The organism is Candidatus Neomarinimicrobiota bacterium, assembly GCA_022560655.1.
Classification (GTDB): domain Bacteria; phylum Fidelibacterota; class Marinisomatia; order SCGC-AAA003-L08; family TS1B11; genus JADFSS01.
The window spans coordinates 1-57,671 of sequence record JADFSS010000001.1; the positions used below are offsets into that span (position 1 = coordinate 1).

The following is a 57,671-nucleotide window of genomic DNA, read 5'->3' on the forward strand; positions in this document are numbered from 1 at the left end:
GAAGTGGCGGTGTTTTATACGGATGAGGGGGGTCTTCGCTAACCCTCCAGCAGATCGTCCTGCTGACCTTCTTGGAGCTCCTGGATCTTGAGGAGCGGTCTCTCCAGCGTTCTAGTCCGTGTGGTTACCAGCGCATCGTAGTCACCCTTGGCAGAATCAAGAGATCGGCCCAGCTTATCCATTTTCCCCACATACTGCTCCCACTGCTTTTGGAAAACAGCCAGCTCGCTCATGATTTCGCCAGCCCGCTGTTCCACAGAGAAACTGCGGACCGCCTCATGTATGAGAGACAGAACAGCGTACAGAGTTATCGGAGAGCACAACACGATGTGGTTCTCTAGAGCAAAATCAAGAAGTTCAGGATAGTTCTTGTGGATAAAACCATATATTGACTCATTTGGGATAAAAATCATCACAAAATCCACTGTTCCTTCCGCGGGGTCAACGTACCCCCGGCCTGCTACATCTCTTATATGATATTTAACTGCGGTTAGGAAATGCTTCTTAGCATCCTCCGCTTCGCTGTCTGAATTGGCATTCAAGTATCGCTCATATTGATCAATTGGGAACTTCACATCCAGGTTAATTTTTTTTCCCTTGGGTAATAGAAACGAGTAGTCCGGTCGCACACCGGAGGCCAGCTGGGGGCGAACCTGATAGTTAATGCCCTCGACCAGGCCCAGGACTGATAAGATATCTTCCACCATCCGCTCACCCCACTTTCCCCTCGCTTGGGAGGAAGAAAGTACCAGACGAAGCCCCTCAGCAGTGGAGCGCAACTTCTCCGTCTCCTCTTTACCTGTAACAAGACCTTCTTCAAGCCGAGTAGATTTTTCCACCAAACTCTTGAGGGTAATACCCATCTCCTGGAGGTTGGCATCAATCAGCTTTTTCTTGCCCTCGAGGTGTAGCTCCCCCTCCTTCATGAGGGCCTTAAATTTTTCTTCCGAGAGTTTTATGAGCTCCGTTGTCGATTTGGAAAGGGCGCTACCCGCCGCGATTTCCATTGCACTTTGAATGCGTCCCTCTAGACTATCCAGCACATCTTTCCTGGATTTGTATAGGTATCCGACCACAAAACCTACAGCAAGTGATGCTGCGATGGCCAGCAGGAGATATAGAACTATGGACATACCTACACTTTGTGTGGGTTATTGGCTTGGCTCTTCTTCACCGTCAATATCACGAGAATGTTAACCTCTCCGGGCTACTGGGAACAGGCTTTAGCACATGATAATTGGCACTTGCCATCTTAAACCCCTATCGCAGTTCTGGTGCTCTGGACAATCTGCCTGGCCCGCTTCACGTCATCCCGCCACTGATTCGCGCTCAAGGGCAGGCCCGCAAATTTTGCCAAATCGCTCTGCTGAAGCACCTCACCGATTCGCAGGATGGTGTCCGGATGATCCAATCTTGCCGGCAGCAGTGCCAGAATCTCCGTGGTGGTCATTTCCAGGGCACGAAATACAAACCGCGACTCCAGATATTGGCGCAGCACCTGAGACAGCTGCAAATAGAAGGCGTCAGCCTCGTCGGAGCGGTAGTCAGCTGCGCCCAAGCCACGCAATGCATCAAGAGCGATCTCCGCGGGCCGGAGTCTGGCGGTTCGGGGTTGGACCCGGGTTTGCATCCGTCGCGTCCGCCAGATGAGTGCCATGGCCGCCAAGAGCAGCAGTGCCGCGCCTACCCTGATCCAGACGGATTGCGGATTGATCAGTCTTACTGGGACCATGCTCTTGATCTCGCGGATGTCCCGTTCCTGTCCGGTGAGTACACTGGCAACCAGTACGAACAGCGAGTCGGTGAGGAGCTGTTGCTCGCTACCGTCCGGCAAAACAATCCTTACCGGGATGCCTGGAAGAACCATCTGCCCCAATTCCCAGAAGCTGAACACATAATCCACCGCCAGAGGCTCACGGTTCGTTTGCAGAAGGCTGGCGCCCGGGGACGACAGCGTCAGTTCAGGGAAGTGCGGGACGACGCCAGGGACCTGGTCTACTTCCAGGCGCAAAGTAACCGGCTCTCCGACTTTCACCGTGTCTGCGCTCCAGCGCGATGTGAGACGCACCCCCTGAGCTTGCAGGGCGCCCATCACCAGCAGCGCGGTAAGCAGCCAACCGTTCAATGGCGGGAGGCCCGGGTGGTGAAATAATGCATCAGGGGGTGCACGTAACTCTCGTGGGTGTCAATGCTCACCAGATCGATATCGTGGCGGCGGCAGAATTCCTCGAAGGTATCCCGTCTCTCGGCCATGCGGCGTGTGAAATGTTCCCGAACCTCTCTTGAGTGCGTATCCAGCCAGGCCTCGGCACCTGTTTCCGGGTCGTACCACTTCACCAGGCCAAGATCGGGAAGGTCGAACTCGCTGGGATCCACTAGACGCAACAGAACCAAATCGTGTTTGCGAGCTGCCAGCTTAAGCGGTACATCGAAACCGTCGTCGAGAAAATCGGACAGCAGGAATATGACGCTACGCCGCTTCAGCACACGGATAAGGTATTCAAGAGCGGTATCCAGCTGTGTTTGTCGCCCCACCGGTTCATGGTAAAGCAAATCCCGGATCAACCTCAACACATGACCCTTACCCTTCTTGGGGGGAATGAATTTCTCCACCCTATCGCTGAATATGAGCAGCCCCACCTTGTCGTTGTTCTTGATGGCGCTGAAGGCCAGAACGGCCGCGATTTCGATGGCGATATCGCTCTTGAGCGCTTCCCCGGTGCCATACATGGACGAGCCGCTGCCATCCACCGCCAGCACCACAGACAGCTCCCTCTCTTCATCAAAGCGCTTGATGAACGGCTTGCCGAACCGGGCGGTGACGTTCCAATCAATGGAGCGGATATCGTCACCGGGCAAATATTCTCGCACCTCGGCAAACTCCATACCCCGGCCTTTAAAGACGGAATGGTATTCGCCACCAAATATGTTGTTCACCAGGTGCCGGGTCTGAATTTCGATAAAGCGGACTTTATCCAGAATTTCCCGGGGTATCATATCAGGCAACAGGCCCTACTGGGAGGAACCGCCAGATGGATCTGAGCGGTGGGTCTGTGCGGGCAAGCATCGAACGGGATCAGGGGGTGGGAATCGTATCGAAAAGCCGGTCGATAATATCCTCGGATGAAACGTCCTCCGCCTCAGCTTCATAGGTAAGCAGAATGCGGTGCCGCAGGACGGGACGGGCGACATCCCGCACATCGTCCAGAGTCACGTAGCCGCGCTGATTCAGGAACGCCCGGGATCGAGAGGTGGTGGCGATGTAAATCGTGGCCCGTGGCGAGGCGCCAAATGCGATCAGCCCTTTGAGATCGCTCAACCCCACTCTATCCGGATCGCGGGTGGCAGTCACCAGATCAACAATGTATTGCTCGATCTTTTCCGCCATATGGATCTCGTTCACCACCTTGCGGCTCTTCAAGATCTGCTTCGCATTTAGCACCGGTTTCGTAGCGGGGAGATCGTTGGTGTGCGCCATCCGTCTGAGGATGAGTAACTCTTCGCCAGTTGTGGGATAGCCCACAATCAATTTGAAGATGAAACGGTCGATCTGGGCTTCGGGCAGCGGGTAGGTTCCCTCCTGCTCGATAGGGTTTTGTGTCGCCATCACCATGAACGGCTTTGGCAACAGAAAGGTGTTGCTGCCGATGGTGACCTGTCCTTCCTGCATGGCCTCCAATAACGCACTCTGTACCTTGGCAGGCGAGCGATTGATCTCATCAGCGAGCACGATATTGGCAAAAATTGGGCCTTTCTTGGTTTCAAAGGACCCGTCCTTGGGGTTATAGATCATGGTGCCTATCAGGTCCGCAGGCAACAGGTCAGGTGTAAATTGGATGCGCTGAAACTTTGCGGAGATCAGTTGCGAGAGTGTGCTGATCGTAAGGGTTTTCGCCAACCCTGGAACCCCCTCCAGCAGAACATGCCCACCGGCGAGCATGGCGATGAGCAGCTTTTCAATCAGGTCATGCTGGCCAACGATGACTTTGCCGATGCCCTCGCGAAAGGCGCCCACATATTGCGATTCGGCCGCGATGCGGTCGGTGAGCGCCTTGAGCGAGTCCTGCTTATCACCGATCGCGCTGCGAGCCTCAGCTGGCACTGACCACATCCTTGAGCACATCAATATCTTCCATGGGCTTGCCCATATTTTCGAGCTCGAACTCTACCGATGGGATCAATTCGTGATTGGGATAATGGTCGATGAACTGGAGATAAGCCTGTTGGGCGGCCGGGTAGTCAGCCAGATGATTGGCGTAGACAAAGCCTAACATGAACAGCGCTTTCACCCCTTCATCCGTCTGGGGATAGCGATCGATGGTGCTGCGTAATGCCTCCAGGGCCGCCGGAATGTCACGGGTATTGTTTAAGTAGATATCACCGATCCGAAACTGGGCCTTAGACGCGACAGTGTGCGTTGGATAGGTCTTTACCAGGACCTTGAGGGACTTGATCGACCGTTCGTACTGTCTGGCCGTTACCTCACGCTCAGCCCGGCTCCAAAGTTCTTCCGCGGTTTCGGTTACGCCGCACGACACTACTATGAGCGTTAAGGCCATGGGGAGATAGTGCTTAAGTGGTCGCATATGTCCGAACTCCTCCTTTATTATCCCAGTCTGGTTTGCAAAGCAGAAATTTATGCCGGGCATCACCGGCCCTTCAAGATCGAAATGGCATGCAGTTCTACTTGCCTCGCCGCTGTGTGGTTCCCTCGGCACTCTGCTCGATCGTGCCCGGTACTGGTGGTGTGTAGTACCTCCAGCCCTGGGGAGCCAGCGGGCCGGAATTTTCCTGCCGCCCCAACCCTGCTAGAAAGTATGCAGGAATGCCAATTGGTAAGTGGGTATGAGTGCAGACAGGCTAGCCTCTTCAAAGGCTGTAGACAGGCGAGCGTCTTGAAAGGCTGCATCCATGCGGATGGGACCCAGTGGCGTCGAGATCAGTAGCCCGATGCCAAAATCCCAACCGGTAATCCAATGCTGGGCGGGCCGCTCTGCATCATAGCCTCGGTCCCTGTCGGTGAGGAAAACGCGCAGAGCACCTCCATCCAGAAATAACTCACCGCCGATGACCCAGAACAGCGGTATGCGCAACTCGATGTTAGCCAGCACCTTGGCGGTGCCACCTACTTTGGAAAACTTACCCGGGTCCAGCCAGCCCCTCAAGGAAGTGCTGCCACCCAGTTCAAACAGGTGGTAACGTTTCAGGCTCAACGAACTGCCCAACGGCCAGGCTTCCAATATGCTGAACTTGAATCGATACGCAAGCACGGCAGGTCGAAAAATGGGGCGGTAGCGCCGGAAGTCAACTTCCAGCTTGGCAAACCCATCTACCTCGTCAAGAAATGTGCCATGGATTGACGGCAGCAGCTGAAAGACGGTCCCCCGGCGCGGAGCCAGCAGATTGTCCACGCCCCGGTAGCGATAATCTACTTTCAACCGCGGCTCGGCACCCTGCACAGTTTCATCGGGCAAATCACCACTGGCTTTGATAAAGACCCATCCGAACGCACCACGTAGCTGGGCCTTTTCCAGGCGCTTAGAGACAAATGACAGTTCAATGCCGCTCTGCCACAGGGTAGGTCCCTGACTCGCGCGATAGTCGGAAAAAAACCGTAGTGAAGTAGGTATGCGCAGACCGAGAGTCCACGGCGTAATAATGTCCCACGCCAGCAAGAAATTGGGCTTCCCGATATTTTCGAGAGTGAGATCGCCTTCGACTGTCAGCCCGGTTCGCACGCTCGAATTGAGCACCCGCGCGCGCCAGAACTGAACCGAACTGTACAGCGCTGTGTTAGGTTCGCCTTCCCCCGGTGGCTTGGTCTGGCGGAATCCGAGGCTCAAATCAACACTGCGCCGCTTGAGTTCACGAATCCGAATTTCCAGATCGGCGACACCGGGACCGGAGGCCCGGAGTGTGGGGATGATTTCGACGGCACCGAACATCCCTGACTCAAATATTCGCCGCTGGCTAAGGAGAAGTTTGCTGCGGTTAAATGTGTCGCCATACTCGAACAGCAGTTCGCGCCTGACCGTCCACTCAGGCACATGGGTCAGCCCCCGGATGGTCACGTCGCCAACTGAATAGGTCAGTCCCTCGGATATGGTGAGGCGCAGGCGAATGCCATCCTCAATCTCGATCTCTTCCAGGATATCGACCGCCAGCTTGCCCTGATTCTGGTAATGATGGCGCAGGTCTTCCAGCCGGTTTCTAAGCACCACGGGGTTGTACGGCTCGCCTAATTGCACTCCCAAGAAATTGATAATTTCCTCACGGGTCATGTGCCGATTGCCGGCTATGGATATAGCGGTCAAATTGTATTGACGCCCCCGATCTATTGTTTGGATAACCTCCACGCGCCCATCGGGCAATACTGTAAACGAATCGGCTACCTGGGCCTCCAGATAGCCCCGGCTGACGAAGAAATTCCTGAGGGTGATGGCATCAACTTTGAGTGCCCGGCGGCTGAACGGCGTGCTACCCAGGCCAAATATGGAGGGCGTTTTCAACTTCATCAAGCCCATCAGTTGCCGCTGATCAGCAAATGAGAGACTGTCACGCAGGGTGATTTTTGCGATGGGCAAGCCGTCAACCTGGCCCGCCAATCCCACAGCGAGGGTCAGTAGGATTAGCGCTAGCCGTGGTATACGAGTCATGGTGGCCACGGGGCCCAACGATCAATAGCGCAGCTTGAAACGCAACGCGCCCTGATACAAACCGTCTTGATCCACCGACCCTACTACCGATAAATTTCGGTTCAGGCGATACGCAATTTGATACTGATTGAAACTGAGGGTTGGATCAGCCCGCAGACCCACATACAACCGTGGAGATAGACGTTTACCGATATGAATTCGGACCTGCTGCAGGCTGGGAATCAGCGTCCTGGGGCTCATGGTCTGAATTCGAAAGCGATCCAGTCCCGAGGCCTGACGTGCATCCTCCTGAATTCTCCTAAGGAGGATATCCTTCAAACTCAGTCCGGCTGTAAGGGCTGGATCTACTGACCCTGAAGGATCCTTGCCCAGCGCAAACAACTGGAGAAAATCGCTCTCAGTATAGGCGGAGGAATTGTAATCAAACGCAAACTGGTGATCCTCCAGGGTGCCGGTCATGACCAGAGTAACATCAATGAGCTCGGGGTCAGATCGGCCGCCGCTACCAGACGCATCCGATCCGGGGGCATCCACCTGGGTGGTTGCCCGAATGTAAAACTGCGGATTGAAGACCGACGGATCGAGCGTCACCCGGGCCTCGTCAAATACAAACTCGTAGCCATTATAAACAAAGCTGCCGTCAATCACCTCAATGGTACCTGCGAAACGGAACTCCTCCGACCCAACCTTTAGCAAGGTAATCTCGCCCTCAATCTCCGCATTGATCTCAGTATTATCCACGATGGCGCCGGCATAGAGCGGCACATGGATGTCATAGATCACGATAGTCCCTTCATCAATCTTCCGCAGGGCATAATTCTCAGGTGGGGCCAGATCGAGACGCAGGACTATCTGGTTCTGATTGGGAGTGAACTCGCCACGGAAGTAAATCGAATCCCGCCCGACAATACTAAAGGCTGGCGAGCCAACAGCCTCGATCTCCTTGAACGGCCGTGCAAAATAGACATCCTCACCGGCGATTCGTAGGTTAAAATACGGCTTGAAAAACCGGGTCAATTCCATGGTGCCGGCCACTGCCAGGCGCGAGTTGTCCCTGCCCCGCTGCCGGTCCCGTGGGGTGTGTCCTTCCAGCCGAACGACCCTGAGAAGGTTGTTTTCGATAACCACCTCACCCTGAATGCCTGTAATTGGGTTCTCCATCATAAACAGCTGTAACGCGCCGTTCTGGACCTCAAGCCTGCCGTTGCGGATCAACCGCTGGAAGGTACCCGATAACGCCAGTTCAATAGCAAACTCGCCTTTCAGTGAATCGATGTCGTCCTGAAAGAAGGCTGTGATGAATTCCAGTCGTGAGGACCTGCCGGAGAAGGCCATATCTACAGGCGCATCTCTGATGATATCCAGTGTGCCTGTCGTTGGGCGGAGATCGATAGGCAGCGTGCCGCCGCCCATATATGCGCCGACGTTGGTGGTGAAGGTCAGGTCAGAAAAGGTTAACTCCTGCTGGCTGTAATGCAACTGGCCGGCAAGGTGCTCCCCATGTAGGCGATCAAACCGGGGATTTGCAATCACTAAATCACCATCGTAAATGGGCGCTTTGGCCGGTCCTGTGGCCGTAATCGTGCCAGTCACCAGACCACCTGTTTCGAAGCGCCACGGTAGTATCGACTGCAGGTCTTCAAGAGGCATGCGATTCAAGTCAACCCGTAGAGCCAGTGAGTCCAGGGCACCGATGCCCATGAGGTGGTCGCGATCCCGCCCGTAGGACAGGACGCCGGAGATGGCCACGCCACCGTCCCCGTGCAGCCAATCCAGTCGCCGCAGACTGAGCCGGTTGTCCCGCAGGTAAAACTCTGAACTCATCGCCGTGAACGGCACCTGGTCAAGCTCACCTTCGGAGGCATGCACCGATCCGGACAGGGTCATCTGGCCATCTATATGACTGATGCTGGCACTGGCATTCACACTTCCGCGAATGCGGGGAGGCACACCGATAAACCGCTGCAGTCGTACCATGTCGATCTGGTCGACCGTGGCCTCCAGCGTGAAGTTATCACGGTCGGCCCAAGCCCCGGATAGGTCTATGACGCCGGCGGCAACGTTCAGGGCGAGTGGCGACAACTCCACTCTTGCCCCCGCCCGTTGCAGGATACTGTGGCCGCCTGTCAACATCTCTGTGTTATGCCACACTGTAACAGTATCCAATACCAACTTGAGTGGATCGGAGAGCGCAAGGTATCCCCTGGTGTCCAGCTTATCCAATCCGTGATAAAGCCGGAGCGTCTTGGCAAACAGGGTATCACCGGCAAAGATGAATTCGGCTTCGCCACCTTCGGCTGATAGACCCATGAAGTCCAGATCACCCATCGAGGCAAAGAGGCGGCCGCGAGGATGGGAACGCGTGTGATCCAATATGAACTGGATAAATGCTTGACCAATCGTAAAGTCTTGATAGTGCGTCCCACGAAGCATGATTGCCCCGGTTACGGCCGGATCGTCCCAGGGCCCGTTGATCCAGACCTGACCGTTAGCAGCACCCCCGACAGGAACCCACCCCAGTTTTGACAGAAGTTCTTCCAACCCCTCTGACTGCAGGTATATTTCGAGGTCCAGCATTTGCATGTCCTCATCAGCACTGCCCCACAACTGAAAATCGCTCCCCGCAAAGCGAAGGGAGGCGGTATCGGTGATCGTCCAGACGCTACCATTTCGGGCCACTCCACCGTGTACATCATGGAATTCATTATCCAGGAATGCCAAACGATCCAGACTCAGTGTCAGCGTGGCGATGCGAGGCTCGCCTTTCTCCAAATAGGCACTAACCGTGGCCTCGCCATCCAGCACGAGTGCCGGAAACATGGGGAGGAAATCGCTCAGTCTGGCCTGCGCGAAAGAGGCATTCAAAACGGCCTTCCCGTCAAATGATATGTCGCCGGTCGCTTCGACCCGCTGGGACCCCAAGGCAAATACGCTGCGGTCCAGGCGAATCCCCCCAGGGGTCAGTTGGAACTCAATTTCGGCCTGGTCCAAAGTCCGGCCCCGGGCCACCAGCTGCATGGAGATTTCGCACTTCAGGGCCCCCGGGGGCCCGGTTACATGGCCACTTATGGTGCCGTAGTCCAGCCAGTCAGGTAGCGCGGCTGGTCGCTTAAACTGATTGGATGCGACCTGCAGATCGAGTTCAATAGATGGGATAACCTGAACCTGGCCGCTGAGGCTAACGTAGCTGCCCCGATAGCCGATCTCCCCCGAATCAACGGTGAGTCGCTGCCCGTCAAAAGCAATACGCTCTCCTGCCAAGTGGAGCGTATCCTCCCTCTCCGGGGAGACCAGCTTGAGGGCCAGGTGTTCCATGACAAGGGCATCAGACAAATCAAACTTGCCGGAGAGTTGCAGCTCATACTGGTCGGCTCCACGGGTAATCTGCCCATCCAGAATGGTCAACTTTTGGACCGAGAGCCAGGGCATTTGACTAAAATCTATGATGCTTCGGGTGACCCCTGCTTGGATCGGTGGCAGTTCCAGACTCATTTGCTCAATGAAGAGTTTATCAAGTGACAGGTCGCGACGAAGCAGGCGCAAGAAATCAACATTCAACCGAGCATTACTTAGATGCAACCTGAAGCGCCCGTCCACGGACTTGACCGTTATTTCACGAAAAGCAAGGGTCCCAAGAATATCTCCTTCGAAGCCCTTATATGAAACACGCAAACCCAATGGTGCCAAATATTTGCGACTTGCATAGGTCTGGAGATATTTTGTAAGCACACCTGGAAAGAATGCCACGATCGTAAACCCTGCTACCAGCACTACCAGCAGGACCCTACCCACAAAACGGACTACTTTTTGCCACCAATACATTTGACTGATTACCAATTCTTTTTGAACTTACAACCGGCAAGGCTGTCATAAAAACAGAACGGGCGTAGCAATGCCGCCCGTTCTGGACTCGCCGAGGCGCTACTTATATTTACTTCTTCTCGTCGACTACTTCAAAATCGGCGTCTTCAATCTCGCCATCCTCCACACTCTGACCCTTTGCAGAACTACTGTCCTGGCCTTCAGGCGTGGGCGTATCCTTGGCATCGGCATACATCTGTGTGGCCAACTCGGACCAGATGCGATTGACCCCGTCAACTGCATCCTGAATATCCTTGGCGTTGGAGCCGACATTGGCAGTCTTGAGCTTTTCCAACTCACTGTCAAGCTTGGATTTATCATCCTCAGATAACTTGTCGCCAAACTCCTTGACCTGCTGCTCCGTCTGGTGGATGAGCTGATCAGCCATGTTGTGCAGCTCAACCTCCTCACGTTTACGTTTATCCTCCTCGGAATTGGTCTGCGCGTCACGACGCATGCGCTCAATTTCCTGTTCGGTCAGACCGCTGGATGCTTCGATACGGATGCTCTGCTCTTTGCCAGTAGCCTTGTCCTTGGCAGCCACATGGAGAATCCCGTTGGCATCAATGTCGAAGCTGACCTCGATCTGCGGAATGCCTCTGGGCGCCGGCGGGATACTGTCCAGGTGGAAACGGCCAATGGTCCTGTTGTCAACGGCCATGGGCCTCTCGCCCTGCAGTATGTGGATCTCAACCGATGGCTGGTTGTCCGATGCCGTTGAAAAACTCTGGCTCTTTTGGGTAGGGATCGTGGTATTGGCGTCAATCAGATTGGTCATGACCCCACCCAGGGTTTCGATGCCCAGCGAGAGAGGAGTTACATCCAGGAGCAGGACGTCTTCCACGTCTCCAGCCAGTACGCCGCCCTGTATCGCTGCGCCAATGGCTACGACCTCATCAGGGTTCACCCCCTTGTGGGGCTCCTTGCCGAATAAATCCTGAACGATCTGCTGCACTTTGGGTATACGCGTACTGCCTCCCACCAGAATAACTTCGTCCACATCGGAGGGCTTCATCTTGGCGTCCTTCAAGGCCTGGATACAGGGTTCCTTCAGTCGCTGAAAGAGCTCTGCTGTAAGGGTCTCGAACTTGGCGCGGGTAAGCTGGATGGTCAGGTGCTTTGGTCCCGACGCATCAGCAGTAATAAACGGCAGGTTCACGTCTGTCTGGAGCGCGCTGGAAAGCTCCATCTTCGCTTTTTCGGCCCCCTCTTTGAGCCGCTGGAGGGCCATGGGGTCCTCCCGCAGGTCGATCCCCTCATTCTTTTTAAACTCATCGGCCATCCATTCTATGAGCACCTGATCAATATCATCGCCACCCAAGTGTGTATCCCCGTTCGTGGACTTCACCTCGAATACACCTTCCCCTAGTTCCAGGATAGAGACATCGAAGGTGCCCCCGCCGAAATCAAAGACTGCAATTTTTTCATCCTTCTTCTTGTCCAGACCGTAGGCCAGAGCGGCGGCCGTTGGCTCATTGATAATGCGCTTGACATTCAATCCGGCTATCTTGCCCGCATCCTTGGTAGCCTGGCGCTGAGAGTCGTTAAAGTAGGCGGGTACCGTAATCACGGCATCGGTGACCTTGGCGCCAAGGTAGGATTCGGCATTCTGCTTAATTTTTTGAAGAATCATGGCACTGATTTCCGGAGGCGAATAAGTTTTCTTGCCCACCTTAACCTGAACGGCACCCTTGGGTCCCTTGATTACCTCGTACGGAACTTCATGCCTCTCCTGCTCTACCTCGTCGTACGTGCGCCCCATGAATCGCTTGATAGAATAGATCGTGTTTTCTGGATTCGTTACCGCCTGTCGTTTGGCGGGCTGGCCGATGAGCCGGTCATCGGTCTTCGTGAAAGCTACCATAGAGGGTGTGGTGCGGCCACCTTCAGCATTTTGTATCACCGTGGGCGTTCCACCCTCCATCACGGCCAAGCAAGAGTTGGTCGTTCCCAGGTCGATGCCAATAATTTTTCCCATCTCAATCCTCCTTCGGGGTTACCCCTCTCATTACAATAATGATGCCTGATCGAGAAGTATGACGAAATGTCATGCTTCCGATCACTGGCAGGTAATTATGTCTGTCCTGGGAGCTGGGTCAGGTTGCAGGCGGGCCCTGTTCGGACTCCTCTGCGAGGGTGATGTCCGAGTCGTTGGTATCGGCCAACTTCTGGGTGAAGAAAAGATTCTTGCCACGGGCGCTGATGTGAATGTGTCCGCCCTCAACAAACTCCTTGGTGAGGAACTTCTCGGCGATCACATTTTCAATTATGTCCTGAATAACTCGGCGCATGGGCCGCGCGCCAGACGATTTGGTGTATCCCGCTTGAATTATCCGCTCTTTAGCGGCCTTGGTCAATGTACAGGTAACCCGCTTGCTGGCCAAATTCTTGTACAGATCCTGCAGCTGCAGGTCAACAATCTGATAGAGGTCCTCCTTGGTCAAGGAATTGAACACGACGATCTCATCAAGTCGATTAAGGAATTCGGGATTGAACAGGCGCTTCACCTCCACCATGATATCCGCGTGTATCTTCTCATCCGATTTTTCGTCGCCGGAGGCAAAACCGTAGCCACCGCTTTCCATACCGCGAGTCCCCAGATTGGAGGTCATTATGATGACGGTATTGCGGAAATCGACCCGACGGCCCAGACCATCTGTAAGGAAGCCATCATCGAAGATTTGAAGAAGAATATTAAACACATCCGGGTGCGCCTTTTCAATTTCATCAAAGAGCACCACGCCGAACGGATTGCGTCTTACCCGTTCCGTCAGCTCGCCACCTTCCTCGTAGCCAACATACCCCGGCGGTGCACCCACTAGGCGGGAAACATTGAAGCGCTCCACATACTCGGACATATCAAACTTGATGAGGGCCTCATCGTGGTTGAACATGTGCCGCGCGAGCACCCTGGCCAGTTCCGTCTTGCCCACACCCGTCGGGCCCAGGAAAATGAATGTCCCGATAGGATGGCGGGGATCCTTAAGCCCTGTGCGGGCTCGCTGGATGGCCCGGCCAAGGGTCTTGACGGCTGCTTCCTGCCCAATGACATACTCCTGAAGCACATCACCGATATGCAGAAGCTTGTCCATCTCCTTCTCAGCAACCCTGCTGACGGGAATTCCGGTCATCATGGCCACGGTATCGGCGATGTCGTTCTCCTGCACCGTGGGCCAGTCCTGGCTTTCGTCCTCCTCCCACTGACGCTGCAAATGCTCAATTTTCTCAAGTAGTTGCCGCTCCCTGTCCCGCAGTTTGGCAGCCTGCTCAAAATCTTGTTGAGATACAACCTGTTCTTTTTGCTTCCGAATGCCGTCAACTTCCTCCTCAAGCGAGAGAAGTTCCTGAGGCACCACCAGATTATTGATGTGAACCCTGGCGCCGGCCTCATCCAATACATCTATGGCCTTGTCGGGCATGAACTTGTCGGTTATATAGCGATGACTGAGTTCAACGCAGGCTTCAATGGCATCGTCAGAATAGTTGACATGGTGATGTTGCTCATACCTTTCTTTCAACCCCTGCAATATGAGCTTGCAGTCGTCCAATCCTGGGGGTAATACCATGATTTTCTGGAAGCGCCGCTCCAGCGCACCGTCCTTCTCAACGTAGCGCCGGTACTCGTCAAGAGTCGTGGCGCCAATAATCTGAATCTCACCCCGGGAAAGCGCCGGCTTGAACATGTTAGCTGCGTCCAGCGATCCGCTGGCGCTGCCCGCGCCCACGATAGTGTGGAGCTCATCAATAAACAAAATAATATCCTTGGCCTCTTCCAGCTCGTGCATTAGGGACTTGAGCCGCTCTTCAAATTGGCCGCGATATTTGGTACCGGCCACTAGCGCGCCCAGATCGAGGGCCAGCACCCTCTGGGCATACAGGACGCGAGGCACTTTGCGCTCGATGATCCTGGTCGCCAGTCCCTCAACGATCGCCGTTTTCCCCACGCCAGGCTCACCGATAAGGACCGGATTATTTTTCTTACGTCGGGCCAGGATTTGGGCCACCCGCTCGATTTCCTGCACTCTGCCGATCACCGGGTCGAGGGCCGAGGCCGTGGCCATTTCGGTGATATCGCGGCTGAAATGATCGAGGGTTGGCGTTGTTGACTTTTTCGCCTTGCGGGACGGTTTCCTTAGCTGGGCCGTGGATTGCATCTGAACCAGGACTCGCTGCTTGATGGAAGCATAGTCGATACCAAAGCGAATCAGAATCTCGCTGGCCACACCCTCGGTTTCCTTGGCGATGGCCAGCAGCAGGTGAGTGTCATCACCCAGCTCCTGGTTGAAGCCCCGCGCTTCGGAGAAAGTGGTGCGCAAAATCCGCTCCGCCCGCCGGGTTAGAGGGAGATGTCCCAGCGCCATGGTTCCGCCGGAGGAGCGCACCATATCCTCAATCTCCGCGCGCAGCTCCGTGATGTCGCCTGCCAAAGCCGTCAGAATGTCGTAAGCGGCGCCGCCACCCTCCTTGATAATGCCCAGCAAGAGGTGCTCGGAACCGACGTAACTGTGCCCCAAGCGAATAGCTTCCTCCTTGGCGCTCTTGAGGACATTTTGGACTCGTTTGGAGAAATTTTCTTTCATACCAAATTGAGCATCCAGCTCGAATCTAATTTAGCCCCTGGGGTCTGAGCCATCAACCTCCGGCGTCAATTTAATGACTCCGGCGTGCAAATATAGTCGGCGTCCCGCCTTTGATGCAAGGGACTCGCTATGGGTGGCGATAAGAAATGTCTGGCCGTGGTCACGCTGCAGTTGCTCAATCAGACTCATCAGGATGGCTCCGTTGGCTGCATCAAGGTTTCCGGTTGGCTCATCTGCAAGTACGATGCCAGGCCGGTTAACCAGGGCCCGGATAACCGCCGCCCTCTGGCGTTCTCCACCGGAGAGCTGACCGGGGAAGTGCCGGCGCCGTTCCACCAAACCGGTGAGCTCAAGCAGATTTTCCAGGTAAGAAGTATCCAGCTGGCTGCCACTTTGATCCAGCCACAATGGGAGTGCCAGATTTTCCCACACGGTAAGTTCAGGCAGCAGGTGATGGAATTGAAACACGAAGCCAATGTGGCGGTTGCGGAATTTTGACAGGGCGTCATCCCCCAGCGCGCCCATATCTTGGCCGTTTATCTGCACATGTCCCTCATCGGGAATGTCCAGGGTGCCGAGAATATTGAGCAGCGTTGACTTGCCACTGCCGGAGGGTCCCATCAGGGCAACAATTTCACCCCGCTCCACGGTCAGCGAGGCACCCTTCAGAATCTGAAGGCGCTGGCCATCCACGGCGAAACTTTTGTGGATATTTTCGGCCTTGAGCACTACACCCTACTTTTCATAATTGACCGCCTGGGCCGGTGAAATCGATTCGGCGTACCGGGCAGGATACCAGGCCGCAACCAAATTCATGGTTAGTGCTCCGGCCATCACGATCAGCAGGTCCATCCACCGCAGCACCATCGGCAAGGCACCATCGGCAGCGAGCCCGCCGGGTCCGGGAATGAACGATGTCGCAGCCTGCAGGAGCACGGTAGCGGTACCCAGCCCAACTCCCATGATGACGCCGGTCAGGCCAATCAACAGACCCTGGCGCAGGAACAACGCCCTGACGAAGCGGCGGCTGGCACCCAGCGATCGCAGAATGCCGATCTCACGATACTTTTCCATAACCGACATAACCATCGTACTGGTGGCGTTAAAAGATGCCACCAGGATAATCAAGAACAGGACCGCGGTACTACCCAGCTTCTCCATTTTCATGGCCGTGAGCAGAGCGGCGTGATCCGTTTCCCACGTGCGGAGGGACCACGCGCCATCCTGAAGCACCTCCTCGGGCAACACCTTGCCCGCATCGTAAGCTCCCGATAGCGCAAGACCACTGTAACTCGCCAGTCGAGGCACGAGCGCCTCGGCGGATGCGAAGTCGATGAAGATGAAGGCCTCGTCAAAATTCAATATGCCGATGTCGAAAATGGCCTGGACCGTGGCAGTCAGCTGGGGTGGCGTGGGATCAGTCAGGGCAATATCCAGGGGTGACAACAGTCGCAGATCGTCCCCCGGGAGCAGACCCAGCCTGTTGGCCAGCAGCGATCCAATGATGACGCCGGGCCCGTCAACGGTATAGGGCACCGCCTGGCTCACGGCATCGGCAAATGCTGCCTGGCGGGCGTCCAGGTCGGAGACAATGCGGGCCGTCACCAGCCGGTAGTCGTCGCCGTACTGAACCACCAGCTTGCGTTCGGCATAGGGCTGGGATTCGATGCCCGCAGCGGCCAGGGCCGCCTTTGCCAAAACCGCATTGGCCTGCGAAGAGCGAGGCAACAGGACCGCTTCCTCTTCAAACATTTCCAGGCTGTGCCACACATCGGACTCGAAACCGTTGAGAATGGAAAGGGTCAATATGAGGACGGCAGACCCCGCGGCCACACCTACCACGGAGACCAGGGTACTCAGGTTCAGCCGGCGTCCCTCATGCCGCCACAGCAGCAGACGCAGCGACAAGGCCCAGGGGCTATTCATAGCGCAGCGCTACGGCTGGCCTCACGTTCGCTGCCCGCCAGGCCGGCCCCGCAGCAGCCACCAGCGAGAGAGCAAAGGCCAACGCAGGTATCACCACCAATGCCTGCCACGACCATTGGATAGGCAGGGCATCCATGAAATAGATGTCTGAATTGAGGGCCAGCAGACCGTATCTCATCTGCAGAACGCCAAGGACTAATGCCAGCGCCGTGCCTCCCAGCCCACCCACAAGCCCCACCGCGGCCCCCTGATAGAGAAATATTTGCTGGATATGCCGCCTGCTGAATCCCAGGCTACGCAGGATGCCGATGTCGCGCTGCTTCTCCACCACGACCAAGCCCAGTGTGCTGAAGATGTTCACCAGGGCCACCAGGGCGATAAAGCCAAACACCATCAGGATGGGGGTTTGCTGCCCCTTAAGCCACTGAAACAGGTTGGCGTGGCGCTGCCGCCAGGATGTCAGGTAGTAGGGAAAGCCCAGCTGCCGCTCGAGTCGATCGCCCACGTCGTCAGCCTCCTGGCGGTTGGTCACGTTGATGATAGCCATGGAGGGGTTGCCAACCTGTCCGAAAAGTGCGCTAGCGGCATTCAAGGAGGTAAAGGCCAGCAGCTGGTCATACTCCACCATGCCGGAGCGGTAGGTCGCTGCCACCGTGAACTCGCGGCCGCGAATACCCTGCTGTCCCAGAAGGTAGGTGATGTCCAGGAGAATGACTCGGTCTCCAGGGGCGGCCTGAAGCAGCTGGGCCTGCTTTTCGCCGAGCACAATAGAGCTGGTATCGCCCGGGGCGGGCAGTGCGCCGGCAGTGATGAAGCCGTCCAGATTCAACGCCGCGGCCAATTGCTCCAGATCGGCGCCCAGCAGCAGAATGCCGTCGGAGCGGCTCCCATGGCGCACCAGAGCGTGGCGGGCAATGAAAGGAACGACCTGGGTAAGTTGGGGGTCGTCGCGCAAGGTCTGCAGCAGTGAATCGGGAAGGGGCACATCTTCGCCCAGGGCATTGGCAAGCCGCAGGTGGCCGTCCATCCCGGCGACTTTGACCGCCACCTCGTTTTCAAAACCGCGCACGGCACTCAGGGTGAGGATGAGAGCCGCCACACCGATCGCCAGGCCCGCCATCCCCATGTAGCCGATGAATGATATGAAGCCGTAGCTGTGGTGGGCCCTGAGATAGCGCCGGGCAATCAGCCGCTGAGGGGTCACGGCTGGGCTGGACGCATCGCCGGGAATAGAATCACATCCTTGATGGACTCCTGCCCGGTAAAAAGCATCACCAACCGGTCAATGCCGATCCCTACCCCGCCGGCAGGGGGCATCCCGTACTCCATGGCGGTCAGGAAATCTTCGTCCACCACCTGGGCCTCCTCATCGCCGGCCTCCCGCAGGCTGGCCTGTGCCTCCAGCCGTTCACGCTGGTCCAGAGGATCATTCAGTTCGCTGAAGGCGTTGGCGAATTCAATGCCGGCGATGAACAGTTCGAAGCGCTCCACCAGGTTGTCGGTCCCACTGCGGTGGGCTTTGGCCAGCGGAGAGATAGCCCTGGGATAGTCCACCACAAAAGTGGGCTGAATGAGCTGGGGCTCGACCAGCAGGCTGAAGATCTTGTCCAGCAGCTGACCGTAGTTGAGACCCTTGGATACGTCCAAACCATGGTCCCGGGCCACGCCATAGAGCACCTTGACATCCGTCACTTCGCGGAGGTCTTCACCAGCATGCTCCTGGAGCAGATCAAACAGGGGCGTCCGTGCGAAGGCGGGCTCGAAATCCAGCTCATGGCCGCGATAGTTGAGCCGGGTCAGGCCCAGCTCTCCCGCCAGCGTCTTGAAGAGCTGCTCGGTGAGGGCCATCATATCATGATAGTCCGCATAGGCCTGGTAGAATTCCAGAGCCGTGAACTCCGGGTTGTGGTAGCGATCCATACCTTCATTGCGAAAATCTTTGGCCATTTCGTAGACCCGCTCAAAACCCCCCACCAACAGCCGCTTCAGGTAGAGCTCATCAGCGATGCGGAGATAGAGGGTCTGATCCAGTGCATTGTGGTGGGTGGTAAACGGACGAGCTGATGCTCCCCCATATTGGGGCTGAAGCGCAGGGGTCTCCACCTCGAGGAACCGGCGTTCGTCCAGAAACTGCCGCACCAGGCGGATGATCCGGGCGCGCTTCACAAAGACCTGCTTGACCTGAGGGTTGGCAATCAGGTCGAGGTACCGCTGGCGGTAGCGGTTCTCCTTATCCTCGAAGGGGTCGAAGACCTCCCCCTCCTTCTGCTTCAGATTTGGGAGCGGTCTCAGAGACTTGGCCAGCAACTCCAGAGCCCGCGCTTCTACGGTGATCTCACCCGTTTTAGTGCGGAAAACCCGCCCCTGCACACCGATGATATCGCCCAAATCCAGACGCTGGAACAGCTCCGTATAGGTTTCCTGGCCCACATGGTCCACTTTCACATAGACTTGCTGCAGGCCGGTCTCGTCTTGCAGGTGGGCGAAGCTGGCCTTGCCCATGCGCCGCATGGAAACGACGCGGCCGGCAACGGCAACATCGGCGGGAAAGGCGCTGTCGTCCAGACCCTGAAGGTCGGCGCTCCGGTGGGTCACCTCGAAGCGATAGGGGTAGGGATTGACCCCACTCGCGCGCAGCTCGCGGAGCTTCCTCGTGCGGATGATGCGGATCGCGTCGAGCGAGGACTGCGGCTGACTCATTTACCCGATCCCTTGGCCGCCGCTTCGACGGGAGTGCCCGCGGCAGCCCTACCGGCCACATTTTGCAGCAGATAGGCGCGTATAAAGCGGTCGATATCCCCATCCATGACCGTCTGAATATTGCCAGTTTCCTCCAGGGTGCGGTGGTCCTTGACCATCGTATAGGGATGGAACACGTAGGATCGAATCTGGCTGCCCCAGGCTACGTCTTTCTTGGTATCCTCCAACTTTTGCCGCTCGGCCTGCCGCTCCTTGCGGCGCAAGTCGTAGAGCCGGACCTTGAGAATGCGCATCGCTGTGGCCTTGTTTTTCATCTGGCTGCGCTCGTTTTGGCACTGAACGACGATACCCGTGGGCAGGTGAGTGATGCGCACGGCGGAATCGGTCTTGTTGACATGCTGGCCACCGGCGCCGCTGGAGCGGTAGGTGTCGATGCGTAAGTCCTTGTCATTGATGGATATGTCCACGTCATCACCACCCGCAGGGTAGACGAAGACTGCGGCAAAGGAGGTATGTCGGCGTGAATTTGCGTCGAAGGGTGATATTCGCACCAGGCGATGGACCCCGCCTTCGGCCTTGAGGTGACCAAATGCCCGCTCACCCTTGACCTCTACGGTGACGTCTTTGAGGCCCGCCTCCTCGCCCGGTTGGTAGTCGAGAATCTCGTACTGGAAGCCGCGGCGCTCCATCCACCGCAGGTACATCCGCTGGAGCATCGCAGCCCAATCCTGTGACTCGGTGCCGCCTGCGCCGGGATGAATGGTGAGGATAGCGTCCTTGGCGTCGTCTGGGTCGCTGAGCAGGTGCAGCACCTCGGCTTCATCTAGAGCCGTGGCGTAGCCCTCCAAGGCCTCGGCGGCTTCCGCCGAGACATTGCCACCCCCTTCCTCCTGGGCCAGCTCCAGGTGGACCTCTACCTCCTCGTGATGGGAGGCCAACTCCGCCCACATCTGCAGCTCCTTTTCCCAGCTGCTGATCTGCTTGAGGATACCTTGGGCCTTGCCCCGGTCATCCCAGAAACCCTTCCCGGTGGTTAGGCGTTGGTAGCGAGCTATATCGCTCCGGAGTGATTCCAGGTCAAAGGTACCTCCACAGTTCCTGGAAGCGGATCTCCCTTGATTGAAACCCTTCGCGGTAGGCTTCCAAACTTTGTCTTGTCCGGGTTTCGCTTTTGATCATGACGTCAACTCCTGTACCGGAGTTTAATCTACTGCCTCCTGCCAGGCAACGGCATCATGGCGTATGAAGCGGCCCAGGCCCACAGAGCTTATTCCCCGCTACTTACGAATATGTACTTGTTCAGCTGCCCGCGCAGGTCGGACTCATCCAGATTTCGGTTAAAGTGACCATCAATGGCCAGCGATATCTGGCCTGTCTCCTCAGACACAACCACCACGATAGCATCGGATTCCTCGGTGAGGCCCAGGGCCGCCCGGTGACGGGTCCCCATATCCGGGCCCAGCGTATCGCTCTCGCTCAGCGGGAGAATGCATTGGGCCGCCTCAACGATCTCATTTTGAATGACCACCGCACCATCATGTAGGGGAGAGCCGGGATTAAAGATGGAGACCAACAGCTCTTTGGATACCTCAGCGCGCAGAGGCATGCCCTTTTCCTTATAGCTGCGCAGGCCGCTGTCCCGTTGAAGGACCATCAGCCCCCCCCACTTGCGGCTGGCCAGCTCCAAGCTGCTATCTACGACCGCGTCGATGGTGCGACTGCCCGATACACGGAAGATGCCCCGGATGACCGGCGTTTGGCCAATGTAGATAAGCATGCGGCGCAACTCCGGCTGAAAGAGAATGACAAATGCCACCACCCACACCGTCTGCACCTGGCGCATGAGCCACGAAAAGGCATTCATGTTCAGTAGCCGGGCAACCAGGGTGAGAACCAGCAATAGCACCAATCCGACCAGCATCTGACCGGCCCGGGTGTTCTGGAAATACCGGTAGAGTGTATAGAATACGAACGAAACGGCGGCGATGTCCAGGATATCAAAGAGTGAAATGGGCAGGAAACCGATGCGAAAGAGCTCCAGGTTCATGCCTGGCCCACCAACCTCTGAACCACCAACCGTGATTTGACGGCGGGTAGAACGTCGTGTACGCGTAGGATGTCTGCGCCATTTGACATGGCGATAGTCCCGGCAGCGACAGACTCCTCCAGTCTCTCCTGGGGTGTTCTGCCCAGATCGCTCTGCAAGAACGATTTGCGCGAGGCTCCTACCAGGATGGGACGGCCAAAGACGCGCAGCTCCCGCAAACGTCTCAAGATGGCATAATTGTCTTCGCGCCGCTTACCGAAGCCAATGCCCGGATCGATAATGATTTGCTCCTCTTTGATGCCGGACTTTACTGCCAGCGCCAGGCGCTCATCGAAAAAGCTGTGCAGGTCGTCCATAAGCAGGCTATAATATGGCTTCGTCTGCATGGTTTTGGGCTCACCCAGCATATGCACGATAACGTAGGGGCAGCCGGCATCAGCGACGACCCCCAAGATCGGAGGATCGAACCGGCCGGCGGTTACGTCGTTAACCATGAAGGCGCCGGCTCGCAGGGCCTCCCGTGCTACTTCCGACTTCACGGTATCGATGGAAATGGGACGGTCAGTTTTTTCACGCAGGCCGGAAATGATCGGCAATACGCGGGTCAGCTCTTCTTCCGGTGGCACCGGATCCGACCCCGGGCGGGTCGATTCACCACCCACATCAATGATCTCCGCGCCCTGCTCCAGGTGTTCCAGACCATGGGTCACCGCCGCGCTCACATCACGGTAGGCGCCACCCTCGCTGAACGAATCGGGGGTGGCATTCACAATGGCCATGATGAGCGGGTGGTGGCTGGGATCCTCGGATAGGGTCGCGAGAACGGGATCGATCCGCCGGTCACCTTGCTTTGTACGGCGCAGGAATTCTTCAATCTGGCCCGCAAGAGCCTTGAGACCAAACGGCTGTGCCTTCAACTTGGTTTTCAGTGTGGCTAACTGCCGGCGGGTAGCCATGATAATCACGTCCTGGGGCTCCGGGTCGCCCAGAATAACCGTTTGGCTGGTTGCGCAGTCACCCCCAATGCTGAGCAGCTCCTGCTTGAGTATGTTGGCCGCAGGGGACTTCAGTGTGCGAACCCGCAGGACATGGAAATGAGACTTGGGCAGCATGATGCCGATGCCCCCTTTGTCCACCTGCAGCGATTCAAATTCTTGGGCCAGCTCCTCGGGCGAGGGGGCGATGATCTCCCTGATACTGCCCACGAGTGCGTTCAGTTGCTTGGCTTGGGGGACGATGCTCTCTTTCGGCGAGTGGGAGCCTTCCGGGAATTAGAGTTTGGCTTGGAGGCGGAAATGGGCGCGTGCCCGTCTTTGGCTGAAACTGTGGCACTCCTGGGAGTTTTCTTGCGGCGGCCTTTGGTTGCGTTCTTGCGCTGACCATTGCGGTTAACGTGCTGAAGCGCCTCTCCTGCAAACAGCCGGGGGATGTCATCACCGTGGATTGTCTCATGCTCCAGCAAGGCTTTCGCCAGTAGTTCCAGCTCCTTCCTGTGCTCTGTGAGGAGCTGCATGGCCCTCCTCCCGGCGGCGGTCAGGAAATCGCGTATTTCGCCATCAATTGCCCGGGCCGTGGCCTCGCTGATACTTTTATGCTGCTGAATATCCCGCCCCAGGAAAAGTTCCTGATTAGTCTTACCAAGGGTCGTGGGCCCCACCTTCTCGCTCATTCCCCACTCTACCACCATGCTGCGGGCGAGGTCTGTGGCCATCTCCAGATCGTTGCCAGCGCCCGTCGTCAATTCATTGAAAATGAGTTGCTCAGACGTCCGCCCCCCCATAAGTATGTCGAGGCGACCTCGCAAATAGGTGCGGTTATAGTTGTGCTTGTCATCCAGCGGCAGTTGCGCTGTGAGACCCAGGGCTCTACCCCGGGGAATAATGGTAACTTTGTGCAGCGGATCGGCCTGCTCAGTGTAGTAGGCCACCAAGGCGTGGCCGGCCTCGTGGTACGCGGTAATCTTGCGTTCCTCGTCGGTAAGGATGATACTCCTGCGCTCAGTGCCCATCATCACCTTATCCTTGGCCGCCTCGATATCCTCCATGCCCACCTTGTTCTTGTTCTTTCTGGCGGCGAGCAGTGCGGCTTCGTTCACCAGATTGGCCAGATCGGCCCCTACCAGTCCAGGGGTCGAACGCGCCACGATGGAGAGATCTACATCCTTGGCCAGAGGGATATCCTTGGTGTGGACTTTGAGAATCCCTTCGCGTCCCTTTAGGCCGGGTGCATCCACTACAATTTGGCGGTCAAACCGGCCGGGCCGCAGGAGCGCATTATCGAGTACATCGGGGCGGTTAGTGGCCGCAAGAAGGATGACATTTGTATCGGTGTCAAAGCCGTCCATTTCCACCAGCAGCTGGTTAAGGGTCTGCTCGCGCTCATCGTGGCCGCCACCCAGCCCAGCGCCACGATGCCGCCCAACTGCGTCCAGCTCATCAATGAAAATAATGGCCGGCGCCTGTTTTTTGGCCTGCTCAAAGAGATCCCGGACGCGGCTGGCACCTACGCCAACGAACATCTCAACAAAGTCGGCGCCCGACAGGTTGAAGAAGGGCACATTGGCTTCGCCGGCCACCGCCCGGGCCAGTAAGGTCTTGCCCGTCCCCGGAGGCCCCAGCAGCAGCGCACCCTTGGGAATCTTGCCGCCCAGGCGGACGAAGCGTTTGGTATTTTTCAGGAAATCAATAATTTCAGTCAGCTCCTCCTTGGCCTCCTCAACTCCGGCCACGTCATCGAAAGTGATTTTGGGCTTATCGGGGGCCACGATCTTGGCCCGGCTCTTGCCGAAACTGAAGATATTACCCTGTCCACCCATTCCGCCCTGCATGCGGCGCATGATGAAGAACCAGAAGAACACGATGAGCAGAATGGGCCATGCGCTCCAGAGATAGTCGAACCAGCCGGGGCTTTTATCCTTGAATTCGAAGCGGAGTCCCCGCTCCTTCCAGCTGCCTACCAGCTCACTATCAACATAGGGGAGAATGGTCTCAAATTTCTCATACTGTCGCGTCTGTCCCCCATCGGCCGCCTCCACCAGCGGCTCCCTGAAGATGCCCTTGAAGTTGTTCCCGGTGATGGTAGCCGAAGCCACCTGCCCGTTCTCCACGTACGTTTCCAATTCGGTGAACGTGGCCTGTTTGATATTGCCATCGGATGAGAATATGCTGGCAAGCAGGAAAGCCACCAGAACGATGGCCATCCATCCCAGGGATGTCTTCAGGGCGCGGCCCATCTGAAAGCCGGGCTGCGAGCGCTGTCCTGGCGTTCCCTTGCCGTCCCGGCTGGCGCCGCGCTCCCCATTGGACTTGCGGGGACCGCCGCTCTGGCCGGCATTACGTTTGGGACCACGCGGTCCCTTGGGCTGGGTCGGCCGGCGCTTTTTCCCACCGTCACTATTTGGCATCTCGGTTTTCCTTAAAGGCATATACCGATTCCAGGCCACGCAGCTTCTGGTCCACATCCAGCCCGTAACCTACTACAAATCGGTTGGGGATGTTAAATCCAACATAATCAATCGGAAAGTCCAAATTTGCAACCTCATGCTTAAGCAGTAAAGTTACGAAGGTCACGGAGGTAGGTGCGGCCTCTTCCAAGCGCCCCCGCAAAAATTTGATGGTCAGACCCGTGTCCACGATGTCCTCCACCACCACCACGTCCCGGCCGGTGATATCGGCGCTGATATCCTTGAGCAGCCGTACGGTGCCCTGGCTGGACGTTTCGCTGCCATAGGAGGAGAGCTTGATGAAATCCACCTCCGCATCGGAATCCAACTGCCGCATCAGATCGGCCATAAAAATAAATGAGCCGTTCAGAACACCAATGAATATGGGCGAGTGGCCGCGAAATCGCTCGCCTAACTCTGCGGCCAGTTCGGACACCCTCTTTTGCAGCTGCTCTTTTGTTATGAGCAACTCCAGCGCCTGCCCCCCGTGCTGGCTGGATGCCGGTACGGTCAATTCCTGGGGTTCTGTGTCCGCCACTCAATGCTCCAATCGCCACGTTGCCAGTGTTGCCGCGGCCGACTCAGCCCCGGCACCCAGATAACTTGATCCCGCGATGATACGATCAGCGGCCAAAGGTCCTTGTCCAGTCGACTCAGCTGGGCGTCAATAAATATGTCACTCACCAGCTTGGGGCGTCTGCCAGGGGCGGCAGGAGCACGATCACCCGCGCGCCAGGGACGGAGCCAAAGCCTGGTCGCCGGGCGGCGCGACGTAACTCGCCGGACCTGAAAAACATGGCGGCCCCAGCTAATATTGCCTCCCTCCAGTGCTTTGCGGGCAGGGGGACGGACCTGCTCCACCTGATACAAAATAATCCGGCCCCGATCCTTCAGAGCCTTGATACCCTTGGTAAGCTCAAAAACCTTGCCGCCGACACTTTTCCGGACAAATTGGCGGAAGTTCTGCCAGAAAGGAGTACTCAAGCGAATCGTGAGCTCCCATTCCCGATCGACCAACTTCCCCACCGCCAGTTTGAAGACATCCGAATCCGCAGCCAGCAAAGGCTCTACCGGCCACGACACCGTGCGCGGAACCGCTCCCGGGGTTGCCAGATGCACCAGTTCATCGGCCACTTCACTGCAGGCGGTTTCATAGCGCTGTGCCAGCTGGGCAATGCCCAGCAAACTTTCCCTGGCGGCGTCATCCTCCCTGACCAGAGTTGCCATTACGCCGTGCCGCAGCCTGTTGCGCAGGAAGCGGGGATCAGCGTTGGTGGGATCCTCCCGCCACGCCAGCCCTTGGCGGAGCGCCCAGGCCCCCAGCGCCTCCTTGGTGAAAGATAATAGCGGGCGCAAGACATGCCCCCGCCGGGGACGGATGCCTGCCAGTGTTATAAAAGGGGCTTGCTGGGTCAGCCGCATAAGAACCGTCTCGGCCTGATCATCTGCGTGGTGGGCGGTGAGGATCCAGTCGGCCCCCACCTCCTGACGCATGCGCTCCAGAGCGGCATAGCGCTCCCGCCGTGCCCACGCTTCCAGTGATTCGCCCTTAAGTTCACTGGGATCGAGCGTAGCGGTCAGGCAGGGCCGGCCCAGTCCGGCGGCGAACTCTCGACAAAAGGCTTCATCCTCATCGGCGTTTGGGCGCAGGCGGTGATTGACGTGACCCAACGCCAGCGCAAGACCATGGCTCTGCGCCAGCAGCGACATACTGCCTGCCAGCACGGTGGAGTCGAGTCCACCGGAGAATGCCACCAGGAAGCGACCGCCGTCCAGAGGGATGTCCCAGCTGCGGAACGCCGGCTCGAGGAGATCGGGGTGATAGGTGGCTAACAATTGACGCCCCCCGCGGATCGGTCGAGCCACCATCAGGATTTCCTGGCGGCAGCACGGGCTGGTTTGCGCACTGCAGCATTTTCCGCTACCTCCATAGCCACAGGAGCCTCGCCATCTGCGGCGCCCAGAATGACCCCCAGCACATTCAGCGCCGCCTTGTAGCGGTTAAAGGGCGGCATGACGTAAACGCCCTGGGCGTGCTTTCTCACAATCAGCAACATCTCCTGGGCAATGGCGATCCCCTCCGAGGCGCCGCTATCCCCCGCTTTGAGCATCCGGTCCCTGATGTTTTCCGGGACGGTCATACCGGGCACTTCGTTATGCAGGAACTCGGCATTGCGGAAGGAGGCCAGCGGCAGGATGCCTACCAGCACGGGCCGCTTGAGGTCTGCTACCTCAAGCAGAAACCGGTGCAGGAGTTCCTGGTCGTAAATCGGTTGGGTCATGATGTACTCTGCGCCCTGCTCAATCTTGCGCACCAAGCGATCCATTTCGCGGTCGGGATTTTGTGCCGCCGGGTTGGCGCCCACGCCGATGGTGAAGCTGGCTTGTCCTTGCATGGAGCGGCCACCCATATCCAGACCCCTATTCAGATTCTTCAGCAGCGTCACCAGGCCGATTGCGTCCACGTCAAACACGCCCGTGGCCGAGGGATAGTCCCCCACCATGGGCGGATCACCGGTGATGGCCAAAATGTTGCGGAAGCCGTTGGTGTAGGCACCCAGCATATCGGATTGCAGGCCCAGCAGATTGCGGTCGCGACACGACGTATGCAGGATCGTCTCGATCCCAACCTCGCGCTCCAGGATCAGTCCCAGCGCCTGGGGGTTGACCCGGGCGGTGGCCCGGGGACCATCGCCGATGTTAATAACATCTACCCCGGAATCTTTGAGCAGCTGGGCCCCTTTGATGGCACCGGCCAGTCTCAGTCCCTTGGGAGGATCAATTTCCACACTGATAATGAACTTGCCTTGGGCCAGCTTGCGACCAAGGGGTGACCGCTCCTCAAGGGGCAACTCGTCGAGCGCAGTGTCCGGTTCAACGGCCACTTCCCTGATGGCCACGGTGGGCCCCTTGCCCAGTGCACGAACCGCCCCAGCCATGGACTTGATATGGTCAGGGGTCGTGCCGCAGCACCCTCCCACCAAACGAGCGCCGGCGTTCACAAAGCGCTTGGCAAACTTGGCAAAATAGTCTGGCGTGGCGAAATAAAACAGCCGGCCATCCACATACTCCGGGCTCCCAGCGTTGGGCATGACCGACACGGGGTGATCGCTCAGTGCGACGAGCCGCGTCACCACCTCCAGGAGCGTCTTAGGGCCCACCGCACAGTTAGCGCCTATCACGTCAGCCCCTTTTTCGTGCAGCACATCCACAGCTTCCTGCATGGACGCGCCACCCAGAATGCTATTCTCATCGCCGAAACTGAACTGGGCAACAATGGGAATGTGCCGGCTGACTTCACGGGCCGCTTCCAGGGCGATGGCCATTTCGCCCAGGTGGGAAATCGTTTCAATAATGATACCATCGACGCCGGCCTCCACAAGCGCCGCAATTTGCGCTCGAAACGCGCCCTGGGCCTGCTCGGGCGTGATGCCCCGGTTCTGCACAATGGGCCGGCCGAGGGGACCCACCGAGCCCAAGACATAGATCGGCTTACCAGCGACGGCAGCCCGGGCATGTTCCACCCCCAGGCGGTTGATGTCGGCCGTGCGCTTCTCCAGCCCAAATTTTTCCAGCTTGAAGGAATTGGCTCCAAAGGTGTTGGTCTCCACCACCTGAGCGCCCACATCAACGTACGCCTTGTGAATACTCTGTACCAGAGCTGCATCGCTCAAGTTGAGTTCATCGAAACAGCGGTTGACGAAAATGCCTTTCTCATACATCATGGTCCCCACGGCTCCATCGCTGATGAGCACATGGTCTTCCAGTGCGTCGAGGAACCCGGGACTCTTGTCAGGCATGGGACCCATTGCTTGGCTGGAGGTCTTGAAGATAGAGGTTGGTCTCCCGCTCCCGCCCGATGGTAGTGGGTGGTCCGTGGCCAGGGTAGACAACGATGTCAGCGGGTAATTGCATGAGCCGCTGAAGTGACTCCTGCAGCCGGGACCAGCTCCCGCCGGGCAGGTCAGTCCGGCCCACCGAATCTCGAAACAGGGTATCCCCCACAAAGCAGTTGACCCCAATCTGGTAGCTCACCCCCCCAGCGGTGTGCCCCGGCGTGGGATGAACGGCGATTTCCAGTCCACCCAGCTGCTCTGCCGATAGCACTGCCGACAGGTCTGCGATGCCAGCGGGCAACCACACGTCCACCTCGGGGGCGGCCTTTGCGGGCAGGCCGAAAAGCCGATAGGATTCGGGTAACCAATCCAGGAGCTCCTTTTCCTGCTCAGGGAAGCATACCACCGCCTGGCTCCACGCACGCAGTTCGCTAACGGCGCCTACATGGTCCAGGTGGGCATGGGTGACCAGTATGGCACCCAACCGTAAATGCTCATCGTCGAGGGCACCCCGGAGTCGCAACGCCTCGTCGCCGGGGTCAATCATGACTGCGCTGTCGGCGCCCTCCTCCCAGATCAGGTAGCAGTTCTCCTGAAACGGCCCATTCATGATGGTTTTGATCCGCACTCGTCAAACCTCGTCAAAGAACAACTCTTTGAGGCTCTGAATTTTCTCCTCGAAAGAGTGGGGGTAAAGGAACCAGGTGGCGATGGAAATGGAGCTCAGCAGCGAGTTGCCGTCCTGCGATGTGAAGGCGTAGCCGATCACCTCGCGGCCATTGCGCACCTGCAGCGTAGGTACCGCCACCACCGCGTGGTTCAAGATGCGGCCGTAGTGTCCGTGATCCCGCCCGAAGGAGAACACCTGGTTGGCGGTGGACTTTTCGGTGAGGGCAATACGGTCGTTGGCGTCCAACCGGTCGATGACCTGCTGCAAGGTCGTGGGCTCATTCACTGTCAAGTTAAAGTGGACAATATGCATGTACTGCGAGTTCACCTTGAGGGCGGAGGAGAACAGGTTCAGATCAATATTCCGAGTGGCGAACAGCTCGGCACAGTCACGGGCGTGATGGGTACCATATTGCTCACTGGAGTGTCTGCCCACTTGGGGAGAGGGTACAAAGGAAGTGTCCTGACTCAGATCATTCGAGCGCCGCACGATGACGAAGCGCCCTTCGGTGAGGTTATTTGGCGGGCGACCTTTCAGGGCGATGGTATCGATCAGGGCTGCCAGACTGTGCGTGTTACACGAAACCACCTGGATAAACTGGTCCTCGCCGTGTATCAATGTCTCGTCATTGATGCCGCGGGCATACATCTTGCCAAAGCCATATTCGCTTCCCTGGGCCACAAACCCCAGCGTGTTACCCTTAAAGCGATCGTAGTAGTCTACCTTGTTCTTGTGACCGATGCCCTTGGGGGTGCAGTCGATCACCACCGAGGCTCGCTCGATGGCCTCCTCCGCCGTAAAGTCGGGATCCAGGCCAATGCTCTTAAAGCCATCCACCGCGTCTGGGTTTACAGCCAGCCTCGCCCCCCGCTTGATCAGATCCCTGACCTTGGAGCGGTCACTGGTGAGGGGCGTATTCTTGTGGAAGGTAACCTCATCGATCCCAAGTTGATCGCGGTAGTCAGCCAGAATACCTATGAGAGGCTCCCCAATGGTTCCTGTGCCTACCGTATGAACAATCTTGCGCGCCATAATCGCCCTTGCTCCTAAGCCTGCCCCGCTCGGGCTAGGTATCCCGAATGAATTTGCGCTCCTTCAGCCAACTGCGCAAGGAGTAGCCCAGAATAACCACCCATACACTGATAATGACCGCCAGCAAGTAGCCGGAGTATCTGGGCACTACGCTCCTCCCGCGGCCCGGGCAAGAGCCCGCAGTTCCAGCTGCCCCACGTGGCGCCGGTAAAGAATGAGATGGACCAGAATGAGTGTAAAGCTTGCCAGGGAGAGCACGAATACCTTCAAAATGGCGGCCGGCTGGCTGGCCATGGCCAGCTGGGGGTGGCTCTGCACTTCGGGTGCCCACCAGTTCACAGCCGTGATGATCAGAGGAATGTCCACCACACCCAATATCCCCACGACGGCGGCGTAGCGGGAGGCCTGCTCATAGGGCCCGCCAAATTCGCGCACCATAAAGTAGCCCACAAAAATGAGAAACAGGACCAGGGTCGTCGTGAGTCGCGGCTCCCAGCTCCATGGGTGACCCCAGATGGGTGTGGCCCAGATCGGGCCGGTGACCAGTATGAGGAACGCGAACAGGGTTCCCACTTCGGCCCCAGCCAGTGCCCAGGCGTCCCAGCGCGTCTGGTTCGACTTAAGATAGACAACGCCGGCTATAGCTGAGAAAGTATAGGCCATGAACGCGTTCCAAGCCAGAGGCACATGATAATAGAAGATTTTTTGAGCCATTTCCTGATCAGGCACCAGGGGCGCGCGGTAGATTGACCAGAGATTAACCAAGGCCAGTGCAATGACCACCCCAAACAATGCCTGATTACGTCCTTTGGAATGGAAGGTATGCATCTATTGTTCCGAAATATAATCAAAGATGACGGTGCCCACTAAGACGAAGAGGGCAAAGTAGGTGAGCAGAAACATGAGCCAGAAATCCCATTCCTTCAGCGGCTGCCCGTCCAGAGCGGCGCTCGTAGCCTTAGTGGCGGCGATGAGCAAGGGCGTGAGCAGCGGGAAAAGGAGAATGGGCAGGAGGGTATCGCCTGCCGGGAGCCTGAGGCTCAGACCCGCCACCAGAGTGCCCACAGCGGCCAGGGCCAGATCCGTGACCACAAATATAGCGGCCAGAGCGAGAGGAGCCGCGAACACCGGCACGCCCAACAGCAGCCAGAACAGCGGCAGGCTGATAACCTGGACCGCCAGCAGCACCAGGAAAAAGGCTGCCATTTTGCCCAGGTAAATGGCGCTGCGGTCCACGGGCGCCGTAAGGAGCAGGGCGTAAGCATCCAACTCCTTCTCGTGCCCAAATGAACGCAGGAGCCCCAGCACGGCTGTGAATAAGTAGGTCATCCACATCAGGCCGGGAATGACGCTCCTGAACCGTGTCGGTGCCGCGTCCAGCGTAAACGCAAACAGGAGAATGACTGCAGCCGCAAAGACGAGCATGGTGGCAACACTCTCCCAGGTGCGCAGCTCAAGACGCAAGTCCTTGACAAATATTGTCCAGGTCGACATCATGGGGTCCCACCGTTTACGTATTGCGCCAGGTCGCCCTCGTGGGGCTGGGGCAAGTCTGCTTGTAAAGCCCCGCCATCCAGCAGCAACGCCCGGTCTGCCCGGGCCGCACCCCACCCAAGATGATGGCTGGTAAAGAGGACGGTCCGGTCCTGAGCGCGCCAACGCAGCATGGCCTCCGCGAGGGAATTTCGGCCATCCACGTCCAAGCTGGAGGACGGCTCGTCCAAAAGGGCAACCTGCCAATGCGACAAAGCCAGGCGCACCAGCCCGAGCCGCTGGAGCATACCCTCCGAATAGACCTGAATGGGGTCGTTCTCACGGCCGGCAAGACCGAAGTGAGCCATGCGGGCAACGAATTCGGGTTCGTCCCAATGCTGTCCCCGCAGACGGAGGCAGAGCGTCAGGTTCTCACGGGCGGTGAATTTGGGGTAGAGCCCCGGGCGATGACCAACAAAGGCGATGCCGTGCCGCCAGCGGCTGTCCGTGGTAAACATGGGCAATCCGTTCAGGCTGGCGGTGCCCGCGCCAGGGCGCATGATGCCGGCAAGAATACTGAGCAGGGTGGTCTTCCCGCTGCCGTTGCGGCCAAATAGCAGGACCACCTCCCCGGTCTCCAGAGTCAACGATAGATTCTTGAGAACGGGCCGCAGGTGGAACGACTTGCTCAGGCGCTCCGCGGTGAGGAGGGCGGCCACGGCAATCGGTGCTAGCTGAGCAGACCCCGCCCGCAGCGCACGCAAAAACGGTCTCCGGGCGCAACCACGCCTCCGCAGCTGGGGCAGTCCGCCCCCACTTCCGTGCCACAGCTTGAGCAGAAGCCGGCTCCGGGCTCAAGGGGCTCGGCGCAGGATGGGCAGGCGAGGTCGGACGCTGGAGTGGCCGCCGGAGGAGAGACCACTGCTTGGCCTGGAGCCGAATGATCCAACTCCCCGATGACCTGAGCCGTCTCAGCCAGCAAATCCGCCCGGGTACGATCAAAGTCCTCGTCATTGATCAAGCCCATCTCCCGTTCGAATTCTGCCTCACGTAACTGCTCATACAAGTTGACTTTACGCAGTTCCAATGAGGTCACTTTGGTGGCCGCATCGTCACCTGTGGCGATCACCCTAGCTGCGAGAAATGGAACCAGCATATAGTATGTTCCTCCGGCAAAAACCATCAATAGCAGTAGTGGAGCCAGCACCGCTTCCATCTTAGATATCCAGGTCCTGCATTTCCTTCTCAATGCGTTTGAAGAAATCATCGCTGTACGATTTGTGCGTGGCCGGGGCCGTTTGGACGGCTGGTGATTTGACCTGATTGATAAAAAGGACCAGCAGCAGTCCCCCTACCAGCAGGAAAGTCGGCGGCATGATATAAGCCAGCAGATTAAAACCCCTCGCCCTTGGCCGGGCGAGGATTTGTTCGCCGTAGATGGCCACGTACATGTCCAGGATTTCTTCCCTGGTCTTGCCCTCTCCAAGCAGTTGGCTGATCTGGGCCTTCACTTGTATGGCCGCCTGGGAATCGTGGTCACCTACCGGCCCGCCATAGCAACAGGGCGCCATGATCTCATACTCCAGGCTCCGCTGCAGCGGCTGCTTCCCTTCACCACCCTTACCAGGGGCGTCCTGTCCCCATGCCGACCCGGCCAAAACCGCCAGAAGCAATATTGTGCTAAGTCTATTCATGCCAATTTCTCCTTCATTTGGCGCTCCGTCCGGCTGGGCATGATCGCTACCAATGTGCCGATAATCATGATGATACCGCCCAACCAAACCATCTGCACGAGCGGGTTGATCATGATTTTGAGAGTGGCGGCGCCGGTCTCGGGGTCAACCCCGCCCACCAGTGCATAAAGGTCCTCCAGGGGCCGGGAGTAGATCGCCACTTCCGAATTGGGCTGATCATTCTGATCTGTGTAGGCCCGCTTCTCAGGCCGCAGAACTGTAACCGGCACCTCGTCGCGTGTCACGACCAGATCCACGATCACGGCCCGATGGTTGGGTCGCTCCACAAAAGTATGATTCTCAAGTGTAAAGGCGTAGCCCTTCAGGTAGGTACTTTCACCCGGCCCCAGGGTCACGTCTTTTTCCACCGAGAAAGCCTTGCCGGCAAAACCCACAAACATGAACAGCATGCCCAGGTGAACGATATAGCCCCCGTAGCGGCTGCGGTTTTTGTCCACCATTTTCCTGAATGCCGTCACCGCCGATTCGCCGTGGCTACGCCGGCGTGCCCGTATGCCACGAACCACTTCCGTTATGATCCCTGTGGCTACAAACGCCACCAGGCCCATCGTCAGTAGCGGATAGATGCGCTGGATCCCCATGAGAATGGCGATGGCCCAGGTTATGACGCCCGCCGACACTGGCAGGATAAAATTGCGCCTCAGGGTGCCGCTGGAGGTCCGGCGCCAGGCCAACAGGGGACCAATGCCCAACATCAACAGCAGCAGCAGACCAATGGGGGGCATGATGCGGTTAAAGTAGGGCGAGCCCACCGTGATCTTGATCCCCCGCACGGCCTCGGACAGGATGGGAAACATGGTCCCCCAAAGTACCGCCAGGGCCAAGGCCAGGAACAGCATATTGTTGAACAGGAACCCGCTCTCGCGACTGCTGAACGACTCCAGGTGATTCTGCGATGCCAAAGTATCCCTCCGCAGCAGGATAAGCGTGACACAGCCCACAATGATGAAGATCACGAAGCCTAGGAACCATATCCCCAGATCGGTAGCCGCGAATGCGTGGACGGACGACAGGATACCGCTGCGTGTAAGGTAGGTACCAAAGATGGTCAGAATGAAGGTGATCATGATCAGAACTACATTCCACATCCGCAGCATGTTTTTCTTCTCCTGGATGATCACCGAATGGAGGTAGGCCGTCCCTGTGAGCCAGGGCAAGAAAGAGGCGTTCTCCACCGGGTCCCACGCCCAATAGCCGCCCCAGCCCAGTTCTACATAGGCCCAGCGCCCACCAAGGATGACGCCGGTGCCCAAAAAAAGCCACGGCACAAGGGTCCACCGCCGGGTGGATTTTATCCAGGTGGCATCCAGCCGCCGGGTTACCAGCGCGGCGATGGCGAATGCGAAGGGCACCACAAAGCCGACGTAGCCTAGATACAGAATGGGCGGGTGGATGAGCATGGCCGGGTGCTGCAACAAAGGATTTAGGCCCATGCCGCTCGTCACCCGGGATTGGGCCAGGGGGGTCAATGGCATGAAGGGGTTCTCGAAGAAGACGGTCATGATCAGGAAAAAGAGGAGCACGGTTGCCAGGACCATGTTCACCACAGGCATAAGGGGCCGGTTGCGCTTGCGGTGGAGAATACTCACCAGCACCACATACATACTCAAGATCGCCAGCCAGAACAGCAGGGACCCCTCCATACCGGCCCACAGCCCGGCAAACTTGTACATGGTGGGCGTAGCGGCGCTGCTGTAGCGGGCCACATATTCCAGAGCGAAATTACTCACCAACAACTGCTGGAGCAGAGCGAGGGTGGCAAGCAGCACCAGACTGGCCGCCACAACGAGGCCGCGCTGGGCGCCCACGAAAAACCTCAGGTCACGATTTCGCAGGTAGACGGCGTTTAGCAACAGCGAGATAACGGTGCCAACCAACGCCAGTTGGAGGCTGGTGGAGCCTAACAGAGCCATAGGCGCCTAGTAGGCCGACTTGGCGGGACTGTCCAACTCCGTTAGATCAACCTCATAACGCGAGGCACACTTGGTCATCAGGTTCTCGGCGTGGAGCACCCCGTCCGCATAGTGCCCTTCGATAATGACTTCTGCATTGTCCTTGAACAGGTCCGGCGTGAGTCCGGTGAAACGGACCGGCAGCAGGTTCTCACCCTGTGCCATCTGGAAGTCCACGCTCAGCCGGTCGGGAGAGTAGGTGATGGAGCCTGGAGCCACCAGCCCGCCCATTCGGAAGCGATGCTGGTCCTCAGCCCCTTCAAAGGCCCGCAGCTCGCTGATACTGACATAAGGGACTTCCTCGGCGCCCGTTCCAATGGTGATCCAGCCAAAGACAAGCAGGGTAGCGGACAGGATGAATAGGGTAAACTTTCTCCGTTGACTCCTCATTGACTTGCTCCTGACTTAGCTTGCCGGGCTCCGATCGCCGCCTCTCGCGGCGATTCGCAGCCGTACGTACGCGAATGGTAATTTACACAGGAGTCCCGACAGTGACCGGATAAGTCCCGATGAAGGGATTTTAAAGATTCAGTGAAGGGGGCCTACGCTGCGGCGCCGAACTCAACCTCGTCCATGAGCAGTTGCTTCAACCCCGCGAAGCCGGCCCGTCCGTAAACGGCCCGTTGCTCCTGGGCTTCGCTGCCCTGCTTCAGCACCTCTTCCACCGTGGTCGCGGCATCCTCCGTACCCAGGGCCTGGAGCGATGGCCGCACGTAGTTCACCATTTTCTCGGCCAGCTCCCCCAGGCTTAGAATTTGCTCATCGGCGGGGTCAATAACCCGGGCTTCGAATCCAAAGCGGGTGGCCTTCCAAAGGGCGTCGTTGAGAAACTCCAGTTCGAACTGCTGGTGGAGTGTGCCCTCGGCAAACTCGTGCGCGGCGCGATGGCAAATCGCCTGGCACAGGGCCACCAGCATTTCCGTGCGCCGCAGGGAGCGCTGCATATCGGCAACCCGAAACTCCACCGTCCCAAAGACAGCATGCGGCCGAATCTTCCACCATATCTGCCGCGGCATTTTGATGGAATCCAGGGCCAGGTAGGTCTGTAACACATGCTGGAAGTGCTGAAAATCGCGGAAGGTGTCGGGAATATTGGTGCGCGGGAAGGAGCCGAACTGGAATGTGCGCGATGAGAGCATGCCCGTGTCGTGGGCCCGGAAATAGGGTGAGTTGGTGGACAGGGCCAGCAGGGGGGCCAGCCAGCGCCGGGCCGCGTTGGTCACCGCTATCGCAGTCTCGGCATCGGGTAGGGCCACGTGTACATGATTGGCAAAGGTGATATTTCTCAGCGCATAGTAGTGCAGCTGCTCAGCGACCCACTGATAGTTGGGGCTGCCAACGAACTGCTGCTCGTCCCCTAGAGCTGTGGGGTGCGTGCCGCTGATACCCACCCGGAAGTTCAACTCTTCCCCCAGCTCGCGCACCCTGCGCCGGAAATAGCCGATTTGATGCATGGCCGCCGCCACGGACTCGCAGATGGGGGTGTTGATCTCGATCTCGGACATGATTAACTCATAGCTGAAGCGTTCCCGCTCCGACTCCTCGAGAAGTTCCATAATGGCATCGGCCCGGGGCACAAGATCGCCGGTCTCCGGGTGGCACAGCATGTACTCCTCCTCCACCCCGATGGTGAAGCTCTGCTCATGGGTAAACAGGTCAGCGTAGGATGGCATGAACGGGCGGAAAGAACTAGTAGGCCGCGGTCTCCGCCCAGGTGCCCAGCTCGGACTTCATGGCGCTTACGATCTCGCCGAGGGTTGCTTCAGCCCGGGCGGCTTCAATGACCGGATACATGATATTCTCAGTTGAGTTGCTGGCCGCCACAACGCGATTCAAGGACGCTTGAACGGCGTCGGCATCCCGGCGGCTACGCAGTGCCGAGACCTTCTGTTGTTGGGCCCGCTCAGCATCGTCATCAATCCGCAGAATCGGAATCTCCAGCTCCTCATTTTCCTGGACGAAGGCGTTGACACCCACGATGTAGCGCTGCCGGGCATCAACGGCCCGTTGGTAGTCATACGCCGCCTGAGCTATCTCCCGTTGGAAAAAGCCCTCCTCGATGGCCGGAATCACGCCGCCGAGATCCTCTATTTTCTGGAAATAGTCTTCGGCCTGCGCTTCCATCCGGTTGGTAAGGTCTTCCAGAAACCACGATCCCGCCAGGGGATCAATGACGTTGGCGACACCGGTCTCATAGGCGATGAGCTGCTGAGTGCGGAGGGCAATACGGGCGGCTTTTTCCGTAGGCAGGGCAATGGTCTCATCCATGGCATTGGTGTGCAGGGAGTTGGTGCCGCCCAAGACCGCAGCCAGCGCCTGGAAGGCCGTGCGGGAGATGTTATTCTCCGGTTGCTGTTCTGTGAGGCTTACCCCGGCTGTCTGGGTATGAAATCGCAGCCGCCAGGAGCGCGGGTCCTGGGCGCCATATTTGTTGCGCATCCGCTTGGCCCAGATTCGCCGGGCAGCACGGTACTTGGCAATTTCCTCAAAGAAATCCAGGTGCGAATTAAAGAAAAAGGATATGCGGGGCGCAAACGTATCCACATCCATGCCCCGCGCCACGCCGTGCTCCACATAGGCAAACCCGTTCGCCAGCGTAAAGGCCAGCTCCTGCACCGCCGTACTGCCCGCCTCGCGAATATGGTAGCCACTTACTGAGATAGAGTTGTAGCGGGGCATCTCCCGGGTGCAGAATTCGATCATGTCGGTGACAATGCGCATGGACTCGGCAGGCGGGAAGATCCATTCCTTCTGGGCAATGTATTCCTTCAAGATGTCGGCCTGCAGGGTCCCGGCGAGGTTTTTCCTGGGCACGCCCTGCTTTTCAGCGGCGGCAATATAGAAGGCCAACAGGATAAAAGCCGGTCCATTGATGGTCTGCGAGACGCTGGTAGTCCCCAAATCAATACCGTCAAACAGGGTCTCCATGTCCTCCAGGGAGCTGACGTTCACCCCGCAACGGCCTACTTCACCCAGGGAAATATCGTCATCCACGTCGTAGCCCATGAGCGTGGGCATGTCATAGGCCACTGAAAGGCCTGTCTGGCCGTGGTCAAGCAGGAACTTGTAGCGGGCATTGGTCTCTTCCGGGGTGCCGAAGCCGGCAAACTGCCGCATGGTCCACAGCTTGCCACGGTACATGTTGGCATGGGCGCCCCTGGTGAAGGGATACTGACCCGGAAAACCCCACTGCTCCAGGTAGGCCGCATCTACCTCCGGCGGCAGGTATAGGGGGTCCTGCGGCTGCCCCGAAACCGTATCGAAACTGTATTCCCGCACGGAGGAATGTTCAACCTCAGCCTCCCACCTTTTCCGGGCGGAAACGGGATTACTTGTCGGGCGGCTGTTGGTGGGTGATTTCATCCTCCCTCCTGCAGGTCGCAAATGGATGGCAAGCGCGTGGGAGTCTTGATAGCTAGCTTTGGCTGGTGGTCAGGGACATGGTATGGAGAATCCGTTCTGCGACCCGCGCGGGGTTCAGCCCCAAGACATCCAACAGCTCCTGCCGTGTTGCAGCCTCCACAAACGCATCTCCAATCCCCAGAGACAGGACTGTGTTGCGGGCCTCATGCCGGTTGAGGAACTCCTGGACCCCCGAGCCGAATCCTCCGGCCAACACCCCTTCCTCCAGGGTAACGATGGGGGCACCGGCCCCGGCCAGTTCTGTGAGCAGAGCTTCGTCCAGGGGTTTGACAAAACGTGCATTAACCACGCCGACCTCCAGATCGTGTCCCTCGCCCAGTTGTTCGGCGGCCTGCCGGGCTACGCCCACCATGCTCCCCACGGCGAGAATGGTTAGATCGTCACCCCCCCGCAAAAATTCCCATGACCCTGGCTGGATAATTGTCGGTTTCCCGTCAGGATTGAAGCTGATGCTGCCCGCTTTCGGATAGCGGATGGCAACCGGTGTATCGTAGGTGACGGCGCTGAAAAGCAAATTTCGCAGTTCGTCGCCGTTCTTGGGTGCGCAGACAATCATGCCGGGAATCATCCTGAGGAATGCAAGGTCGAACACACCGTGATGGGTGGGACCATCTGGGCCCACCAGGCCGGCCCGATCCAGGCAAAATATCACCGGCAGATTCTGCAAGGCGATGTCGTGGATGATCTGGTCATAGGCGCGCTGGAGAAAAGTGGAATAAATAGCAACCACCGGCCGCAGGCCCTTGGCGGCGAGACCGCCTGCAAAAGTGACCGCGTGCTCCTCCGCGATACCCACATCAAAGTAGCGCTTCGGATATTCCCTGGCGAATGGTGTCAGCCCGGTACCCACTACCATGGCCGCGGTCACGCAGCAGATACGCTCGTCCTGGGCGCCAAGCTCCACAATTGATTTGCCGAAGACTTTGCTGAAGTCGGGGGCCAACTTGCCATTGGATTTCTGATTTCTGCGCCCCGATAGACTGTAGTACTGCTGAGAATCATCCTCAGCCTCCTTGGATCCGTGACCTTTGGTCGTCTGAACGTGAACCAGGGTGGGATAGGGCAGATCTTTCACGTGGTTGAACACCGAAATCATGGAATCGTAGTCATGGCCATCGATGGGACCAAAATAGCGCAGGCCCAGTTCGTCGAAAATCAAGCCGGGAGTAATGAAGCCCTTCAGACCCTCCTCCAGCCGGTGAAAGAATGTGCGCACGGCCTTGGCCCCCAAGGGCAGCAGGCCCGTGGCTTTCCAGAGGTCATCGCGGACGCGGTTGTAGAGGGGATTGGATACGCTGCGGGTGAGGTAAGCCGACAGGCCGCCAACGGAGGGTGATATGGACATCCGATTGTCATTCAGCACCACCGTGAGGTTCATCCGCTTGAAGCCCAAATTGTTCAATCCCTCGTAGGCCAGCCCCCCCGTGAGCGCTCCATCTCCCACCACGACGACCACATGGTGCGATTCCCCTTTTAGATCGCGCGCCTCGGCCATGCCCAGGCCCGCCGAAATGGCCGTGCTGGCATGGCCCGCGCCGAAGGCGTCGTGTTCGCTTTCCGACCTGCGCAGGAAACCGCTGATGCCGTCCCTGCCGCGCAGCGTGTGGAACTGATCCCGCCGCCCGGTAAGGATCTTGTGGGCATAGGCCTGGTGGCCCACGTCCCAGATCAGTGCATCGCGCGGCGAATCGAAGACCCTATGCAGAGCGATCGTCAAATCCACCACGCCCAGGGGTGAGCTGTAATGGCCCCCGACCTCCTCCACCACCGTCTTGATGAGGTCAGCCACTTCCGCCGCCAACTGCGGCAGGCGGTCCCGGGCAATATTCTTGAGGTCGGCCGGCCCCTCGACAGTGCTGAGCAGGGGGTACTGTTCCGTCACGCCGCGACCGCTTTCAGGAAAAACTCATGGATGTGCAGATCCTCGCTGAGCTCCGGGTGGAAGGACATGCCCACATGCGGCTTCTGCCTCACCAGTACTGGTTCGTCGCCGATACGGGCCAGGATTTCCACTTCCGGGCCCACTTCCCGAATTCGTGGAGCCCGAATAAAGATGGCCGGCACAGTGTCCACTTTACCGTTCAATTGCACGGCAATCGGTGCGGTGAATGAGTGCACCTGCCGCCCCCAGCCGTTGCGCGCGACCACCACGTCCAAAAGGTTCAAGCTGTGCACCCGATCATCGGAGGGGTCTCTGGCCATAAGGATGAGCCCGGCACAGGTACCCATAATGGGGCGCTCCCGACCAAAAGCTGCTACGGCCGGCCGGAGGTCAGCGCGGTCCAGCTGCTTGCTGATGGTAGTGGACTCGCCGCCGGGTATGATCAGTGCAGCCAGTCCCTGCAGCTCTGCGGGGTAACGAACCATGCGACTATCGCAGCCCAGCTCGGCCAGCACCGCCTGATGGCGCGCGAAGTCTCCCTGCAAGGCCAGCACGCCTACGGTGCCTACCAACCGCGCTCCTGCAGACGCTCGGCCGGGGGAATCTCCGACATGTCCAGGCCACGCATAGCCGCCTTCAAATCGGCGGAGACGGCAGCCAGCTTCTCGGGGTCATGGTAATAGGTGGCTGCATCCACAATGGCCTGCGCCCTGGCAGCCGGGTCCTCCGATTTGAAGATGCCCGAACCAACAAAGAGGGACTCCGCGCCCAGCTGCATCATGAGGGCCGCGTCAGCGGGGGTGGCAATGCCCCCGGCGCTGAAATTAGGCACCGGCAATTTGCCGATCTTCGCTACCTGTTCCACCAGGGCGAGGGGCGCACCCAACTCTTTGGCCGTGGCCATCCGCTCGGCCTGATCCAGGACCGAAAGCCGGCCAATCCCCGACTGAATCGAACGCATATGGCGCACCGCCTCAACAATGTTGCCGGAGCCGGCTTCACCTTTGGTGCGGATCAATGCGGCGCCCTCACCGATGCGGCGCAAGGCCTCACCCAGATTCCGGGCGCCACACACGAAGGGCACCTTGAAATCGTGCTTATAAATATGATTCTCCTCGTCCGCGGGGGTGAGGACTTCGCTTTCATCGATGAAATCTACCTCCAGCGCCGCCAGAATTTGCGCCTCGGCAAAATGCCCAATGCGGCATTTCGCCATGACAGGTATTGACACCACCTCCTGAATGGAGCGCACCACTTGTGGATTGGACATCCGGGCGATGCCTCCGTCTGCACGGATATCAGCGGGGATGCGCTCCAAGGCCATGACGGCTACAGCACCCGCGTCCTCGGCGATTTTGGCTTGATCGGCCGTGGTCACGTCCATGATGACGCCGCCCTTGAGCATTTCGGCCAAGCCGACCTTGACTTCGAATTGTCCCTGTTCCATTACTGTCATTCCGTTATTTCTGAGTCAAATTTGTCTGCAGCAGGCCAATCTACAATCGGCGCCCAAACCTGAGTAGCAAAACTTTGTCTCTCGCACTGCCGCCCATAGTGGGGCCAACCGCAGCCCATTGACCGAGACGCGCCGGGAACTCCTCCCATGCCAGGACCTACGGGGCTTGAGGGACGGCTTTGGCGCCCAGGGTTGCGATCCTGGACCGCACCTCTTCGATGAGGTAATCGGGCGTAGACGCACCCGCTGAAATACCTACCCTGTCGGCATCACCAAACCACTCGTCCTTGATATCCGCACCACAGGTCACTTGGTAAGTACGGGGATTGCGCTCCAGCGACAGCTGCGTGAGCCGTTTGGAATTCGCGGAGGTGAAAGACCCAATGATAATCATCACGTCCGATTCTCCCGCCAGGTGCTTGATCTGCTCATGGTTGCGTTTGGTGGGAAAACAGATGGTGTTCACAAAGTGGAGATCGAAAACCTTGCCCATGAGAACGTTCATGATGGCCTGGACGTTTTCAATCATTTGCGTAGACTGGCTCACGACGGCGGCCCGTTTCATCTTGCGCAAGGATTGGGCTTCTTCAGGTGTTGCAACCACGATGGGGTTGGAAACCTGACTGGCAATGCCAAGGACTTCATCGTGTCCATGATCCCCGATGATGATCACCTGCCGGCCGTCCGCAGATATGCGTCGAACCTCCTCATGAATTTCCCGCACCAGCGGGCAGGTGGCATCAATAATCTTAATCTTTTTGGACTTTACCTGTTCCCACACCTCCACCGAAGTGCCGTGGGCTCGGAACAGCACCGGCGCATTATCGGGGACCTCGTCGAGGGATTCCACCACCTGCGCCCCGGCCGCTGCCAGGTCCTGCACGACCTGCTCGTTATGGACAATATCGCCCAACATGTAGACCTCGCCGTGCTGCGCCCCCGCATCGTAGGCCAGGTTTACCGCGTCCCGGACCCCGAAGCAGTAGCCGGCATCCTTGGCAACAACAATTTCCATTAGCTGTCCCTGACCGTTTTCAAACTCTTGCCGGGGTGATATCCATCTGCTTCTGGTATTTGCCGTTCTTATCCCGGTATGAAACCCGGCACACATCGCTGCCTTCGAAAAAGAGCACCTGACAAATACCTTCGAAGGAATAAATCTTGGCGGGCAAGGGGGTGGTATTGGATATCTCCAGGGTCACATGACCCTCCCACTCCGGCTCAAAGGGGGTGACATTCACGATGATGCCGCAGCGCGCGTAGGTGGACTTGCCCACGCAGAGCGTAATGACCTCACGAGGAATACGAAAGTATTCCACGCTGCGGGCCAGGGCAAAGCTGTTGGGCGGGATAATGCACTCAGCACCCTTGAAATCTATGAATGAGCCGGGGTCAACATGCTTGGGATCTATGATGCTGTTATTGACATTGGTAAATATCTTGTACTCGTCCGCCACACGAAGGTCATAGCCGTAGGATGAGACGCCATAGGAAACGGTCCCCTCAGCGACCTGGCTGGACTGGAAGGGCTTGATCATGTCGTGTTCGCGTGCCATCATCTCAATCCACGTATCAGGCTTAACTCCCACTGCGTTCCTCGGTTCCGGTGGTGCCCAAATCCTTGACCTTATCCTGCAATAGCGGCAGCAGGTCATCGATCACCTGGCGCCACGGCTTGGCCACCATGGCCCCGGAGGCAAAGGCGTGGCCGCCACCGCCTATGCTCTGGGCAACATCATTGATGCTCACGTCGCCCTTGCTGCGAAGACTGACCTTGGTCCGGTGAGCGTCCAGCTCGGTAAGCAGTACGGCCACCTGCACTCCCTTGATGCCGCGAATAAATTCGACCATCCCATCCACGTCTTCCCTGCTGGCGCCCGCCTTGCGGAACATAGCCCGGGTCAGCGCACACCAGCCGATGCGCCCATCCGGGGAATACTGCAGCCGCTCGGTGACAAGCCCCAAAAGCTTGATCTGCGAGCGCTCCCGTTCCTCATAAACCTGGCGGTGAACACTGTACGGTTTGACACCCAGATTGATGAGGTCAATGGCCATCAAGTGCGCCCGCTCGTCGGTGTTGTCATAACGGAAGGACCCCGTGTCCGTCACCAGGGCCGTATAGAGGGCGTCTGCCATCCTCAGCGTCAGTGGCTCCGAGCGATAGTCATTAAAATACAGCCAGACGAGCGTCCCCGTTGAAGGGGCCGAGTAGTCAAGTATCACGTGTGCATACAGGGGTTCGCTATTGCCGGAATCGAACCCTGTCTGCGGGTGGTGGTCGATGGATGCCAGGATAGTCTTGTGGGCTCGCAAATCCTCCCCTATGGTGCGAAGACGGCGAAAATCCCCCAGATCAAAAACGATCCCCAGGTTGCAATCCGCCAGCCAGGCACGGTCTCGATCACGGTCGTAAACCTCCAGCCAGCCGTTGGGATCCAGAAAGCGCAAGCTGTTGGGTGCGGCAGTGCTGTTGAGGATGCGGCACTCTTTCCCCAGGGAGATGAGGTGTTCCATCATGGCCAATTGAGACCCCAGGCCATCACCATCGGGATTCTCGTGGGTAGAAAGGACCACCCTGCCTGCGGACTGAACCGCCGCATCGAATGCCGCCCAGGCCGCCGCCATGTCGGTAGTTTCTTCGGGAATATAGAGTGAGGCTAGGGCCAATTTACGTCTCCGTACCTGTCGTATCCTGCTGTGCTGTCAGCCACGCCGCTCCCATGGCATCGACCTTGCAATGGGCCCGGTTGACTATCCCAGTCGGGTCCGTCACAAATATGCTGACGTCGGCGGGCAGACGGCAATTTAAGGTTGCTAACGGGGCGATGCCAGCGCAGTCACCGCTACGGGGCAGGGGGACAATTCGTCAGGGTTATCGAGCTGCGGCCCCAGGCAGGATGCAAATCGAATGTGATCTGTCCAGGCTAGTAATCGATTCCAGGCTGAGCCTTGAGGCCCTTCTGGAAGGGGTGCTTGACCTCCCGCATCTCCGTAACCAGATCGGCACTCTCGATGAGAAAATCGGGAGCACCCCGGCCCGTGATAATCAAATGGACCTGCTGTGGTCTCGCTGCGACGATACGATTCACGGTCTCCGCATCAACGAGTCCGGTCCCAAGGGCAACAGTCAATTCGTCAGCAATGACCAAATCGTAGGCTTCACTCTGTAGTTTCTCAACAGTCAGTGCCGCCGCCGCCGCCGCTGCTTCGCGGTGTACCGCTTCAGGCTGAACGTCGTCCAAAATTTTGTAAAAACCCGCTCCCATGCGGTGGAGCTCGAACCGGTCACCCAGCTCGGCGATGCTAGCCATCTCGCCATACTTCCACGTGCCCTTGATGAACTGGACCATGCAGATTTTCCAGCCGTACCCCAGCGCCCGGAAGGCCACGCCCAGGGCCGACGTGGTCTTGCCTTTCCCGTTACCGGTGTAGACAATTAACAGTCCCCGGCGCCTGGAGCGAGCGCTCAAAACAGGCTGTTGGCGGCGGCCACGCCATTTTTCACCAAAGGCATGGGCAGCAGGCCCAGGCCCAAAACGACCACCACGACCAGCAGCAGCACGGGCACGATGGCGCGATGCAGAACGATGGGTTCGTCTACAACCGGTGATTGCATATACATGGCCACTACCGGTCTTACGTAGTAGTACACCGAAACCAGGCTGTTAAGGACCGCGACGACGACCAGCCACAGGTAGCCTTCATCCATGGCGGCACTGAAAACGAAATATTTGCCCAGAAAACCTGCCGTGGGGGGCAGCCCAGCCAGCGAGGCCATCGTCAGGGCGAATACCCCAGCCGCATAAGGACTGCGCTTGCCCAGGCCACGATAGCTGTCAATACTCAGGTTGGTTTCCTCGTCGCCTTCGATAAGGGACACAACGGCAAACGCTCCCAGGGTGGTGACGGCATAAATGGCCAGATAATATGCCAGGGCGAAGGCGGCGTCGTAGGTCCCCACCAATATGGCCACCGCCAGATAGCCGGCATGGGCCACGCTGGAGAAGGCCAGCATGCGCTTCAGATTATCCTGCATCAGCGCCGTCAGGTTACCCACCGTCATGGTGAGCGCCGCCAATATCGCGATAATTCCCGACCAGTGTTGGGTCGTCACAGCGAAAGATACCACGATCACTTTCAGTAAGGCAGCGAACCCCGCCACCTTGGGACCCGTCGTGAGAAATGCCGTGATGGAGGTGGGGGCGCCCTCGTACACGTCCGGGGCATACATATGGAAGGGGACCAGGGCAACTTTGAAGGCAAAGCCCACCAGGAGCAGCCCGAAGCCCGCCAGGGTCAGCATCGGGGAGAGCTGAGTTCCCGAGACAATGGACTGGCGAATGGCATCATAATTGGTTGCTGCGGTGCTGCCGTAGAGCAACGCAATTCCCATCAGGAAGAACCCGCTGGAGAAGGCACCCAACAGCAGGTACTTGATGCCCGCCTCATTGGAGCGCACGCGATGGCGGTAAAAAGCTACCAGCACATAGAGCGATATCGAAAGCAGCTCCAACCCCAAAAAGACGATGGTCAGGTCGTGGGCCTTGACCATGAACATCATGCCCACAGTGGCTAACAGCAGCAGGGCGAAGTATTCCCCCCGCTCCTCCAGGGTCGCCCGCAGGTAGGGAATCGCTATGAGCATAGTGGCGGCCGTGATGACCAGGAACAGCACATCAAAGTAGCGGGTGAAGCGGTCCACAGCGATCATGCCTTGGTAAAACGTTCCCTCCGCAGGGAGCGTCAGCTCCAGGGCAAGCGCGACGCCCAACCCTGCCAAGGCGACCCACACCATGCGGCTTCTGGGTGGTGAATTCAGCACTTCCAGCAGCAGGAGGGCCAGTGCAGTAACCACCAGCGCAAGCTCGGGGAAGGTGCTGGATAGGTCGGCCCAGGTCATGTGGGATTAGTCGACCTCATAGGGGATGACCAACACCGGGCAGGTCGCATAGCGCACCACATGATCGGCCACGGAGCCCAGCAGATGGCCCACCAGGCCTTCCTTGGCGTGAATGCCCAAAACAATGATCACCGTGTTGTGCGCAGGCAGTTTGGCCCCCAATTCCGCGGCAATTTCGAGAATCTCCTTCGCGGCGCTACCCTCACGCAACAGATACTCAACCTGCAGGTCGTCCACGCCGACCGCGGTGACCAACTTCTTCATTTGCTCCCTGCAGCGGATAGCGATCTCCCGGAAATGCTCCTGCATCTGTTCCACGCTGACCCGCAGCATGACCATTTCGTCTTTGTCCATGAACTCCTCATGAACATTCAGCATGGTCAACTTGGCGTTGTATTTGGCCGCCATGTGAACGGCGATACGTAGGGCCTCATCGGCATGGGGACTCAAATTTGTTGCGCATAGAATGTGGGCAATCACGGTACGTCTCCTAGAAATACGAATGTGACCAGGACGAATATTGGAATCAGGATAATCAGCGACCAGGCCATGTAGCCGAAGAAACTGGGCATGGATATATCGTTCTCCTCGGCGATGGCGCGCACCATGAAGTTGGGTGCATTGCCGATGTAAGTATTGGCCCCCATGAATACGGCCCCGATAGAGATGGCCACCAGTAGTGCCTCAAAGTTCTGCAGGCGCATCAGCAGGTCGCCCTCGGCTGCACCTCCCGCCAGGAACAGGCTTACTTCGCCTTCGGTCAGGTGAAGTTTTCCAAGGGCCGTGTTGAAGAACGTAAGGTAGGTGGGGGCATTGTCCAGAAAACTGCTGAGGATGCCCGTTACCCAGAAATATTGCCGCGACGTTTCGACGTTGTTGATGAGGCCGGCCAGGGCCCCCTCCGATCCGGCCCTCAGGATCGCCAGGGCAGGAACTATGGTGATGAATATCCCGGCAAATAGATAGGCCACCTCCAGAATCGGCGCCCAGGTGAAGCCGTTGGCGTGCCGCAGCGCCCGGCTGGTAGTTCTCCATGAGAGCCCCAGGAGCATGAGGATCCCCAGGTTCCGATAGATATCCTGCAGGGGAACATGCACACCCAGGATTGATACTTCTGCCAGATCGAGCGTTCCGCTCATGAACACCAGGCCCAAAATGCCGGCCAGGTAGACAAAATTGTGCCCGCCATCCAGCCGAATGGGTTCCCGGTCCGCTGCCGGAGCAGGGGGCGCGGCCTCACGCCTGAAGAAGTATCCGTCCAGCAGGTAAAACACGACCAGCAGGATCGCCGCCACGAAACTCATGTGCGCGATGAGCCCCATGGTCCAGAAAAAGGGCACGCCATGGATAAAACCCAGCAGGAGCGGCGGGTCGCCCAGCGGCGTGAGAGAACCGCCAATGTTGGCCACCAGGAAAATGAAAAAGACAATGATGTGCTGCTTGTGCTTGCGCCAGGCGTTGGCCCGAATGATGGGGCGAATCAGGAGCATGGCCGCGCCGGTAGTGCCGACCCAGCTCGCCAGCAGTGTGCCTACCAGCAGCAAAAGTGTGTTGACGGCCGGCGTGCCCACCAAACTGCCACGCAGGACGATGCCTCCGCCCACGGTAAAGAGCCCCGCCAGCACGATAATGAAGGGAATGTAGTCAATGAGGATGATGTGGCTGATCTCGTGGTAGGCGGCGCCCCGGTAGACCAGGAGAAACGGTAGCGAAAAGATGGCCGCCCAGGCGGCGGATATTTTGCCGAAATGGTGGTGCCAAAGGACGGGAAAAAGTAGCGGAAAAATCGCGATGGACAGCAGGATTCCCACGAAGGGGATCATGCTCCACAATGGCAGGATGTGGCCCAGGTCTTCAGCCCCTGTCTCTGCGCCGCTGGAAGCAAACGCCAGTGCCGGCGTCAGGGTCATCAGCACTACGGCACCTGTTCGGCTCACCCAACGATTCATAGCCTGCTGTCGCTTACTCATCCCTACTCCTTTGGTACTGGCGGCCCAGGCGCCGTCGGTATGCTCATGTCTGCCCTGGGTGCGCCGACGGCCTCGTGGTAAGTGGTCACCAACGAATTGACCGAGGGCTCAATCCGCTCGAGAAATGGCCGGGGATAGATGCCCAGCATCACAATCGCAGCCATAAGCGGCAGCAGCACGGACCACTCCCGGCGCGTCAGGTCCACGAGCCTTGAGTCATTCTCCCCTGCGGCGCGTCCAAGAACAACCCCCGGCGGCCCATAAAAAACGCGGTGCACCATCCAGAGAAGGTATACCGCCGAAAGGATAACGCCCAAGACCGCCACCACCGCTCCAACCGGTTGGCTTCCGAAACTGCCCACAATAATCAGGAACTCCCCTACAAAGCCATTCAGCCCCGGCAGCCCGATACTGGCCAGCGTCACAATGATAAATGCCACCGCATAGCGCGGCATGATGGCAGCCAGGCCGCCATAGTCGGAAATCTTGCGGGTGTGGGTGCGCTCATAAACCATGCCCACCAGCAGGAACAGGGCACCCGTGGACAAGCCGTGGTTCACCATCTGCAGGATGCCCCCCGTCACCGACTGCAGGCTGAGGGCAAAAATGCCCAACACCACAAAGCCCAGATGACTCACACTGGAATAGGCCACCAGTTTCTTCATATCGGTCTGGACCAGGGCCATCATGGCGCCGTAGATGATGCTTACCACGGCCAAGCTCACCAGCAGGGGGGTAAAGCGGGCCGTCGCCAGTGGAAACATGGGGATGCAGTAACGCAAGAAACCGAAGCCGCCCATCTTCAGCAGAACAGCAGCCAAGATGACCGATCCGGGGGTGGGTGCCTCCACATGGGCGTCGGGCAACCAGGTGTGCAGGGGAAACAGGGGCACCTTAATGGCGAAGGCCAGCCCAAAGGCCAGGAACATCCAGGTCTGGGTCGCCGGGGAAAGTGTCAGGGTTACCAGTTCCAGGTAGTTGGTCGTGTAATACCCCAGTTGCGCCTGCCCCTCGTTATAGAGGGCCAGAATGGCAACCAGCATCAACAGGCTGCCCAGCATGGTAAACAGCACAAATTTGATGGCGGCATAGAGCCGGTTCCTGCCGCCCCAGACGCCGATGATGAAATACATGGGAATCAGCATGGCTTCCCAGAAAATGTAGAACAGGAACAGGTCGAGGGAGGCAAACACCCCCAACAGCCCGGTTTCCATGAGCAACAACGCGGCCATGAAACCCTTGACACGTTCGTGGATAGAATCGAACGCGGCGAGGATGGTCACTGGAACGATGAAGGTGGTGAGCAGCAGCAGCAACAGGCTGATGCCGTCAATACCCACATGGTAGCTGATGCCGTAATTGGAGATCCACGGCGCCAGTGCAACAAACTGGAAGCCGCCCCCGGGCTGGAACCCCTTGAACAGGAAATACGACAGGACGAACGTGACCAGTGACGATCCCAGCGCCACCCGCCGGATAACTTCTCGCTGGCCATTGCCGAGCACAAGGATGACAACTGCACCCGCAGCAGGCATGATAATGGTCAGGGTCAGCAGATGGTGCGACAGCCAGTCCATTATTCCACGTAGAGGTAAACGAGAATGAAGACCACTCCAAAGAGAATGACGGCGGCGTAGTGCTGAATGAGGCCACTTTGTGCCCGGCGAATATAGCTTCCCGCGGCGGCGACGGAGCGGCCCATCCCGTTGACGAAACCGTCGACAGCCTTCACGTCTACCCAAGCCCAAATCATGGTGGCCAACCTCTTGAAGGGACCCACCACCAGGAGCGCATAGGCCTCGTCGATGAAGTATTTGTTGTAGGAGAGCCGGTGAAGGAAGCGCAGCCGCTGGGCCAGGTTTTCGGCCAGTGCCGGCTGGCGGAGATAGATCCGGTAGGCATAGTACCCGCCGCCCAAAACGACCACCGTGGTCACACCCATGAGCAGGAGTTCCAGGGCCTGGGCAGCCCCATGGACGGGAGCAGCGTGAGCGGCTGTGATGGTGAGGACGGGGGCGAGGAAATATTCCAGGCGATTCACGCCGCCCAAGACCTGGGGAACGCCCACGTACCCACCCAAGATGGACAGAAAAGCCAGAAGCACCAGGGGCACCGTCATGACAGAGCTGGACTCATGGGGCTCTTGCGCACCAGCCCATCGGGCCGCGCCACGAAAGGTGAGGAAATACAAGCGGAACATGTAAAATGCCGTCAGGCCCGCCGTAAATAACCCCACCAGCCAGATCCAACTGAAGCCCTCATAGTGGCTGAACGCGCTCCACAGGATTGCGTCCTTGCTGAAGAATCCTGACAATCCCGGCAGGCCAGCGATGGCCAGCACGGCCACCAGCATGGTCCAGTGGGTCGTAGGCAGAGCCTCCTTGAGCCCACCCATTTTCCGCAGGTCCTGTTCTCCGTCCAGCCCGTGAATCACGCTACCCGCCCCCAAAAACAATAGTCCCTTGAAGAACGCGTGCGTCATCAGGTGGAAGATGGCGGCCGAGTAGGCGCCCACCCCTAGCGCGGCAAACATGTAACCCAGCTGACTGATGGTGGAGTAGGCCAGTACCTTCTTGATATCATGCTGAGTAATGGCAATGGTGGCAGCCAGCAGGGCCGTAATGATACCGATGCTCGCCATCACGGTCATGGTCGTGGGCGCCAGGCTGAAGAGCACGCCATTGCGCGCGATCAGGTAGACCCCGGCTGTGACCATGGTCGCCGCATGGATGAGTGCGGAGACCGGTGTCGGGCCGGCCATGGCATCGGGCAGCCACACGTGCAGGGGAATCTGGGCCGATTTACCCACCGCGCCCAGGAGCAGCAGCAGGGTTATGGCGGTGAACACGCCCTCGGCCAACCGCGCGTGGGGAGCCGCTTCAGCGATGGCGCTCATGTTCAGGGTACCGAAATGGTGATAGAGGACCATCATGGCTATGAGAAAACCGGCATCGCCAATACGGTTTACCACAAAGGCTTTCATGCCTGCCCGGGCCTTGGCCTCGTCCCGGAACCAGAACCCAATCAGCAGGTAGGAGCAGAGTCCGACCCCTTCCCAACCCAGGAACAGCAGCACCAGGCTGTCGGCCAGCACCAGATTGAGCATCATGAACGTGAACAGGTTCAATATCGCAAAGTACCGGCGCACGCCTGGGTCGCCACGCATATAACCCATGGAATAAATGTGAATCAGCAGCCCTACACCGCTGACAATGAGCGTCATCAGGGCTGACAGGGGATCGAACCGGTAGCCCACGTTGACCTGCAAATCACCCACCGAAATCCATGCGAACAGGTTTTGGGAAATATGGGCGACATCCGGTCGTGTGAGAGCAAGAAAGTACGTGGCGCTCATTACGAAGGAGCCGAGCACAGCCAGGGAGGCCACCAAGCCGGCCTGGCGCTCCGTCAGCCAGCGTCCCAGCAGGCCGTTGATCAGAAAGCCCAGCAAGGGAAAGAGCGTAATCAGGTAGAGACTGATCACCGTCAATTCTTCATCAGGTTGAAGCTGGAGATGTCCGTGGTTTGCAGGTTGCGGAAAAGCGAAATCATGATGGCCAGCCCCACGGCCACCTCAGCCGCGGCCAGCGTCATGATGAAGAAGACAAAAACCTGGCCGTCAACACTGCCGTGATAGCGCGCAAATGCAATGAAGACCAGGTTGACGGCATTGAGCATGATCTCCACGCTCATGAATACGATGATGGCGTTGCGGCGGAACAGCACGCCCAGCATGCCGATGGTAAACAGCAGCCCCGCCAGGGTCACAATATGATACAGCGGCACCACCATACTCAGATGCGCCTCTTGGCCAGAAACACGGTTCCCACCAAGGCAACCGTCAGAAGCAGGGCCGCCAATTCGAAAGGCAACAGGAAACGGGAAAACAGCACCGCGGCCACGTCTGCGACCCCGCCCGACTGCGTCGTAGCCGGTGAAGGACCCGCTGTAGGCGCACTGACACCCTGGCCGGCAAGGACTAGAAAAAGTGCGAGGAACAACAGTGCCAGCAGCCCAAACCACCAGCGATCAAGATGCACCCAGCCGATACGGCGCTCATCCGGACCCACATTCAACAGCATCACCACGAATAGAAACAGCACCATGATGGCCCCGGCGTAGACCAGTACCTGCAAGGCCCCAATGAAGGTTGCCCCCAGCAGGAAGTACAGACCCGCCAGGTTCAGGAAGGCGAAGACCAGAGCCACCACACTGTACATGGGGTTGCGGTTCAGGACCACGAACAGACTGGCCCCCAGCAGCTGTACAGCAAAGAGATAGAATAGGGCAGCGGTCACGGCAGGTCCGCCATGATGGAGGCAGCGCCCGACAAATCCACCTTAGCCGCGCCGGTGTCAGTCATCTGCGGCCATTCCATGGGCTGTCGCCTAGGGGTTCCGGACCGGAGGGTCTCTAAGCAGGGGCAGCTGGATCGGTTCGCCGCGATTGTGGCGCTCATACACATTCCCCGCCCGGGTTACATCGTAGACGCTCAACAGACCTTCCATGTCGATCACCAGGCTGTCCCGGGTGTAGGTGTTGAAATCGTATATCTCGGTGAGCTCGATGGCGTCCACCGGGCAGGCAATCGCGCAGAAGTCGCAGAAGATGCAACGGGACAAATCTATGTCGAACCGGATGGGAAAACGCTCGGCGCCATCATCCCAGGGCGCGGCCGAGGGTTCAATGTGGATGCAATGCGCCGGGCAAGCCGTGGCGCACATCTCGCAGGCCACGCATTTAATACGGCCATCTTCGTATTTGTTCAGCCGATGCAGACCGCGGTAGCCCTCCGGGGGCACGTACTTTTTCTCCGGGTAGAGAATCGTGTCCCTGCGTTTGAACATCCTGCCGAAGGTGAGCAGCAGGCCCTTGACGAGTGCCGGGATATAAAATCGGTCCCAGAATTTGGGATCATAGGTGCGAATCACGGTAGCCATCAGATGAGCCTGTTCATGCTATGACCTCATACCGTCAGTGCCATCCATAGGCCAACCAGCAGGACGTTCAGAAGCCCCAGGGGCAGCATGACCATCCACCCCAGACGCATGAGCTGGTCGTAGCGGAATCGTGGAAAGGTCCAGCGCACCCAGATATAGAGGAACAGGAATAAACCGACCTTAAAACTGAAAGCCAGGACGGATAAAACGGCACCCCAAACGCCCATGGCCCCCTCATCAACCCAGGGAATGTCCCAGCCGCCGAAGAACAGGCAGACCATGAAGGCGGAGGCCGTGATCATGTTGGCGTATTCCGAGAGCATGAACATGGCAAATTTGAAACTGGAGTACTCCGTGTGATAGCCCCCTACAAGCTCCTGTTCCGCCTCGGTGAGGTCAAAGGGCAGTCGGTTGGTTTCCGCGAAGATAGCCACCAGAAATACGAGTGTCGCCAAGGGCTGCTTCCAGAAATTCCAGCCGGTGTCCTGCTGGTGGCCTACAATTTCGTTGAGAGTGAGGCCGCCGCTGATCATGATCACACCGATGATGGCCAGACCCATGGCGAGCTCGTAGCTGATCAGCTGCGCTGATGCACGCAACCCACCAATGAGGGGATACTTGCTGCCGGAGCTCCAGCCCGCCAACACAATGCCGTACACGCCCACCGATGTGAGCGCCAGGATGTAAAGGACGCCAATGTTGATATTGGCCACCTGCAACAGCACCTCGCGTCCTCCGATATACAGGGGCGCCCCAAATGGGATAATCGCGAAGGTCATGAGTGCCGGAATCAGGGTAATGGCCGGCGCCAGCAGATAGATGGGCTTGATCGCATTGCTGGGGATGATGTCTTCCTTGAACAGGAACTTCACGCCATCGGCCAGCGGCTGCAACAGCCCGCGCGGCCCGACCCGATTGGGGCCGTGGCGGTACTGCATGAACCCTGAAATCTTCCGCTCGGCCAGGGTCATGACCATAACAGAGGTAATGACAGCGCCAAACACCACCACCGCCTTAATCAAGCTTGCCAGCACGTCAAACGTGTCCATCAGGCTCCGCTCCCCACGAATTGGCCCTTCAGGCCCAGTCTAAAGCGCGTGGCCTGGCTGTAGGCCGGGATGGTGTGATTAATCTTCCAGGTTACGTCACCGGTAAACGTGTAGAGACTGCCCTCGCCGGTGAGCAGGCGGCTCAGCTCGGCCACCACCAGCCAGTCGGCCCGCGCCTCCCCCTGGAGCTGCCTGGCCGGCTGGAGCCACTGCACCAGTCCTTGGTCGTTGGTAACGGTGCCTTCCCGCTCATAGGGTCCGGCAATAGGCAAGACCAGGTCAGCCCTATCCGTTACGGCAGATGCGTTGCTGGCCAGGACCACCTTGAAGGCCGCTGCGCGGAGCAGTTTGTCCATGTCGCTGGTGATTTTTGCCCGGCCATCGGCGTCCATGATCAGTAGCACCCCGACGTCCCGCAGCAGTGACCGCGGGCCTGCGGCCAAATTGGGAACGACGTCCCGGACCCCCCGCTGATTGCCGCCCCTGTCTGCGCTGATGCGGAAGCCGGAGGGGAACACCTGTTCCGTGCCGCGTTCCACCGGAATAAGGGCGATATTCTTTTTCTCCGAGAGCCGCTGCAGCAGCTGGCCCAGCAGAAAATTGCTCTCGTTGGGCAAAGTTCCCGACGCTAGAGCCCGTACGCCCTCAGGACCTCCATGCTCGCCGATCTTGTCTGCCACCAGCTGGTAGGCCTGCTCCCAGCTAATCTCCGACCACTGCTCACCATCACGCAGCTGGGGCGCTGTGATGGGATCGTCCTCATATTTATGAAATGCGTAGCGCCCAATGTCACAGATAAAGTGCCCGTTGGCCTGCTCGTTCTCCCGGCTGACGATACGATGAATACGGTCTCCGGCGGCATCGACAGTCATGCTGCACCCGGAGGTGCATTCCGTGCACACCGTGGGCGTGTTGGACAGGTGCCATACGCGGGTGGTGTGCATGTAATCCTTGAGCAGCAGGGCACCCACCGGACAGATGTCGGCCACGTTGCCCGCCAGAAGGTTGGAAAGTGGCGCGTCATCGAACACGGCAATCCTGCTGGTGTTGCCCCGTTCCTCAACATACAGTTCATCGGTGCCGGTGACCTCCCGGGTAAAACGGACACAGCGGGTGCACATGATGCACCGGTTGTAGTTAATGACCACGCCAGCGCCCAGCTCCGTTCCGGCCCGGATACGCTTATCCTCGACAAATCGGCTCACGGCGCTGCCGTGTTTGAAGGCATAATCCTGGAGGAAGCACTCGCCGGCCTGATCGCATACGGGGCAGTCCAGCGGATGGTTGATCAGCAGGAACTCCAGCACCAGTTTCCGGGCCGCTAAGGCTTTTTCTGTCTTGGTGTGCACCACCATATCGAAGCGGCCATCAATTTTCTTTTCTTCAGGCAGTTCCCCTACCGGCGTCGAACAAGAGGTTTGCAGCTTGGGCAAGCCCTCGATTTCCACCATGCACATTCTGCAGCTGCCTACCACCGACAGAGCCGGATGGTAGCAGTAGTAAGGAATCTCGAGGCCGGCTTCCAGTGCCGCAGCCAATACGTTTGTGCCGGCAGCGACTTGCAGCTCGTGTTCGTCAATCTTAAGCAGTGGCACTGGTGAGCGCTCCGGCAACAGCCTGCCGGGAATCAGCTGGCAGGTAGGCTTCGAATTCGTCACGGAACTTTTCAACGAACGCCCGCACCGGCCAGCTCACTGCCTCGCCGAACGGGCAGATAGTCTTGCCGAAACTGCCCTGCGAAAAGTCGATGAGCCCGCCGATATTGTCAGCAACCGAGAGAATCAGGTCGATATCCTCGGCCCGCCCCTGGCCCTGGGTCAGGCGCTGCAAAATCTGGGTAAGCCAGGTGGTCCCTTCACGGCAAGGCGTGCACTGCCCGCACGACTCGTGGGCGTAAAAGCGGGCCACATTCAGGCAGACCTGCACCATGTCGGCAGTCTCATCCAGCACGATGATACCCGCTGAGCCAAGCATACTTCCCGCAGCCTTCACCGAGGGGAAGTCCATGGGCAGATCCTGCGCCTCGGCGGCCGTGAGAATCGGTGCTGAACTCCCGCCGGGGATGACCGCCTTGAGCTGGCGTCCCTGGGGGAGACCACCGCCATGTTCGTGGATTAACTCG

49 protein-coding genes (1 of these 49 running past the window's edge) are annotated in these 57,671 nt (G+C 58.2%); all 49 read right to left on the reverse strand.

The features are described from left to right. Nucleotides 1-38: 38 nt before the first annotated feature. Nucleotides 39-1,133 (reverse strand): DNA recombination protein RmuC, encoded by a 1,095-nt coding sequence (locus IH971_00005; protein ID MCH7496219.1) that lies wholly within the window; start codon nucleotides 1,131-1,133, stop codon nucleotides 39-41. A 119-nt stretch (nucleotides 1,134-1,252) separates the two neighbouring features. Next, the gene (locus IH971_00010; GenBank protein ID MCH7496220.1) at nucleotides 1,253-2,125 is read right to left on the reverse strand and encodes a hypothetical protein; all 873 of its coding nucleotides are present in this window, start codon (nucleotides 2,123-2,125) and stop codon (nucleotides 1,253-1,255) included. After that, nucleotides 2,122-2,997, reverse strand: a complete 876-nt coding sequence (locus IH971_00015) for a DUF58 domain-containing protein (protein MCH7496221.1) — start codon at nucleotides 2,995-2,997, stop codon at nucleotides 2,122-2,124. Before IH971_00015 ends, IH971_00010 begins: the two co-directional genes overlap by 4 nt. 79 nt (nucleotides 2,998-3,076) lie before the next feature. Continuing rightward, entirely contained in the window at nucleotides 3,077-4,111 is a 1,035-nt protein-coding gene (locus tag IH971_00020) for a MoxR family ATPase (GenBank protein ID MCH7496222.1), read from the reverse strand. After that, the gene (locus tag IH971_00025; protein ID MCH7496223.1) at nucleotides 4,092-4,586 is read right to left on the reverse strand and encodes a tetratricopeptide repeat protein; all 495 of its coding nucleotides are present in this window, start codon (nucleotides 4,584-4,586) and stop codon (nucleotides 4,092-4,094) included. The genes IH971_00020 and IH971_00025 overlap by 20 nt, the downstream gene beginning before the upstream one ends. A gap of 222 nt (nucleotides 4,587-4,808) precedes the next feature. Continuing rightward, a complete protein-coding gene (locus IH971_00030) occupies nucleotides 4,809-6,656 on the reverse strand; it encodes a BamA/TamA family outer membrane protein (GenBank protein MCH7496224.1) in 1,848 nt (615 codons plus the stop codon). 21 nt (nucleotides 6,657-6,677) lie between these two features. Further along, entirely contained in the window at nucleotides 6,678-10,478 is a 3,801-nt protein-coding gene (locus IH971_00035) for a translocation/assembly module TamB domain-containing protein (protein ID MCH7496225.1), read from the reverse strand. A gap of 109 nt (nucleotides 10,479-10,587) precedes the next feature. Next, a complete protein-coding gene (dnaK, locus tag IH971_00040) occupies nucleotides 10,588-12,495 on the reverse strand; it encodes a molecular chaperone DnaK (protein ID MCH7496226.1) in 1,908 nt (635 codons plus the stop codon). A gap of 118 nt (nucleotides 12,496-12,613) precedes the next feature. Further along, entirely contained in the window at nucleotides 12,614-15,097 is a 2,484-nt protein-coding gene (locus tag IH971_00045; protein MCH7496227.1) for an ATP-dependent Clp protease ATP-binding subunit, read from the reverse strand. 30 nt (nucleotides 15,098-15,127) lie between these two features. Beyond that, entirely contained in the window at nucleotides 15,128-15,826 is a 699-nt protein-coding gene (locus IH971_00050; GenBank protein ID MCH7496228.1) for an ABC transporter ATP-binding protein, read from the reverse strand. Nucleotides 15,827-15,832: 6 nt separating this feature from the next. Beyond that, nucleotides 15,833-17,023: an ABC transporter permease gene (locus tag IH971_00055; protein MCH7496229.1), complete on the reverse strand. Its 1,191-nt coding sequence runs from the start codon at nucleotides 17,021-17,023 to the stop codon at nucleotides 15,833-15,835. Further along, nucleotides 17,016-18,227 (reverse strand): FtsX-like permease family protein, encoded by a 1,212-nt coding sequence (locus IH971_00060; protein ID MCH7496230.1) that lies wholly within the window; start codon nucleotides 18,225-18,227, stop codon nucleotides 17,016-17,018. Before IH971_00060 ends, IH971_00055 begins: the two co-directional genes overlap by 8 nt. Continuing rightward, nucleotides 18,224-19,723 carry a lysine--tRNA ligase gene (gene lysS / locus IH971_00065; GenBank protein ID MCH7496231.1) on the reverse strand — a complete coding sequence of 500 codons (1,500 nt, stop codon included), beginning with the start codon at nucleotides 19,721-19,723 and terminating at the stop codon, nucleotides 18,224-18,226. Before lysS ends, IH971_00060 begins: the two co-directional genes overlap by 4 nt. Next, entirely contained in the window at nucleotides 19,720-20,799 is a 1,080-nt protein-coding gene (prfB, locus tag IH971_00070; protein MCH7496232.1) for a peptide chain release factor 2, read from the reverse strand. The genes lysS and prfB overlap by 4 nt, the downstream gene beginning before the upstream one ends. 191 nt (nucleotides 20,800-20,990) lie before the next feature. Continuing rightward, nucleotides 20,991-21,770: a TIGR00159 family protein gene (locus IH971_00075; GenBank protein ID MCH7496233.1), complete on the reverse strand. Its 780-nt coding sequence runs from the start codon at nucleotides 21,768-21,770 to the stop codon at nucleotides 20,991-20,993. Then, nucleotides 21,767-22,975 carry a dihydropteroate synthase gene (gene folP, locus IH971_00080; GenBank protein ID MCH7496234.1) on the reverse strand — a complete coding sequence of 403 codons (1,209 nt, stop codon included), beginning with the start codon at nucleotides 22,973-22,975 and terminating at the stop codon, nucleotides 21,767-21,769. Before folP ends, IH971_00075 begins: the two co-directional genes overlap by 4 nt. 8 nt (nucleotides 22,976-22,983) lie before the next feature. Then, complete coding sequence (gene ftsH, locus IH971_00085) at nucleotides 22,984-24,969, reverse strand: ATP-dependent zinc metalloprotease FtsH (protein ID MCH7496235.1); 1,986 nt, start codon at nucleotides 24,967-24,969, stop codon at nucleotides 22,984-22,986. A gap of 193 nt (nucleotides 24,970-25,162) precedes the next feature. Further along, nucleotides 25,163-25,726: a hypoxanthine phosphoribosyltransferase gene (gene hpt / locus IH971_00090; GenBank protein ID MCH7496236.1), complete on the reverse strand. Its 564-nt coding sequence runs from the start codon at nucleotides 25,724-25,726 to the stop codon at nucleotides 25,163-25,165. Further along, nucleotides 25,723-27,081, reverse strand: coding sequence for a tRNA lysidine(34) synthetase TilS (gene tilS, locus IH971_00095; protein ID MCH7496237.1), 1,359 nt, complete (start codon nucleotides 27,079-27,081; stop codon nucleotides 25,723-25,725). Before tilS ends, hpt begins: the two co-directional genes overlap by 4 nt. After that, nucleotides 27,081-29,012 carry a bifunctional homocysteine S-methyltransferase/methylenetetrahydrofolate reductase gene (locus IH971_00100; protein ID MCH7496238.1) on the reverse strand — a complete coding sequence of 644 codons (1,932 nt, stop codon included), beginning with the start codon at nucleotides 29,010-29,012 and terminating at the stop codon, nucleotides 27,081-27,083. Before IH971_00100 ends, tilS begins: the two co-directional genes overlap by 1 nt. Continuing rightward, nucleotides 29,005-29,676, reverse strand: a complete 672-nt coding sequence (locus IH971_00105) for an MBL fold metallo-hydrolase (protein ID MCH7496239.1) — start codon at nucleotides 29,674-29,676, stop codon at nucleotides 29,005-29,007. Before IH971_00105 ends, IH971_00100 begins: the two co-directional genes overlap by 8 nt. 3 nt (nucleotides 29,677-29,679) lie before the next feature. Then, the gene (locus tag IH971_00110; protein ID MCH7496240.1) at nucleotides 29,680-30,750 is read right to left on the reverse strand and encodes a hypothetical protein; all 1,071 of its coding nucleotides are present in this window, start codon (nucleotides 30,748-30,750) and stop codon (nucleotides 29,680-29,682) included. Nucleotides 30,751-30,897: 147 nt separating this feature from the next. Continuing rightward, the gene (gene ccsA / locus IH971_00115) at nucleotides 30,898-31,578 is read right to left on the reverse strand and encodes a cytochrome c biogenesis protein CcsA (GenBank protein ID MCH7496241.1); all 681 of its coding nucleotides are present in this window, start codon (nucleotides 31,576-31,578) and stop codon (nucleotides 30,898-30,900) included. Beyond that, complete coding sequence (locus IH971_00120) at nucleotides 31,579-32,247, reverse strand: heme exporter protein CcmB (GenBank protein MCH7496242.1); 669 nt, start codon at nucleotides 32,245-32,247, stop codon at nucleotides 31,579-31,581. Beyond that, complete coding sequence (gene ccmA, locus IH971_00125; protein ID MCH7496243.1) at nucleotides 32,244-32,942, reverse strand: heme ABC exporter ATP-binding protein CcmA; 699 nt, start codon at nucleotides 32,940-32,942, stop codon at nucleotides 32,244-32,246. The genes IH971_00120 and ccmA overlap by 4 nt, the downstream gene beginning before the upstream one ends. An 11-nt stretch (nucleotides 32,943-32,953) precedes the next feature. Then, nucleotides 32,954-33,439 carry a zinc ribbon domain-containing protein gene (locus IH971_00130; protein ID MCH7496244.1) on the reverse strand — a complete coding sequence of 162 codons (486 nt, stop codon included), beginning with the start codon at nucleotides 33,437-33,439 and terminating at the stop codon, nucleotides 32,954-32,956. A 1-nt stretch (nucleotide 33,440) separates the two neighbouring features. Then, the gene (locus IH971_00135; GenBank protein MCH7496245.1) at nucleotides 33,441-33,917 is read right to left on the reverse strand and encodes a cytochrome c-type biogenesis protein CcmH; all 477 of its coding nucleotides are present in this window, start codon (nucleotides 33,915-33,917) and stop codon (nucleotides 33,441-33,443) included. Next, the gene (locus IH971_00140) at nucleotides 33,914-35,890 is read right to left on the reverse strand and encodes a heme lyase CcmF/NrfE family subunit (protein MCH7496246.1); all 1,977 of its coding nucleotides are present in this window, start codon (nucleotides 35,888-35,890) and stop codon (nucleotides 33,914-33,916) included. The genes IH971_00135 and IH971_00140 overlap by 4 nt, the downstream gene beginning before the upstream one ends. Nucleotides 35,891-35,896: 6 nt before the next feature. After that, nucleotides 35,897-36,319: a cytochrome c maturation protein CcmE gene (locus IH971_00145; protein MCH7496247.1), complete on the reverse strand. Its 423-nt coding sequence runs from the start codon at nucleotides 36,317-36,319 to the stop codon at nucleotides 35,897-35,899. Nucleotides 36,320-36,471: 152 nt separating this feature from the next. Further along, the gene (locus IH971_00150; GenBank protein ID MCH7496248.1) at nucleotides 36,472-37,602 is read right to left on the reverse strand and encodes a YbdK family carboxylate-amine ligase; all 1,131 of its coding nucleotides are present in this window, start codon (nucleotides 37,600-37,602) and stop codon (nucleotides 36,472-36,474) included. A 16-nt stretch (nucleotides 37,603-37,618) separates the two neighbouring features. Continuing rightward, nucleotides 37,619-39,292, reverse strand: coding sequence for a methylmalonyl-CoA mutase (locus IH971_00155; GenBank protein ID MCH7496249.1), 1,674 nt, complete (start codon nucleotides 39,290-39,292; stop codon nucleotides 37,619-37,621). A gap of 52 nt (nucleotides 39,293-39,344) precedes the next feature. Then, the gene (locus IH971_00160) at nucleotides 39,345-41,234 is read right to left on the reverse strand and encodes a 1-deoxy-D-xylulose-5-phosphate synthase (GenBank protein ID MCH7496250.1); all 1,890 of its coding nucleotides are present in this window, start codon (nucleotides 41,232-41,234) and stop codon (nucleotides 39,345-39,347) included. After that, nucleotides 41,231-41,806, reverse strand: a complete 576-nt coding sequence (gene pdxT / locus IH971_00165; protein MCH7496251.1) for a pyridoxal 5'-phosphate synthase glutaminase subunit PdxT — start codon at nucleotides 41,804-41,806, stop codon at nucleotides 41,231-41,233. Before pdxT ends, IH971_00160 begins: the two co-directional genes overlap by 4 nt. After that, nucleotides 41,800-42,681 (reverse strand): pyridoxal 5'-phosphate synthase lyase subunit PdxS, encoded by an 882-nt coding sequence (gene pdxS, locus IH971_00170; protein MCH7496252.1) that lies wholly within the window; start codon nucleotides 42,679-42,681, stop codon nucleotides 41,800-41,802. Before pdxS ends, pdxT begins: the two co-directional genes overlap by 7 nt. 166 nt (nucleotides 42,682-42,847) lie before the next feature. After that, entirely contained in the window at nucleotides 42,848-43,705 is an 858-nt protein-coding gene (gene ispH, locus IH971_00175) for a 4-hydroxy-3-methylbut-2-enyl diphosphate reductase (protein ID MCH7496253.1), read from the reverse strand. A 19-nt stretch (nucleotides 43,706-43,724) separates the two neighbouring features. Then, the gene (locus IH971_00180; GenBank protein ID MCH7496254.1) at nucleotides 43,725-44,279 is read right to left on the reverse strand and encodes a dCTP deaminase; all 555 of its coding nucleotides are present in this window, start codon (nucleotides 44,277-44,279) and stop codon (nucleotides 43,725-43,727) included. Further along, nucleotides 44,269-45,357 carry a bifunctional oligoribonuclease/PAP phosphatase NrnA gene (locus tag IH971_00185; GenBank protein MCH7496255.1) on the reverse strand — a complete coding sequence of 363 codons (1,089 nt, stop codon included), beginning with the start codon at nucleotides 45,355-45,357 and terminating at the stop codon, nucleotides 44,269-44,271. Before IH971_00185 ends, IH971_00180 begins: the two co-directional genes overlap by 11 nt. A gap of 257 nt (nucleotides 45,358-45,614) precedes the next feature. Continuing rightward, nucleotides 45,615-46,160 (reverse strand): cob(I)yrinic acid a,c-diamide adenosyltransferase, encoded by a 546-nt coding sequence (gene cobO / locus IH971_00190; protein ID MCH7496256.1) that lies wholly within the window; start codon nucleotides 46,158-46,160, stop codon nucleotides 45,615-45,617. Then, nucleotides 46,157-47,590, reverse strand: a complete 1,434-nt coding sequence (locus tag IH971_00195) for an NADH-quinone oxidoreductase subunit N (protein MCH7496257.1) — start codon at nucleotides 47,588-47,590, stop codon at nucleotides 46,157-46,159. Before IH971_00195 ends, cobO begins: the two co-directional genes overlap by 4 nt. Nucleotides 47,591-47,596: 6 nt before the next feature. Continuing rightward, nucleotides 47,597-48,070, reverse strand: a complete 474-nt coding sequence (locus tag IH971_00200) for a universal stress protein (protein MCH7496258.1) — start codon at nucleotides 48,068-48,070, stop codon at nucleotides 47,597-47,599. After that, on the reverse strand, nucleotides 48,067-49,539 hold the full coding sequence (locus IH971_00205) for a sodium:proton antiporter (GenBank protein ID MCH7496259.1): 1,473 nt from the start codon (nucleotides 49,537-49,539) through the stop codon (nucleotides 48,067-48,069). Before IH971_00205 ends, IH971_00200 begins: the two co-directional genes overlap by 4 nt. Before the next feature lie 23 nt (nucleotides 49,540-49,562). Beyond that, entirely contained in the window at nucleotides 49,563-51,137 is a 1,575-nt protein-coding gene (locus IH971_00210; GenBank protein MCH7496260.1) for an NADH-quinone oxidoreductase subunit M, read from the reverse strand. Further along, nucleotides 51,137-53,041: an NADH-quinone oxidoreductase subunit L gene (nuoL, locus tag IH971_00215; GenBank protein ID MCH7496261.1), complete on the reverse strand. Its 1,905-nt coding sequence runs from the start codon at nucleotides 53,039-53,041 to the stop codon at nucleotides 51,137-51,139. The genes IH971_00210 and nuoL overlap by 1 nt, the downstream gene beginning before the upstream one ends. A gap of 5 nt (nucleotides 53,042-53,046) precedes the next feature. Then, nucleotides 53,047-53,352, reverse strand: a complete 306-nt coding sequence (gene nuoK / locus IH971_00220) for an NADH-quinone oxidoreductase subunit NuoK (protein ID MCH7496262.1) — start codon at nucleotides 53,350-53,352, stop codon at nucleotides 53,047-53,049. 2 nt (nucleotides 53,353-53,354) lie between these two features. Further along, entirely contained in the window at nucleotides 53,355-53,858 is a 504-nt protein-coding gene (locus IH971_00225) for an NADH-quinone oxidoreductase subunit J (GenBank protein MCH7496263.1), read from the reverse strand. Nucleotides 53,859-53,948: 90 nt separating this feature from the next. Then, nucleotides 53,949-54,500 (reverse strand): NADH-quinone oxidoreductase subunit I, encoded by a 552-nt coding sequence (locus IH971_00230; GenBank protein MCH7496264.1) that lies wholly within the window; start codon nucleotides 54,498-54,500, stop codon nucleotides 53,949-53,951. Nucleotides 54,501-54,526: 26 nt separating this feature from the next. Beyond that, on the reverse strand, nucleotides 54,527-55,549 hold the full coding sequence (gene nuoH, locus IH971_00235; GenBank protein MCH7496265.1) for an NADH-quinone oxidoreductase subunit NuoH: 1,023 nt from the start codon (nucleotides 55,547-55,549) through the stop codon (nucleotides 54,527-54,529). Then, the gene (locus tag IH971_00240) at nucleotides 55,549-57,144 is read right to left on the reverse strand and encodes a molybdopterin-dependent oxidoreductase (GenBank protein MCH7496266.1); all 1,596 of its coding nucleotides are present in this window, start codon (nucleotides 57,142-57,144) and stop codon (nucleotides 55,549-55,551) included. The genes nuoH and IH971_00240 overlap by 1 nt, the downstream gene beginning before the upstream one ends. Beyond that, nucleotides 57,131-57,671: the 3' portion of an NADH-quinone oxidoreductase subunit NuoF gene (gene nuoF / locus IH971_00245; GenBank protein ID MCH7496267.1), read on the reverse strand. Its footprint extends 794 nt past the window's final position; only the last 541 of its 1,335 coding nucleotides appear in the window; its start codon lies off the right edge, out of view; the stop codon is at nucleotides 57,131-57,133. Before nuoF ends, IH971_00240 begins: the two co-directional genes overlap by 14 nt.

Coding starts and splice junctions, on each gene's coding strand:
- IH971_00005 (MCH7496219.1), bottom strand. CDS start 1,133: ATGTCCATAGTTCTATATCTCCTGCTGGCCATCGCAGCATCACTTGCT.
- IH971_00015 (MCH7496221.1), bottom strand. CDS start 2,997: ATGATACCCCGGGAAATTCTGGATAAAGTCCGCTTTATCGAAATTCAG.
- IH971_00020 (MCH7496222.1), bottom strand. CDS start 4,111: ATGTGGTCAGTGCCAGCTGAGGCTCGCAGCGCGATCGGTGATAAGCAG.
- IH971_00025 (MCH7496223.1), bottom strand. CDS start 4,586: ATGCGACCACTTAAGCACTATCTCCCCATGGCCTTAACGCTCATAGTA.
- IH971_00030 (MCH7496224.1), bottom strand. CDS start 6,656: ATGACTCGTATACCACGGCTAGCGCTAATCCTACTGACCCTCGCTGTG.
- IH971_00035 (MCH7496225.1), bottom strand. CDS start 10,478: ATGTATTGGTGGCAAAAAGTAGTCCGTTTTGTGGGTAGGGTCCTGCTG.
- dnaK (MCH7496226.1), bottom strand. CDS start 12,495: ATGGGAAAAATTATTGGCATCGACCTGGGAACGACCAACTCTTGCTTG.
- IH971_00045 (MCH7496227.1), bottom strand. CDS start 15,097: ATGAAAGAAAATTTCTCCAAACGAGTCCAAAATGTCCTCAAGAGCGCC.
- IH971_00055 (MCH7496229.1), bottom strand. CDS start 17,023: ATGAATAGCCCCTGGGCCTTGTCGCTGCGTCTGCTGCTGTGGCGGCAT.
- lysS (MCH7496231.1), bottom strand. CDS start 19,723: ATGAGTCAGCCGCAGTCCTCGCTCGACGCGATCCGCATCATCCGCACG.
- IH971_00075 (MCH7496233.1), bottom strand. CDS start 21,770: ATGAACCTGGAGCTCTTTCGCATCGGTTTCCTGCCCATTTCACTCTTT.
- ftsH (MCH7496235.1), bottom strand. CDS start 24,969: ATGGCCATCGTTCTGGTGGCTTTCCTGCTTGCCAGCATATTCTCATCC.
- tilS (MCH7496237.1), bottom strand. CDS start 27,081: ATGGTGGCTCGACCGATCCGCGGGGGGCGTCAATTGTTAGCCACCTAT.
- IH971_00100 (MCH7496238.1), bottom strand. CDS start 29,012: ATGCCTGACAAGAGTCCCGGGTTCCTCGACGCACTGGAAGACCATGTG.
- IH971_00110 (MCH7496240.1), bottom strand. CDS start 30,750: ATGGCGCGCAAGATTGTTCATACGGTAGGCACAGGAACCATTGGGGAG.
- ccsA (MCH7496241.1), bottom strand. CDS start 31,578: ATGCATACCTTCCATTCCAAAGGACGTAATCAGGCATTGTTTGGGGTG.
- IH971_00120 (MCH7496242.1), bottom strand. CDS start 32,247: ATGATGTCGACCTGGACAATATTTGTCAAGGACTTGCGTCTTGAGCTG.
- IH971_00130 (MCH7496244.1), bottom strand. CDS start 33,439: ATGGAAGCGGTGCTGGCTCCACTACTGCTATTGATGGTTTTTGCCGGA.
- IH971_00135 (MCH7496245.1), bottom strand. CDS start 33,917: ATGAATAGACTTAGCACAATATTGCTTCTGGCGGTTTTGGCCGGGTCG.
- IH971_00140 (MCH7496246.1), bottom strand. CDS start 35,890: ATGGCTCTGTTAGGCTCCACCAGCCTCCAACTGGCGTTGGTTGGCACC.
- IH971_00145 (MCH7496247.1), bottom strand. CDS start 36,319: ATGAGGAGTCAACGGAGAAAGTTTACCCTATTCATCCTGTCCGCTACC.
- IH971_00150 (MCH7496248.1), bottom strand. CDS start 37,602: ATGCCATCCTACGCTGACCTGTTTACCCATGAGCAGAGCTTCACCATC.
- IH971_00155 (MCH7496249.1), bottom strand. CDS start 39,292: ATGAAATCACCCACCAACAGCCGCCCGACAAGTAATCCCGTTTCCGCC.
- pdxS (MCH7496252.1), bottom strand. CDS start 42,681: ATGGAACAGGGACAATTCGAAGTCAAGGTCGGCTTGGCCGAAATGCTC.
- ispH (MCH7496253.1), bottom strand. CDS start 43,705: ATGGAAATTGTTGTTGCCAAGGATGCCGGCTACTGCTTCGGGGTCCGG.
- IH971_00195 (MCH7496257.1), bottom strand. CDS start 47,590: ATGACCTGGGCCGACCTATCCAGCACCTTCCCCGAGCTTGCGCTGGTG.
- IH971_00205 (MCH7496259.1), bottom strand. CDS start 49,539: ATGAATCGTTGGGTGAGCCGAACAGGTGCCGTAGTGCTGATGACCCTG.
- IH971_00210 (MCH7496260.1), bottom strand. CDS start 51,137: ATGGACTGGCTGTCGCACCATCTGCTGACCCTGACCATTATCATGCCT.
- nuoK (MCH7496262.1), bottom strand. CDS start 53,352: ATGGTGGTGCCGCTGTATCATATTGTGACCCTGGCGGGGCTGCTGTTT.
- IH971_00230 (MCH7496264.1), bottom strand. CDS start 54,500: ATGGCTACCGTGATTCGCACCTATGATCCCAAATTCTGGGACCGATTT.
- nuoH (MCH7496265.1), bottom strand. CDS start 55,549: ATGGACACGTTTGACGTGCTGGCAAGCTTGATTAAGGCGGTGGTGGTG.